Source organism: Methylobacterium sp. PvP105 (genome assembly GCF_017876975.1).
Classification (GTDB): domain Bacteria; phylum Pseudomonadota; class Alphaproteobacteria; order Rhizobiales; family Beijerinckiaceae; genus Methylobacterium; species Methylobacterium radiotolerans.
In genome coordinates this window covers 1,178,615-1,230,784 of the sequence record NZ_JAGIPA010000001.1, presented here as the reverse complement: position 1 = coordinate 1,230,784, position 52,170 = coordinate 1,178,615, and the positions used below count along the sequence as shown (strand labels likewise).

The 52,170-nt window shown below is 68.7% G+C and carries 65 protein-coding genes and 3 pseudogenes (2 of these 68 only partly in view); 29 read left to right on the top strand and 39 right to left on the bottom strand.

All coding sequences use genetic code 11. The features are described from left to right. The 10 genes from J3A75_RS05850 to J3A75_RS05805 all read right to left on the bottom strand — a co-directional run. On the bottom strand, positions 1–205 hold the 5' end (the start) of the coding sequence (locus tag J3A75_RS05850; protein WP_059407826.1) for a DsrE family protein. The gene continues 257 nt to the left of window position 1, outside the view; the window shows 205 of its 462 coding nt (coding positions 1–205); it begins with the start codon at positions 203–205; its stop codon lies off the left edge, out of view. A gap of 63 nt (positions 206–268) precedes the next feature. Further along, on the bottom strand, positions 269–1,168 hold the full coding sequence (locus J3A75_RS05845) for an MBL fold metallo-hydrolase (RefSeq protein WP_244612612.1): 900 nt from the start codon (positions 1,166–1,168) through the stop codon (positions 269–271). Between the two features lie 47 nt (positions 1,169–1,215). Beyond that, positions 1,216–1,893 carry a c-type cytochrome gene (locus tag J3A75_RS05840; protein WP_059407830.1) on the bottom strand — a complete coding sequence of 226 codons (678 nt, stop codon included), beginning with the start codon at positions 1,891–1,893 and terminating at the stop codon, positions 1,216–1,218. Beyond that, complete coding sequence (gene soxC / locus J3A75_RS05835) at positions 1,877–3,184, bottom strand: sulfite dehydrogenase (protein WP_059407832.1); 1,308 nt, start codon at positions 3,182–3,184, stop codon at positions 1,877–1,879. Before soxC ends, J3A75_RS05840 begins: the two co-directional genes overlap by 17 nt. 53 nt (positions 3,185–3,237) lie before the next feature. Further along, positions 3,238–4,917, bottom strand: a complete 1,680-nt coding sequence (soxB, locus tag J3A75_RS05830) for a thiosulfohydrolase SoxB (protein WP_059407833.1) — start codon at positions 4,915–4,917, stop codon at positions 3,238–3,240. A gap of 15 nt (positions 4,918–4,932) precedes the next feature. Beyond that, positions 4,933–5,796 carry a sulfur oxidation c-type cytochrome SoxA gene (gene soxA, locus J3A75_RS05825; protein ID WP_059407835.1) on the bottom strand — a complete coding sequence of 288 codons (864 nt, stop codon included), beginning with the start codon at positions 5,794–5,796 and terminating at the stop codon, positions 4,933–4,935. A 59-nt stretch (positions 5,797–5,855) separates the two neighbouring features. After that, positions 5,856–6,185 (bottom strand): thiosulfate oxidation carrier complex protein SoxZ, encoded by a 330-nt coding sequence (gene soxZ, locus J3A75_RS05820; RefSeq protein WP_010682137.1) that lies wholly within the window; start codon positions 6,183–6,185, stop codon positions 5,856–5,858. A gap of 39 nt (positions 6,186–6,224) precedes the next feature. Continuing rightward, on the bottom strand, positions 6,225–6,695 hold the full coding sequence (gene soxY / locus J3A75_RS05815) for a thiosulfate oxidation carrier protein SoxY (RefSeq protein ID WP_059407837.1): 471 nt from the start codon (positions 6,693–6,695) through the stop codon (positions 6,225–6,227). Positions 6,696–6,722: 27 nt separating this feature from the next. Continuing rightward, complete coding sequence (gene soxX / locus J3A75_RS05810) at positions 6,723–7,199, bottom strand: sulfur oxidation c-type cytochrome SoxX (RefSeq protein WP_059407839.1); 477 nt, start codon at positions 7,197–7,199, stop codon at positions 6,723–6,725. 167 nt (positions 7,200–7,366) lie between these two features. Further along, positions 7,367–7,942, bottom strand: a complete 576-nt coding sequence (locus J3A75_RS05805) for a thioredoxin family protein (RefSeq protein WP_059407841.1) — start codon at positions 7,940–7,942, stop codon at positions 7,367–7,369. Between the two features lie 241 nt (positions 7,943–8,183). Between J3A75_RS05805 and J3A75_RS05800 the strand changes: the two genes are divergently transcribed. Beyond that, positions 8,184–8,525, top strand: a complete 342-nt coding sequence (locus tag J3A75_RS05800) for a thioredoxin family protein (protein ID WP_185156780.1) — start codon at positions 8,184–8,186, stop codon at positions 8,523–8,525. Positions 8,526–8,558: 33 nt separating this feature from the next. Then, the gene (locus J3A75_RS05795; protein WP_043379005.1) at positions 8,559–8,915 is read left to right on the top strand and encodes an ArsR/SmtB family transcription factor; all 357 of its coding nucleotides are present in this window, start codon (positions 8,559–8,561) and stop codon (positions 8,913–8,915) included. A 12-nt stretch (positions 8,916–8,927) separates the two neighbouring features. Here the strand turns inward: J3A75_RS05795 and J3A75_RS05790 are convergent, their stop codons facing one another. The 4 genes from J3A75_RS05790 to J3A75_RS05775 all read right to left on the bottom strand — a co-directional run bounded on the left by J3A75_RS05790 (position 8,928) and on the right by J3A75_RS05775 (position 12,014). Continuing rightward, positions 8,928–9,971, bottom strand: a complete 1,044-nt coding sequence (locus tag J3A75_RS05790) for a YeeE/YedE family protein (protein ID WP_059407843.1) — start codon at positions 9,969–9,971, stop codon at positions 8,928–8,930. Positions 9,972–10,004: 33 nt separating this feature from the next. Continuing rightward, positions 10,005–10,904, bottom strand: a complete 900-nt coding sequence (locus J3A75_RS05785; RefSeq protein ID WP_059407845.1) for an MBL fold metallo-hydrolase — start codon at positions 10,902–10,904, stop codon at positions 10,005–10,007. A gap of 37 nt (positions 10,905–10,941) precedes the next feature. Beyond that, positions 10,942–11,154, bottom strand: coding sequence for a DUF2892 domain-containing protein (locus J3A75_RS05780; RefSeq protein ID WP_059407847.1), 213 nt, complete (start codon positions 11,152–11,154; stop codon positions 10,942–10,944). A 74-nt stretch (positions 11,155–11,228) separates the two neighbouring features. Continuing rightward, entirely contained in the window at positions 11,229–12,014 is a 786-nt protein-coding gene (locus J3A75_RS05775) for a sulfite exporter TauE/SafE family protein (protein WP_059407852.1), read from the bottom strand. Between the two features lie 215 nt (positions 12,015–12,229). Between J3A75_RS05775 and J3A75_RS05770 the strand changes: the two genes are divergently transcribed. Then, a complete protein-coding gene (locus J3A75_RS05770) occupies positions 12,230–13,906 on the top strand; it encodes a bifunctional protein tyrosine phosphatase family protein/NAD(P)/FAD-dependent oxidoreductase (RefSeq protein WP_059407854.1) in 1,677 nt (558 codons plus the stop codon). Positions 13,907–14,189: 283 nt separating this feature from the next. Here J3A75_RS05770 and J3A75_RS05765 read toward each other — a convergent pair. Together J3A75_RS05765 and J3A75_RS05760 are read right to left on the bottom strand one after the other, a co-directional pair. Further along, positions 14,190–14,459 (bottom strand): annotated as a pseudogene (locus J3A75_RS05765) (ArsR/SmtB family transcription factor); the annotation flags it as partial. Beyond that, complete coding sequence (locus J3A75_RS05760; RefSeq protein WP_059407858.1) at positions 14,459–15,118, bottom strand: peroxiredoxin; 660 nt, start codon at positions 15,116–15,118, stop codon at positions 14,459–14,461. The pseudogene J3A75_RS05765 and the gene J3A75_RS05760, both read right to left, overlap by 1 nt. A gap of 229 nt (positions 15,119–15,347) precedes the next feature. Between J3A75_RS05760 and J3A75_RS05755 the strand changes: the two genes are divergently transcribed. The 7 genes from J3A75_RS05755 to J3A75_RS05725 all read left to right on the top strand — a co-directional run bounded on the left by J3A75_RS05755 (position 15,348) and on the right by J3A75_RS05725 (position 20,935). Continuing rightward, a complete protein-coding gene (locus J3A75_RS05755) occupies positions 15,348–16,772 on the top strand; it encodes a cytochrome ubiquinol oxidase subunit I (RefSeq protein WP_059407860.1) in 1,425 nt (474 codons plus the stop codon). A 12-nt stretch (positions 16,773–16,784) separates the two neighbouring features. Then, positions 16,785–17,795, top strand: coding sequence for a cytochrome d ubiquinol oxidase subunit II (cydB, locus tag J3A75_RS05750; RefSeq protein ID WP_059407862.1), 1,011 nt, complete (start codon positions 16,785–16,787; stop codon positions 17,793–17,795). Next, a complete protein-coding gene (locus J3A75_RS05745) occupies positions 17,795–17,893 on the top strand; it encodes a DUF2474 family protein (RefSeq protein WP_083374277.1) in 99 nt (32 codons plus the stop codon). The genes cydB and J3A75_RS05745 overlap by 1 nt, the downstream gene beginning before the upstream one ends. Before the next feature lie 348 nt (positions 17,894–18,241). Continuing rightward, positions 18,242–18,988, top strand: a complete 747-nt coding sequence (locus tag J3A75_RS05740; protein ID WP_083374276.1) for a c-type cytochrome — start codon at positions 18,242–18,244, stop codon at positions 18,986–18,988. After that, positions 18,985–19,917 (top strand): c-type cytochrome, encoded by a 933-nt coding sequence (locus J3A75_RS05735; protein ID WP_244612611.1) that lies wholly within the window; start codon positions 18,985–18,987, stop codon positions 19,915–19,917. The genes J3A75_RS05740 and J3A75_RS05735 overlap by 4 nt, the downstream gene beginning before the upstream one ends. Before the next feature lie 29 nt (positions 19,918–19,946). Next, on the top strand, positions 19,947–20,714 hold the full coding sequence (locus J3A75_RS05730) for a transcriptional initiation protein Tat (protein ID WP_059407866.1): 768 nt from the start codon (positions 19,947–19,949) through the stop codon (positions 20,712–20,714). Between the two features lie 8 nt (positions 20,715–20,722). Further along, a complete protein-coding gene (locus tag J3A75_RS05725; protein ID WP_142582430.1) occupies positions 20,723–20,935 on the top strand; it encodes a hypothetical protein in 213 nt (70 codons plus the stop codon). A 39-nt stretch (positions 20,936–20,974) separates the two neighbouring features. On the opposite strand, the gene J3A75_RS05720 is transcribed toward J3A75_RS05725, so the two are convergent. Then, a complete protein-coding gene (locus tag J3A75_RS05720; protein ID WP_059407868.1) occupies positions 20,975–21,943 on the bottom strand; it encodes a molybdate ABC transporter substrate-binding protein in 969 nt (322 codons plus the stop codon). A gap of 885 nt (positions 21,944–22,828) precedes the next feature. Between J3A75_RS05720 and J3A75_RS05715 the strand changes: the two genes are divergently transcribed. Together J3A75_RS05715 and J3A75_RS05710 are read left to right on the top strand one after the other, a co-directional pair. Continuing rightward, positions 22,829–23,200, top strand: a complete 372-nt coding sequence (locus J3A75_RS05715; protein ID WP_059407870.1) for a hypothetical protein — start codon at positions 22,829–22,831, stop codon at positions 23,198–23,200. A 213-nt stretch (positions 23,201–23,413) separates the two neighbouring features. Then, positions 23,414–23,746 (top strand): hypothetical protein, encoded by a 333-nt coding sequence (locus J3A75_RS05710; protein WP_059407872.1) that lies wholly within the window; start codon positions 23,414–23,416, stop codon positions 23,744–23,746. A 67-nt stretch (positions 23,747–23,813) separates the two neighbouring features. On the opposite strand, the gene J3A75_RS05705 is transcribed toward J3A75_RS05710, so the two are convergent. The 3 genes from J3A75_RS05705 to J3A75_RS05695 all read right to left on the bottom strand — a co-directional run bounded on the left by J3A75_RS05705 (position 23,814) and on the right by J3A75_RS05695 (position 25,901). Next, on the bottom strand, positions 23,814–24,599 hold the full coding sequence (locus J3A75_RS05705) for a hypothetical protein (protein WP_142582429.1): 786 nt from the start codon (positions 24,597–24,599) through the stop codon (positions 23,814–23,816). A gap of 76 nt (positions 24,600–24,675) precedes the next feature. After that, positions 24,676–25,170 carry a hypothetical protein gene (locus J3A75_RS05700; protein ID WP_059407876.1) on the bottom strand — a complete coding sequence of 165 codons (495 nt, stop codon included), beginning with the start codon at positions 25,168–25,170 and terminating at the stop codon, positions 24,676–24,678. Between the two features lie 2 nt (positions 25,171–25,172). Next, positions 25,173–25,901 (bottom strand): hypothetical protein, encoded by a 729-nt coding sequence (locus tag J3A75_RS05695; protein WP_142582428.1) that lies wholly within the window; start codon positions 25,899–25,901, stop codon positions 25,173–25,175. Between the two features lie 220 nt (positions 25,902–26,121). Here J3A75_RS05695 and J3A75_RS05690 point away from each other — a divergent pair, with 220 nt between their 5' ends. The 7 genes from J3A75_RS05690 (at position 26,122) to J3A75_RS05660 (ending at position 30,183) form a co-directional block, all read left to right on the top strand. Beyond that, positions 26,122–26,430, top strand: coding sequence for a helix-turn-helix domain-containing protein (locus tag J3A75_RS05690; RefSeq protein ID WP_142582427.1), 309 nt, complete (start codon positions 26,122–26,124; stop codon positions 26,428–26,430). Further along, positions 26,421–26,741 (top strand): hypothetical protein, encoded by a 321-nt coding sequence (locus tag J3A75_RS05685; protein ID WP_059407882.1) that lies wholly within the window; start codon positions 26,421–26,423, stop codon positions 26,739–26,741. Before J3A75_RS05690 ends, J3A75_RS05685 begins: the two co-directional genes overlap by 10 nt. A gap of 77 nt (positions 26,742–26,818) precedes the next feature. Continuing rightward, positions 26,819–28,666 (top strand): ParB/RepB/Spo0J family partition protein, encoded by a 1,848-nt coding sequence (locus J3A75_RS05680; RefSeq protein ID WP_059407884.1) that lies wholly within the window; start codon positions 26,819–26,821, stop codon positions 28,664–28,666. 58 nt (positions 28,667–28,724) lie between these two features. After that, positions 28,725–29,105 carry a hypothetical protein gene (locus J3A75_RS05675; RefSeq protein WP_059407886.1) on the top strand — a complete coding sequence of 127 codons (381 nt, stop codon included), beginning with the start codon at positions 28,725–28,727 and terminating at the stop codon, positions 29,103–29,105. Next, on the top strand, positions 29,105–29,275 hold the full coding sequence (locus J3A75_RS05670) for a hypothetical protein (RefSeq protein ID WP_159392710.1): 171 nt from the start codon (positions 29,105–29,107) through the stop codon (positions 29,273–29,275). The genes J3A75_RS05675 and J3A75_RS05670 overlap by 1 nt, the downstream gene beginning before the upstream one ends. Before the next feature lie 315 nt (positions 29,276–29,590). Beyond that, positions 29,591–29,899 carry a hypothetical protein gene (locus tag J3A75_RS05665; RefSeq protein WP_159392709.1) on the top strand — a complete coding sequence of 103 codons (309 nt, stop codon included), beginning with the start codon at positions 29,591–29,593 and terminating at the stop codon, positions 29,897–29,899. A 41-nt stretch (positions 29,900–29,940) separates the two neighbouring features. Then, positions 29,941–30,183, top strand: a complete 243-nt coding sequence (locus tag J3A75_RS05660; RefSeq protein ID WP_059407890.1) for a hypothetical protein — start codon at positions 29,941–29,943, stop codon at positions 30,181–30,183. A gap of 16 nt (positions 30,184–30,199) precedes the next feature. On the opposite strand, the gene J3A75_RS05655 is transcribed toward J3A75_RS05660, so the two are convergent. The 3 genes from J3A75_RS05655 to J3A75_RS05645 all read right to left on the bottom strand — a co-directional run bounded on the left by J3A75_RS05655 (position 30,200) and on the right by J3A75_RS05645 (position 32,992). Next, positions 30,200–30,694: a hypothetical protein gene (locus tag J3A75_RS05655; protein WP_059407891.1), complete on the bottom strand. Its 495-nt coding sequence runs from the start codon at positions 30,692–30,694 to the stop codon at positions 30,200–30,202. A gap of 34 nt (positions 30,695–30,728) precedes the next feature. After that, the gene (locus tag J3A75_RS05650) at positions 30,729–31,289 is read right to left on the bottom strand and encodes a metallophosphoesterase family protein (protein WP_059407893.1); all 561 of its coding nucleotides are present in this window, start codon (positions 31,287–31,289) and stop codon (positions 30,729–30,731) included. A 176-nt stretch (positions 31,290–31,465) separates the two neighbouring features. Next, positions 31,466–32,992 carry an integrase family protein gene (locus tag J3A75_RS05645; protein WP_059407896.1) on the bottom strand — a complete coding sequence of 509 codons (1,527 nt, stop codon included), beginning with the start codon at positions 32,990–32,992 and terminating at the stop codon, positions 31,466–31,468. 581 nt (positions 32,993–33,573) lie between these two features. Here J3A75_RS05645 and J3A75_RS05640 point away from each other — a divergent pair. Then, positions 33,574–33,818, top strand: a pseudogene (locus tag J3A75_RS05640) (transposase); the annotation flags it as partial. 20 nt (positions 33,819–33,838) lie between these two features. Continuing rightward, a pseudogene (locus J3A75_RS05635) lies at positions 33,839–35,073 on the top strand (IS3 family transposase). Positions 35,074–35,283: 210 nt separating this feature from the next. Here J3A75_RS05635 and J3A75_RS05630 read toward each other — a convergent pair. The 5 genes from J3A75_RS05630 to J3A75_RS05610 form a co-directional block, all read right to left on the bottom strand. Next, entirely contained in the window at positions 35,284–36,102 is an 819-nt protein-coding gene (locus J3A75_RS05630; RefSeq protein ID WP_209649799.1) for a universal stress protein, read from the bottom strand. A gap of 70 nt (positions 36,103–36,172) precedes the next feature. Then, positions 36,173–37,054 (bottom strand): glucokinase, encoded by an 882-nt coding sequence (locus tag J3A75_RS05625; RefSeq protein WP_312892337.1) that lies wholly within the window; start codon positions 37,052–37,054, stop codon positions 36,173–36,175. A gap of 104 nt (positions 37,055–37,158) precedes the next feature. Beyond that, positions 37,159–37,533, bottom strand: a complete 375-nt coding sequence (locus J3A75_RS05620) for a c-type cytochrome (RefSeq protein WP_070998497.1) — start codon at positions 37,531–37,533, stop codon at positions 37,159–37,161. Beyond that, positions 37,530–37,901 (bottom strand): SPW repeat protein, encoded by a 372-nt coding sequence (locus tag J3A75_RS05615; RefSeq protein WP_209649797.1) that lies wholly within the window; start codon positions 37,899–37,901, stop codon positions 37,530–37,532. The genes J3A75_RS05620 and J3A75_RS05615 overlap by 4 nt, the downstream gene beginning before the upstream one ends. A gap of 17 nt (positions 37,902–37,918) precedes the next feature. Next, the gene (locus tag J3A75_RS05610) at positions 37,919–38,158 is read right to left on the bottom strand and encodes a biotin/lipoyl-containing protein (protein WP_012317445.1); all 240 of its coding nucleotides are present in this window, start codon (positions 38,156–38,158) and stop codon (positions 37,919–37,921) included. A 178-nt stretch (positions 38,159–38,336) separates the two neighbouring features. Between J3A75_RS05610 and J3A75_RS05605 the strand changes: the two genes are divergently transcribed. The 6 genes from J3A75_RS05605 (at position 38,337) to J3A75_RS05580 (ending at position 41,554) form a co-directional block, all read left to right on the top strand. Continuing rightward, positions 38,337–38,855, top strand: a complete 519-nt coding sequence (locus tag J3A75_RS05605; RefSeq protein ID WP_012317444.1) for a potassium channel family protein — start codon at positions 38,337–38,339, stop codon at positions 38,853–38,855. 85 nt (positions 38,856–38,940) lie between these two features. Beyond that, the gene (locus J3A75_RS05600; protein WP_012317443.1) at positions 38,941–39,156 is read left to right on the top strand and encodes a hypothetical protein; all 216 of its coding nucleotides are present in this window, start codon (positions 38,941–38,943) and stop codon (positions 39,154–39,156) included. A gap of 10 nt (positions 39,157–39,166) precedes the next feature. Next, positions 39,167–39,412 carry a hypothetical protein gene (locus J3A75_RS05595; RefSeq protein ID WP_012317442.1) on the top strand — a complete coding sequence of 82 codons (246 nt, stop codon included), beginning with the start codon at positions 39,167–39,169 and terminating at the stop codon, positions 39,410–39,412. Between the two features lie 108 nt (positions 39,413–39,520). Further along, positions 39,521–39,976, top strand: coding sequence for a histidine kinase (locus J3A75_RS05590; RefSeq protein ID WP_209649795.1), 456 nt, complete (start codon positions 39,521–39,523; stop codon positions 39,974–39,976). Between the two features lie 48 nt (positions 39,977–40,024). Next, a complete protein-coding gene (locus J3A75_RS05585; protein ID WP_012317440.1) occupies positions 40,025–40,672 on the top strand; it encodes a BON domain-containing protein in 648 nt (215 codons plus the stop codon). Between the two features lie 72 nt (positions 40,673–40,744). Continuing rightward, positions 40,745–41,554, top strand: a complete 810-nt coding sequence (locus J3A75_RS05580; protein WP_209649793.1) for a universal stress protein — start codon at positions 40,745–40,747, stop codon at positions 41,552–41,554. Positions 41,555–41,894: 340 nt separating this feature from the next. Here the strand turns inward: J3A75_RS05580 and J3A75_RS05575 are convergent, their stop codons facing one another. From J3A75_RS05575 to J3A75_RS05550, 6 genes are all read right to left on the bottom strand, one after another. Further along, the gene (locus J3A75_RS05575; RefSeq protein WP_209649792.1) at positions 41,895–42,782 is read right to left on the bottom strand and encodes a universal stress protein; all 888 of its coding nucleotides are present in this window, start codon (positions 42,780–42,782) and stop codon (positions 41,895–41,897) included. A gap of 12 nt (positions 42,783–42,794) precedes the next feature. Continuing rightward, positions 42,795–43,130, bottom strand: a complete 336-nt coding sequence (locus J3A75_RS05570; RefSeq protein WP_209649790.1) for a c-type cytochrome — start codon at positions 43,128–43,130, stop codon at positions 42,795–42,797. Continuing rightward, positions 43,130–43,945 (bottom strand): universal stress protein, encoded by an 816-nt coding sequence (locus J3A75_RS05565; RefSeq protein ID WP_012317436.1) that lies wholly within the window; start codon positions 43,943–43,945, stop codon positions 43,130–43,132. Before J3A75_RS05565 ends, J3A75_RS05570 begins: the two co-directional genes overlap by 1 nt. A gap of 123 nt (positions 43,946–44,068) precedes the next feature. Next, positions 44,069–45,052, bottom strand: coding sequence for a zinc-dependent alcohol dehydrogenase family protein (locus J3A75_RS05560; RefSeq protein ID WP_209649787.1), 984 nt, complete (start codon positions 45,050–45,052; stop codon positions 44,069–44,071). A gap of 12 nt (positions 45,053–45,064) precedes the next feature. Next, positions 45,065–45,709, bottom strand: a complete 645-nt coding sequence (locus J3A75_RS05555; protein ID WP_209649785.1) for a BON domain-containing protein — start codon at positions 45,707–45,709, stop codon at positions 45,065–45,067. A 32-nt stretch (positions 45,710–45,741) separates the two neighbouring features. After that, positions 45,742–45,942 carry a hypothetical protein gene (locus J3A75_RS05550; protein WP_012317433.1) on the bottom strand — a complete coding sequence of 67 codons (201 nt, stop codon included), beginning with the start codon at positions 45,940–45,942 and terminating at the stop codon, positions 45,742–45,744. Between the two features lie 127 nt (positions 45,943–46,069). Between J3A75_RS05550 and J3A75_RS05545 the strand changes: the two genes are divergently transcribed. After that, positions 46,070–48,625 carry a phosphoketolase gene (locus tag J3A75_RS05545; protein ID WP_209649783.1) on the top strand — a complete coding sequence of 852 codons (2,556 nt, stop codon included), beginning with the start codon at positions 46,070–46,072 and terminating at the stop codon, positions 48,623–48,625. 9 nt (positions 48,626–48,634) lie between these two features. Beyond that, on the top strand, positions 48,635–49,750 hold the full coding sequence (locus J3A75_RS05540; protein ID WP_209649781.1) for an acetate/propionate family kinase: 1,116 nt from the start codon (positions 48,635–48,637) through the stop codon (positions 49,748–49,750). A gap of 73 nt (positions 49,751–49,823) precedes the next feature. Here the strand turns inward: J3A75_RS05540 and J3A75_RS05535 are convergent, their stop codons facing one another. The 5 genes from J3A75_RS05535 to J3A75_RS05515 all read right to left on the bottom strand — a co-directional run. Then, positions 49,824–50,249, bottom strand: coding sequence for a Crp/Fnr family transcriptional regulator (locus J3A75_RS05535; protein ID WP_051475904.1), 426 nt, complete (start codon positions 50,247–50,249; stop codon positions 49,824–49,826). Positions 50,250–50,422: 173 nt separating this feature from the next. Continuing rightward, positions 50,423–50,665 (bottom strand): hypothetical protein, encoded by a 243-nt coding sequence (locus J3A75_RS05530; RefSeq protein WP_209649779.1) that lies wholly within the window; start codon positions 50,663–50,665, stop codon positions 50,423–50,425. Beyond that, a complete protein-coding gene (locus J3A75_RS05525; RefSeq protein ID WP_209649776.1) occupies positions 50,662–51,138 on the bottom strand; it encodes a hypothetical protein in 477 nt (158 codons plus the stop codon). Before J3A75_RS05525 ends, J3A75_RS05530 begins: the two co-directional genes overlap by 4 nt. A gap of 114 nt (positions 51,139–51,252) precedes the next feature. Continuing rightward, a complete protein-coding gene (locus J3A75_RS05520) occupies positions 51,253–51,390 on the bottom strand; it encodes a hypothetical protein (protein WP_209649774.1) in 138 nt (45 codons plus the stop codon). A gap of 186 nt (positions 51,391–51,576) precedes the next feature. Continuing rightward, positions 51,577–52,170 carry the 3' portion of a BON domain-containing protein gene (locus J3A75_RS05515; protein ID WP_209649772.1) on the bottom strand. The gene runs 57 nt beyond the window's last position, so 594 of the gene's 651 nt are visible here — the last part of the coding sequence; the start codon falls outside the window, past its right edge; its stop codon occupies positions 51,577–51,579.

Genomic DNA, 52,170 nt, shown 5'->3' with positions numbered 1-52,170 from the left:
GTTCCTCGGCCTGCTCGCTGTATTCGCGCGCGAGGTTGACCGCATTGTTGAGGGCGAGATCGAACACGCCGCCCTCGCGGGAACTGACCTGCATCGCGACCCGGTGGGTCTTCGGGCCGGTTGCCGGAGCCGCCGTGGCCCTGCTCGCTCCGAGCCCAGCCAGCAGTGCGGCCAATCCGGACACGCCCCTGCGCGACAGCATCATCTCGTCCCCTCCGTTGTCGAACGATCCTGATCCGAGACGCGCGCTCCTCTTGGAGCCGTCTCGTCAGGTCTGCAAGAATCGATAGCTGTCGCCGGCACGCTCGACATGTCCGACGCCCGAGCCCGGGAGATGAAAGCCAACGAGCGTCATCCGCTCGTTCGCCAACCGGTCCAGCAGGGTCAGGCGGGTGCAGGAAGCGAGGTCGCGGTCGAGATCGCTTCCGAACGCCCAGGCGGGACGCCGGAACGACAGAACTGCATGGCTCAGGGCATCTCCGCCGATCAGTACCTGATCCCGTCCCGCTTCGACGAGTACGGAGGCGTGGCCGGGTGTATGCCCCGGCGTCGCGACGTAAGTGAGGCCGGGGGCGATGCTCTCGCCGGGCCTGCGGCGCTCCACCTTCGCCTCAAGGCGGCGCAGGGTCCGTCGCGAGCCCACGGAGAGACCCTTCAGCCAGTCGGGCACCAGGGTCTCGACGTCGTCGCGGGTCCAAAAATCCCATTCCGCCGCCGGCACCACGTAGCGGGCATTGGGAAACCGTTCGCTGTCGTCGAAATCGTCGATCGCGCCCCAGAGATGATCGGGATGGGCGTGCGTGAACACGACCTGGGTGATCGCCTCGCGCGAAATGTTCCGGCTCTCCAATGTCTCTCCGAGCTTGCCCGCCGTCGGCTGGAAGGAGTTGCCCGAGCCGGCATCGATCAGGATGATCTCAGAGCCGATCCGCACGAGGCTCGCGTTCGTCGGGATCGGCGCGGCCTCCGCGCGCTGGCCCTCGGCCCTGAAGACGGCCTGCATCTCGTCGCGCGGCGTATCGGGCAGCATGAAGGCGAGGGAGGAGGACAGCGTGCCGTCGCTCGCCGTCTCCACGGAGGCGCCGCCGACCGTCAACGCCGCCGCCGGGTTGGCGGACGCGCGGCCGGTCGGCCACGCGCCCGCGAGACCCGCCGCGAGCCCCGCCATGAAGAGACGCCTGTCGCAGCGCGATCCGGGGACGGCGGCGCCAGTCGTCATTGGACTGGCGGCGCCTTCTTCGCGGAGTCGGGGGCCTTGTCGGGCGTCACGTCGAGGATGCGCGCATGGCTCGTAATCGTCGCCTCTTTGGGCAGGCAGTTCGTCATGCAGGGCTTGGCCGTCCAGAACTCCTTCTCCGCCGTCTGGCGGTCGTCCATGAAGAAGTTCTTCTCGTTCGGCAGGCGGATGCTGGCGAGGTTCTTCTCGTTCACCTCGAAATCCTGATCCTTCAGGATGTCGTTGAGATAGAGGAGATAGGCCGTGACCGAGTAGGTCTCATCCGGCGTCAGGGTCTGGGCCGCGCCGAACGGCATCGCCCGGTGCACGAAGTCGAAGACCGTCGAGACATAGGGCCAGTAGGACCCGATGGTCTTGACCGGGTTTTCCGACTTCAAGGTCCCGGATCCGCCCGCGAGTTCCGGCCACCGGCCCGCGCCTTCGCCGAACTCGCCGTGGCAGCTGGCGCAGCGCTCCTGGAAGATGGTCTCGCCCAGCGCCGCCGTGCCCTTGCCGACCGGAAGCCCCTGGCCGTCCGGCCGCACGTCGATGTCCCAGCCCTTGATTTCCTCGGGCGTTGCCGCGCGGCCGATGTTTAGGCGCTCGGCCGCCACCGGCGTCGCGGCCAGGAGGGCGGCTGCGAGCGCGGCCGGAATGAGGTTACGCGACCTCGACATTCTCGATCTCCCCGCTGGGCAGCACGTGCCAGGTCTGAATGCCGTTGTTGTGGTAGATCGAGTTCAGGCCGCGATGCTGGCGCAAAGCCGCCTTGGTCGGCTGCACATAGCCGGTCTCGTCCCTGGCGCGGGACTGGAGCAGCAGCGGCTCACCGTTCCAGTCGAACTCGTAATAAAAGCGCGTCAGCGCCTTATCGAGGACCGGACCGTCGAGGCGGGCGGCGCGCCAGTTGCGGCCGCCATCGAGGGAGACGTCCACGCCCTTGATCGCCCCGCGTCCCGACCAAGCGAGGCCCGAGAGCACGGTGAAGCCCTTGCCGTGGATCGGCGCCTGCGGGCTTGGATTGGTGATCACGGACTTCGCGTCCATGGCCCAGGTGAAGCGCCGCGCCTGTCCGTCCGGCATGAGGGCCGTGTACTTCGAGGTCTCCTCGCGGGTGTGCCAGGGCTCGTCGCCGACCTTGATCCGGCGCAGCCACTTCACCCACATATTGCCCTGCCAGCCGGGCAGGACGAGGCGCAGCGGGTAGCCGTGCTCGGGATAGAGCGCCTCGCCGTTCATGGCGTAGGCGACGATGGCGTCGTCGAGCGCCTTCTCGATCGGCACCGAGCGGGTCATCGCCGCGGCGTCCGCCCCCTCCGGCAGCAGCCACTTGGCGTTCGTCTTGAGACCCGCCTCTTCGAGGAGGCGCTTGAGCGGCACGCCCGTGTACATGACGCAGTGGATCATGCCGTGGGTGAACTGGCAGCCGTTGAGCTGCGCGCCCTTCCACTCCATGCCGGAATTGGCCGCGCATTCGAGGAAGGCGATCCGGTTGACGCGGGGGAAGCGCTTGATGTCCTCCAGCGTCAGCATCAGCGGCTTCTCAACGAGGCCGTGGATCATCAACCGGTGCTCGGCCGGGTCGATCTCGGCGATGCCGCCATGGTGGCGCTCGAAGCCGAGACCGTTGGGGGTGATGATCCCCTCAAGCTGGTGCAGCGGCGTGAAGCTCACCGAGCTCTGGCGAGAGGCGGTCAGCCATTCAACGTCGCGGCGGATCACGTCCGCCTCGAACTTCGAGGGGCGGCCATAGGGCCGGCTCACGACACCGTCACCGAGGGATTGCGACCATTCCGGCACGTTCGGCGGCAGGTTCTTGGCCTCCGGCGCGGCGGCGGCCGCACGGCCCGCGAAAGCGCCGGTTCCCACCCCGGCGCCGACCGCTCCGCCCAAGGCGAGGCCGGTGCGCAGGAAGGATCGGCGGGAGGTCGGCCCGGACGGATCGGGGCGCGGCTTCGGTTCAGACATCGGTCTCTCCGAACTGTTTCAAGTATGGCAATGTGTGAATATCTTGAAGACGACTAGGCGCCACGGACGGTGACCTGCGCGGGCGTCGGGTTCACCGTCTTCTTGGCCTTGATGTGCGAGGCGACGACGTCCCAGATCGGCGGACCCTCGGTCCCCTCGTTGACGCTCGCCCAGCCCGCCACGGTGTAGCTGCTGCCGGCCTCGATGGGTTTGCCGGTGCGCAGCAGGGTCAGGTCGGAGATGCGGCTTCCGGCCGGGCGGGCGACATCGATGGCGTAGGACACGCCCCCCACCCGCACCATGTCGCCCCCCTGCTGGTAGTAGGGATCGGCGTTGAACAGGTTGTCGGCCACGTCCTCCAGCACCTCCTTCAGCCGGGCGCCGGTCATGGGCATCCGGTAGGCCGCCGGGTAGGTGATGGCGGTGGCGTTGTAGACGTCCTCGTGGGTGATCGCTTGCCCGGGCAGGAGGGTCGTGCCCCAGCGGAAGCCGGGCGAGAGGGCGATGTCGGCCTCGCGCTCGGACAGGAGCGCGTCGCAGATCAGGTCGTCGAGGGTGCCGTTGAAGTTGCCGCGCCGGTAGAGCAGGGCCTCGGTCCGCCCAAGTTCCTGGCTCAGCATCGCCTCGTGGGGCGCGCGGATCGCCTGGATCTTGGCCGCCATCGCCTTCTGCGGGGCGATGACATCGGAGAAGATCGGGATGAGCTTCGAGCGGTAGCCCTTCACGGCGCCGTCCCGCACGTCGAGGTCGACGCGGGTGAGGAACTTGCCGTGGCTGCCCGAGGCGATGAGCAGGGTGTTGCCGACCTTTACCGCCTGCGGCAGCGCATCGTGCGTGTGACCGGTCAGGACGACGTCGATTCCCTTCACCCGCGAGGCGAGCTTGCGGTCGACGTCGAACCCGTTGTGAGAGAGCAGCACGACGAGGTCGGCGCCCTCTTTCCGGGCGTTGTCGACGCTCGCCTGCACATCCTCCTCGCGGATGCCGAAGGACCAGTTCGGGATCATCCAGCGCGGGTTGGCGATGGGCGTGTAGGGGAAGGCCTGCCCGATCACCGCGACCTTCGCGCCGCCGCGCTCGAACATCTTCGTGGACTCGAAGGCTGGCTCGTTCCACTCCGCGTCGCGGACGTTCTGGCCGAGGAACGGGCAGCCGAGCCCGTCCACGATCTCCTTCACCCGCTCGGTGCCGAGGGTGAACTCCCAGTGGCCGGTCATGGCGTCGGGCTTCAGCAGCGCCATGCAGTCGACCATGTCCTGGCCCTTGCTCACCATCGAGGTGTAGCTGTTCTGCCAAGTGTCGCCGCCGTCGAGGAACAGCACCTTGTCGCCGCGCTCGGCGCGGATCGCGTCGAGCACCGTGGCGATCCGGTCGAGGCCGCCCATCCGGCCGTAGCTGCGGGCGAGCGCGACGTAGTCCTCCGGCGTCAGCGCATAGGCCAGCGGCGAGCCGCCGGGGATGCCGTAGAGGTCGAGGTAGGCGCGTCCGGTGACGTGGGGGACCTGACCGCGCGCCTCGCCCACCCCGAGATTGGTCGAGGGCTCGCGGAACAGCACGGGCCGCAACTGCGCGTGGATGTCGGTCAGGTGGACCAGGGTGACGTTGCCCATCGGCTCGAAGGCCAGGAGGTCGTACTGGGTCAGGCGCTGCTGGGCGAAGGCGCGGATCCAGCCCGTCGGCACCAGGGCCGCGGTGGCGGCGGCGATCTGCAGGAAGTCGCGGCGTGAGGTCATGGGACGATCCGACCCTCAGTTGCGCACGGCGGGCGTCTCGACCGGAAGGCCGAGGCCGCGCCACGCGACGTAGGTCTCCAGGGCGAGGAACTCGTCGGAGAGCGGCTTGAACGGCGTGGCCCGGACGTCCTGCATGCAGCCCTCCATGCGCTCGTGCAGCGGCACCAGCCGCTGGTCACGTAGGCGGTAGACGGGGAAGCCGTTGCTCTGCCCCTGGCTGAGGAAATCGGCCCGGAGATACTTGCCGTGGTTCTTTTCGTGGCAGCTCGCGCAGGCGAGATCGAGCTGGCCGTTCCGCTGGTAGTACAGCGATTTGCCGCGCTCGAACCAGGGCGTCATCGGCCCGTCCACCTTCACGGCGACCGGCATCCCCCGGGACTGGTTGCGGATGTAGGTGGTCATGGCCGTGAGTTCGGGCGAGCCGAAGACGAAAGGCTCGGCCTTCAGGGCGCCGCTGCGGCAGATGTTGATCCGCTGCTCCAGATTGATTGGCTTCCCGAGCTTCTCGTTCCACTTCGGATAGGCAGCCGCGACGCCCTTCATCGAGGTCGAGGCCTCGTTGTGGCAGCTCGCGCAGGACTTGCCGGCCGTGCCATCGACCTTCGACCAGAGTTCCTCGCCCTGCTCGACGGCGAGGAAGCCCGGATTGTTGAAGTCGTCGGCCTGCATCTCCTGCGTTTCCTTGGAACGGAAATACAGGCCCGAGACGACTTCCTCGAACGGAGAATTCGGGTTCTGGGGCTTCATGCCGTGCGCCTGCCACGCCGGGCGCTCGGACGGCTCCTTCGCGGCGGGCGCCGACGGCATGTCCTGCGCGTGCGGCGCGACGGCCAACGCGACGAGCGCGAGCGCTGTAAAGGCGAGAGTTGGGCGGACCATGGTGAGGGCTCCGGCGCGGCGGGGGGAGGCGCTCCGGGGCGAACGGCCCCGGGCGCGCGTCAGGCGACCTTGATCTGCTCGGTGGCCTGGATCTTCGACCCGTCGTCATCGACCCAGGTAAAAGTCAGCGCTCCGGATTCTTCGGGCTTGATCTTGAACTGGAAGTAGGGATTGGCGGAGACTGCGCTCTCGATATCGGCGCTGAAGATCGTCTTGCCGTTCAGGTCACAGGTGAACTTGTTCAGGATCTTGCGCGGGATCGTCTTCCCGTCCTTGTCCTTGCGCTGGCCGGACTCCATCGTGTGGGAGACGAGCGTCTTCACCTCGATGATGCCGCCCTTGGCGACCTCCTTCTTGTCCAGTTTGATCCGCGGCTTCACGTCGGCCATGTGGTCCTCCCGTCCTCGTTCGATGCTGTCGCGTATGGGTTAGCCGCCGCAGCCGCCGATGGTGACCTTCACCTGGCGGACGTCGCTGAACACCGAGCCGTCGTTCATGCGGGCGACCGCGATGACGTTCTGGGTCTCTGCGAGACGGATCCGGGTGTTCGCCTCCGCGACGCTCGACGGCGTGAAGTGGAAGCTGATGACGCCGGGGTTCGGATTGCCCTCGGCGACGATCATCACCTCCTCGACGTAGCTTTCCGCCGTCATCGGCCCGTCGACGCTCACCGTCATCGGCACCGTGTTGCCGTTCTCGGCGATCTCGGGGAGTTCGAGCTTGACCCTGCCCTTCACCGGCTCCTTGCCGCGGGTGAAGGCCTTGATGGCCTCATCGGTCGCGGGCTTCGCCGCCAGGGCCGGGCCGGCGCGGAAAGCGAAGGCGGTGGCCACCATGGCGCCGGTGCCGAAGGCCAGGGCTTGGCGGCGGCTCATTGCGGGGATCTTGGCAGAGGTCATGGCAAGCGGCTCCTTCAGCCCGCGAGATCACTTCAAGGTCGTGAGGTAGGCGACGACGTCCTCGACCTGCTGCGCGGTCAGGATCGGCTTGCCCTGGAATTCGGCGCGCACGCGGTTGAGGCCGTCGATCCGGTAGAAGGCCGGCATCACGGTCGCCTCGGTGAAGACGTGCTTCGGGTTGACGACGATCATCCGCAGGTGGGCCGCGTCCCACCGGCCCGCGACGCCATCGAGGGAGGGCCCGACCTCGCCGTGGAAAGATTCGCCCTTGAGCGACGAGACCTGATGGCAGCCGAGGCAATTGCCCTGGCGCCGGTTCACGACGACCTTCGCGCCGGCCGCCGCATCCCCCGGCTTGTCGGTGAGCGGCTCGGGGATTGAGTCGCTGCCATCGATGGCGACGATCTTGAACGGGGCGAGCCCGGTGGAAGCCGTCTCGGCTCCGGCGGCGGTCGCGAGGACGCAAAGTCCCGCGAGCGCAAAGGCTGTGATCGGCCTGCGCATCTGGCGTTTCCTCGGTGCGCCGTCTTTGCGGCGAGTGCGGTCGTCTCGAACCGCTCGCTCTGCCGGCGGGCAAACCCATCGACATATGCGAATTATTGCAAGTTTGACGTGGATCGCTCTCAAGTCAAGCTGGAATTGCGAGGCCGCTGACTATCGCGGCGGGACTGTCAGCCCCGCTGCGCCGCCTCCGGCGAGCGGAGGTAATCCTGCAGGGTCGTCCGCTCGTCGGCACGCTCGGCCACGAAGGCGAAAGTCCGGCGGAACTCCTCCGGCGGCACGTAGCCCCGCACTCGCAGGACCTCGCGCTGCTGGGGCGTCTTGCCCGCGAGTGCCGTCTCCTCCACCGGAAAGAACTGAATGGTCGGCGTGGACCGGATGCCGTACTTCTCCGCGAAAGCCTTCTCGGGAAGGATCTGACCGTCGAAATCGGTGACCTCCCGCGAACCGATGAAATTCAGTTGCAGGATCTCGAAACGCTCGCGGATGAAGGCGCTCGTCGCCGGATCTGCGAAGTTCACGAGGTGGATCTGTTTGCAGAAGGGACAGCCCTTCAGCTCCCACAGGATGGCGAGGCGCTTGCCGTGCTCCCGCGCGGACTTCAGATCGTCGGGGAGATCGAGGAAGCTTTCGAGGAACCAGGGCTCCCGGTAGAGGCCGTCATCGCCCTGGATCGCTTGGGCCATGGCCCTGGAGGGCAGGCCGAGCGCGAGGGCACCCGCCAGGAACCGGCGCCGGGTCGACATGGCGTCCCCTCCAAATATTCTAGTTTCTGCATGTGTAGAGCGATTGTCCTGCCCCTGGCAATCTAGTCCTCCTGACATCCGGCTGCCATTGAAGCCGCGCGGACGACGGCGGCTCCGCGCCGAGGGCGATCACGATCCCGGCGGCTGCGCCGATGCCCCTCGAACACATTCGTCTTTTGCTATATAAGGATCAGTGGTCCTGGGCTTGGGAAGACCGATGCGGGGAACGAGGCGAGCCGTCATGGCGGGGGCGTGGGGGTTCGCCCTATGGCCCGGCATCGTTGAGGCCGCCGAGCTGATCAAGTTCGAGCGGCGCGGCTGCCCGTGGTGCAAGGCCTGGGACAAGGAGATCGGGCCGATCTACCCGAAGACGGATATCGGGAAGCGGGCGCCGTTGCGCCGTGTCGATCTCGACGCAGGCCTCCCTCCCGGACTCACGCTCAAGCGCCCGATCCGCTACACACCGACATTCGTCCTCGTCGAAGACGGGTCCGAGCTCGACCGGATCGAGGGCTATCCGGGTGAGGATTTCTTCTGGGGACGGGCCGAGCGGTTGCTCGAACGGCTCCCCGGATCCCCGTAACGGGCTTCGGGCGGCGAGGAAAAGGGTGGGATGATGCCGTTGCAACAGGCGCAACCGGTGACGAGCGTCGAGGCCCCGGGCAGCCTCGACCTGGATCTGTTGCTGGCCAATGCCCGCGATGCCAGCGAACTGCTCAAAGCCCTCGGGCACGAGGCGCGCCTCGTCATCCTCTGTCTGCTGGTCGAGGGCGAGCGCTCGGTCTCGGAACTGGAGCAATTGCTGAATCTGCGGCAACCGGCCGTGTCCCAGCAACTGGCTCGGTTACGGGCCGACGATCTCGTCGAGGCCCGCCGTGACGGCAAGAACATCTATTATGCGCTGGCCCGGCCCGAGGTTCGCGAGATCATCGCCGCCCTGCACCGCGCATTCTGCAACGGACGGACACCGTAACCGGCGAAACCCTCAAGTGTGCCGGTCCACGAGGTAGTAGAGCCCCGCGCGAGCCCCGACGAGGATCGCGCCGAGGGCGAGAATCGAGCCGACCGACAGCGTCGAAAGCCCGCTCAATCCCTGGCCGATGGTGCAGCCCAGCGCCGTGACGCCGCCGGTGCCCATCAGGAAGGCGCCGAGCAGGTGGCGCTTCACCTCGCGGGCATCATCGGGCGCCTCCCAGTGAAATTCACCCGCAGCGCGCGCCGCCGCGAAGGACCCGAGCACGACGCCGAGGACCGAGGCCACGCCGAAATCGATCCGCGTGCCGCTCGCGAGCATGGCATAGAGGAGGGTATCGCCGACCGGCCGTGCGAAGCTGAAGGAGCCGACCGCCCGGGTTTCGAACTCGTCGAAACCCGCGCTCCCGTTCGTCCACCACCCGGCGACGATGACGAGCCCGATGGCGATGGCGCCGATGAGGAGCCGCTGAGTCCGACGGAAGTCTTTGCCCGTCAGCGCCACGAGGCAGAAGCCGATGCCTGCAATGACGCTGAAGGCCACGCGGCCGGTCTGATCCAGCTTCAACAAGGCCCCGAGCCGCTGGCTACCGAGATCGAGGCTGAGCGGTGCGGTGAGCGTCACGCGCAGAAAGGCTGTCACGCCGCTGATCGCCATGTAGGCCGAGAGGCCGAGCACGAGGAGGACGAGGAGGGCGCGCAGATCTCCCCCGCCGAGCCGCAGCAACGCGCCGAAGCTGCAGGTGCCGACGAGCGCCATGCCGAAGCCGAACATCGTTCCGCCGAGGATCATCGCGCCCCATTCGAAGCGCGGCCCCGCATAGATCGACCGGGCGAGGTCGAGACCGAATTCGGATTCCAAAAGCTGCGTGCCCACCACGGCGATGCCGGTGGCCAGCAACCATGCCCGGGCGCGGCGCGTGTCGCGCGCATAGACGGCATCTTCGATGGCGCCCAACGTGCAGAACCGCCCCCGGCGCGCGACCATCCCGAGCACGGCACCCAGCACGAGGCCGAGGGCCGCCCGGAGGAGATGCGCAGGCAGGAGGTCCATCATCGGCTCAGGTACGCCCAATACCGATGAGCCCTGTCAAACGCCCAATTCCGCTCCGCCTTTCAGTTTGACCGGAATGGTCAGGTAACGAACGCCGTTCGCCTCGGCCGGGGGGAACTTGCCGGCGCGGATATTGACCTGGATCGACGGCAGCAGAAGGCGCGGCGCAGCCAGCGTCGCGTCCCGGGCGGTGCGCATGGCGGTGAACTCCTCCTCGCTCACGCCCTCCTTCACATGAACGTTGCGCTCGCGCTGCTCGCCGACCGTGGTCTCCCAGGCGTACACGTCGCGGCCCGGCGCCTTGTAGTCGTGGCAGAGGTGAAGCACCGTCGCCGGAGGCAGGGCCAGCAACTTGCGGATCGAGCGATAGAGGGTGCGCACGTCGCCGCCGGGGAAGTCGGCCCGCGCGGTACCGAAATCGGGCATGAACAGCGTATCGCCGACGAAGACGTGGCCGCCGATGCGGTAGCAGATGTCAGCCGGCGTATGGCCTGGCGTGTACAGCACCTCGACGGCGAGATTGCCGATGGCAAACGTCTCGCCGTCCACGAAGAGGTGGTCGAAATCGCTGCCGTCGGTCTTTAGGTCGGTGGCGTTGAAGACCGGGCGGAAGATCTTCTGGACCTCCTTGATGTGCTCGCCGATGCCGATCTTCGTGCCGGTCTTGGCCTTCACGTAGGGCGAGCCGGAGAGGTGGTCGGCGTGCGCGTGGGTTTCCAGCGTCCAGACCACCGTGTAGCCCGCCTCGTCGGCGGCCGTCAGCATCGCCTCAACGGAGCGAGTGTCGACGCTGCCGCCGTTGTGATCGTAGTCGAGCACCGGATCGATGAAGGCCGCCTGCTTCGTCTCGGGATCGGCCACGATGTAGCTCACCGTGTTGGTGGGCTCGTCGAAGAAGGCTTGGATGACGGGTTCGGGGCCACGGGCTTCGGTCATTGCTTGTCTCCTGTCGGTCGTCCTTGGACGGGTGGGGTCACGCGCCGGGAAGCCGGCGTCGGCAGGTGTTGATCCCTAGGATCGTGTAGGCTGGGCAGAACCCGACGAGGGCGGTCAACGCCATCACGGCGCCGATGCCGACGGCGGCAAGGGCCCAGACTCCGGCGAGCATCGTGTAGCCCAGGCCTGCGATCAGAAGGCCGACGACGAGGCGCAGGATGCGATCGATGCTACCGACATTGGGGGTCATGGCGGTTTTCCTGAAAGGTGCCGTCCGGTGGTCATCGAAGCGGGTGCGGCACCGGGCGCCCGCCTCGGCGACGGTCAAGGCGTCGCGGCGAAAGCGCCGGCGTTGCGGTAGAGCATGTAGCCGGCGACACCGAAGATGACGGTGGCGAATACCGTGTCGAGCGCGCCCTTGTAGCCAGAGAGCCGGTTGGCCAGCCGCATACCCAAGAAACCGCCGACGAGGCCGCCGGCGATGAATTCCCCGGCGACGGCCCAATCGACCATTCCGGACAGGGCGTAATTCGTTGCTGTGGCGAGGCCGAAGGCACCAACGGCGAGCAGCGAGGTGCCGACCGCAGTGATCAGCGGCATGCCGGTGGCGAAGACGAGGCCCGGCACGATCAGGAACCCGCCGCCGATCCCGAAGAAGCCCGACAGGACCCCGACCGCGAAGGCGACGGCCACGACCTTCCAACTCGGTACCGGACCGCATCCGACAGGCTCCGAGGTTCCACTCTGAACCTTGCGACCCCGCAGCATGTGGATGCCCACGACGACCATCAGCATCGCGAAGAGGAAGAGCAGGCGCTGGCCGTCGACCGCCTTGCCGAACGTCGAGCCGACGAGGGCGCCAAGGATGCCGACTCCGGCGAACACGACGGCGCAGCGCCAACGCACGTTGCCGGACCTGGCGTGCCCGACGAGGGTCAGGAACGCGTTGGCCGCGACCGCCAGAGCGCCGGTTCCAATGGCGAGGTGCGGCTGGGCCATGCCGACCACGTACAGCAGAAGCGGCGTCGCCAGGATCGAGCCGCCGCCGCCGATGAGTCCGAGCGTGAAGCCGACCCCTGAGCCGGACAAGATGGCGGGAAGCGCATTCATCGGCGGTGACCTCCGCGTCCAGGGGCCTTGTCGACGACCGGTCGAGCCGGTCGGCGGCCGGCAAGCCCCGATCCCGACTGTCATTCATTTAATAAAAAAACAAAATGAAAGGATCGTCGCTTTCGTCACTGGTGGACCTTCTTGCGGTGGAGGTCAACGTATGATTTATAGAAATCGCAACTCATAATATAAATCTATCAGATGAGGATCTAGCCATGGACGTCAAACGCCTCTCCCCGGACCTGTCGGTGACGGGTCAGCTCGCTCCCTCCGATCTCGCGGCGGCGGCCGAGTCGGGCTTCCGGGCGGTGATCTGCAACCGCCCCGATGGCGAGGGCGGCGACCAGCCGGGCTTCTCGGAGTTGGAGGCCGCCGCGCGTGCGGCCGGCCTGGAGGCGCGGTACCTACCCGTCACGTCGGGCAAGGTGACGGATGGGGATGTGATGGCCTTCCGCGGCGAGCTCGCGGCCCTGCCGAAGCCGGTGCTCGCCTTCTGCCGCACCGGAACCCGCTCCGCGACGCTGTGGGCGCTCGGCGAGGCGGCAGCTGCGCGGCCGCTTCCGGACATCCTGGCTGCCACCAAGGCGGCCGGATACGAACTGAGCGGCGTCGTCCGGCGCATCGCGGCAGGCGGCCGGGTTCCTACTGAGCACGCCGACCAGTTCCACAGTGTGGTCGTCGTCGGCGGCGGGGCCGGCGGCATCGCCGTCGCGGCGAGCCTGAAGGCGCGCAAACCCGACCTCGACATCGCCGTCATCGATCCGGCGGACGTGCACTATTACCAGCCGGGCTGGACGATGGTCGGCGGCGGAGTGTTCGAGCCCGCCGCCACGGCCAGGACCATGGCTTCCCTGATCCCGAACGGCGTGCGCTGGATCAAGGCGGCGGTTGCGGCCTTCGAGCCCGAGCGCAAGGCGGTAATCTTGGAAGGGTGCCGGGTGGTGCGCTACGACCGCCTCGTGGTCGCGCCCGGCCTCAAGCTGAACTGGGCCGGCATCGAGGGGCTCGCCGAAACCCTCGGGCGGAACGGGGTCACCTCGAACTACCGCTACGACCTCGCCCCCTACACCTGGGACCTCGTGCGGAACCTGCGGGCGGGCCGCGCCGTCTTCACGCAGCCGCCGATGCCGATCAAGTGCGCCGGCGCCCCGCAGAAGGCGATGTACCTTTCCGCCGACCACTGGCTGCGGCAGGGGCGGCTCGGGGACATCGCGGTCGAGCTCTACAATGCCGGTCCAGTCCTGTTCGGCGTGAAGGAATACGTCCCGGCCCTGATGAATTACGTGAAGCGCTACGACGCGAACCTGAATTTCAATCACACCCTGACCCGGATCGACGGTCCGGCTCGGCGCGCGTGGTTCTCGCGCAAGACGGAGGAGGGCGGCAGCGAGACGGTTGAGACCGGCTTCGACATGATCCACGTCGTCCCGCCGCAGCAGGCGCCCGACTTCGTCCGCGTCTCGCCCCTGGCCGATGCCGCCGGCTGGGTCGATGTGGACCCCGGGAGCCTGCGACACCGTCGCTTCCCCGAGGTCTACGCGCTCGGCGACGCCTGCAACGCGCCCAACGCCAAGACCGCCGCCGCCGCGCGCAAGCAGGCGCCCGTGGTGGCCCACAACCTCCTCGTCGAGATGGGCCACCTGCGCGGGGCCGAGGTCGCCTACGACGGCTACGGCTCGTGTCCGCTCACGGTCGAGCGAGGTAAGATCCTGCTCGCGGAGTTCGGCTACGGCGGCAAGCTCATGCCGAGCTTCCCCGCATGGCTGATCGACGGGACGAAGCCGAGCCACCTCGCATGGCTCCTGAAGGAGCGGATGCTGCCTCCAATCTACTGGAAGGCCATGCTCAAGGGACGCGAATGGATGGCTAAGCCGGAGAAGGCAGCCGCCTGAAGCTAAGCGGCGCCGGCTTTGTCCCGGCGCCGCTCGCTGTGCGTCGACGATGCGGGCTCAATCGCATGCCCTCAGCCGACAGCTAGGGTTCCGGACCGTGAGGCACGTGTTCGGAGCGGCGCGCCAGCGCCAGCGAGCGGCGCTAGGAACGGAGCGACAGCGTCCGTCAAGGTTCTCCGACCTGACCGAACATCGCCGCTTGGCCGAGCGCCCGCGCTCGCGCATCCGGGCTGCGCGCAGGCAAGCTTCTCCGCGGTCGACCCGCGATCAGGATGTCGTCGAACGCGTCGAGGAGGGCCTGCATGCGGGCGTCGCTCAGGCTGTAGAACACCACCTTGTGCTCGCGCCGCGTGGCCACGACCTCAGCGTTGCGCAGCTCCCCGAGCTGCTGCGACAGCGTTGGTTGGCGGATGCCGAGCTGCTGCTCGATCTCAGAGACGGATCGCTCTCCCTCCGCCAGGAGATACAGGATGCGCAGCCGGTTCGGGTTGGCGGCGACCTTGAGCAGGTCGGCGATCAGGATCGCCGTCGCCTCGTCCGTGCCGGAGGCCATCACAGGCTTCCCAAGCGGTAGTACCAGTCCTGCCCCGCAGCGCCTGGCTGGGCGATCTCGTCGCTCGTCAGAGGCGGGTTCACAAGCACCTGGTCGCCGGGTTGCCATCCCTCCGGCGTCGAGACGTCCGATGCGTCGCAGGCTTGGAGCGCCTGCACCAGCCGAAGGATCTCGGCGATGCTGCGGCCCACCGTCAGCGGGTAGGCGACCAGCGCCCGCACGATGCCTTCAGGATCGATGACGAACGTGGTCCGGACGGTGGCGCTCGACGTCGAGCCAGCCGGCAGCATGCCGTAGGCCCGGGCGATGCCCATGGCGGGATCTTCGACGATAGGGAATGGCACCCGCACGCCGAAACGCTGCTCGATGCTGTGCTTCCAGGCCAAGTGGGAGGAAAGGCTGTCGACGGACAGGGCGAGCAGGTCGCAGTCGGTGTCCCGAAAGGCCTCGTAGGCCTGGGCGAACGCGACGAACTCGCTGGTGCAGACGGGGGTGAAGTCGGCCGGGTGGGAGAAGAACACCAGCCAGCGTCCGCGATACGAGGCGAGCGTCCGCGGGCCCATCGTCGTCCGCGCGCGAAAGTTCGGCGCGACGTCGCCGATGATCGGCGGGCAGGCGGGCGGCGGCACGGGCGGATCGGTGTCGGTTTCGATACTCATGGAACAACTCTCGACGTTTCAACAGTGTGGTCAGCACCGTGGACCTCGCTACGATGCCGGTCAATATGCAAATTCATATCGAGTAGGTCTTCGCATCATAAACTTGTATTGACACGCCCGAGCTGTGGCATATGAAGGCGGGGCGACATTCCGGCGGCATGCTTGGTTCGGTACGGTCCATGGCGGGCCTCCCGGATGTCCCCATTCCCGCCAAAGGCAGCGCCCACGGATGCTGGCCAACCATCTCCCGAGCGCGCTCGACCTCGCCCGCAGTCAGTTCGCCTTCACGGTCGTCTGGCACTTCCTGTTCCCGGCTTTCACCATCGGGCTGGCGAGCTATCTCGCGGTGCTGGAAGCCTTCTGGCTCGCCACCGACAAGCCAGTCTATCTCGACACCTACCGCTACTGGCTGAAGGTCTTCGCCGTAGCCTTCGCCATGGGCGTCGTGTCGGGGCTGGTGATGAGCTACCAGTTCGGCACCAACTGGTCGGTCTTCTCGGACAAGACCGCTCCCGTGCTCGGGCCGCTGCTCGGCTATGAGGTGCTGACCGCCTTCTTCCTGGAGGCGGGCTTCCTCGGGGTGATGCTGTTCGGGATGGAGCGGGTGGGCCCCCGCCTGCACTTCCTGGCGACCTGCCTCGTCGCGGGCGGCACGCTGCTCTCGGCCTTCTGGATATTGTCCGCCAATTCCTGGATGCAGACGCCCGCGGGCTACTCGCTCGATGCCGACGGCCGGTTCGTGCCGGAGAGCTGGACGGCGGTGATCTTCAACCCGTCCTTCCCCTACCGCTTCGCCCACACCGTGACGGCGGCCTATCTGACGACGGCGATGATCGTCGGCGCGGTCGGCGCGTGGCACCTGCTGCGCGACCGGACCAATCCCCGCGCCCGGCTGATGTTCTCCATGGCGATGTGGATGGCGGCGATCGTCGCCCCGGTGCAACTGGTGCTCGGCGACCTGCACGGCGGGAACAGCTACCACCACCAGCCCGCCAAGGTCGCGGCGATGGAGGGCCACTTCGACAGCGTGACCCGCGCGCCCTCGATTCTGTTCGGCTGGCCGGACGCGCAGGCCGCCGAGACCAAATACGAGATCGGCATCCCGGGCCTCGCCAGCCTCTATCTCGCGCATGATCTGAACGCGAAGGTCACGGGCCTGAAGGACCTGCCGCGCGACACGTGGCCGACCAACCTGCCGCTGGTGTTCTGGGCCTTCCGGGTGATGGTCGGGCTCGGCATGCTGATGATCGGCCTCGGCCTGTGGTCGCTGTTTCTGCGGTACAAGGGCCGCCTGTTCGAGACGCCCTGGCTGCACCGCTTCGCCGTGGCGATGGGCCCCTCGGGGCTGATCGCGGTGACGGCGGGCTGGGTGGTGACGGAAACCGGCCGCCAGCCCTTCACGGTCTACGGCCTGCTGCGCACCGCCGACAGCGTCTCACCCATCGCCGCCCCCGCCGTGGCGGCCTCCCTCGCGGCCTTCGCGCTGGTCTACTTCGCGGTGTTCGGGGCGGGCATCTGGTACCTGTTCCACCTGTTCAACCAGACCCCGCGACCGCACGAATCCGGCCCGCCCGTCGGCCAGCCGGTCCGCACGGCGGGCATTACTCCGGCGCCGGCACTCGCCGGTGACGCGCACCTGCAACCGGCCGAGTGAGGGGAGGCTGTCATGGACCTCGATCTAACCCTCATCTGGGCGATCCTCATCGCCACCGCCGTGTTTCTCTACGTGGCGATGGACGGGTTCGATCTCGGGCTCGGCATCCTGTTCCCGGCGGTGCGCGGCAAGGCCGAGCGGGACGTGATGGTGAACTCGGTCGCCCCCGTCTGGGACGGCAACGAGACTTGGCTCGTGCTGGGCGGCGGCGGGTTGTTTGCGGTGTTTCCGCTGGCCTACGCCACGATCCTGCCCGCCCTGTACATGCCACTGATCCTGATGCTGCTGGCGCTGGTGTTCCGGGGCGTCGCCTTCGAGATGCGCTTCCGCATGGCGACGCCGCGCGGGCAGCTGTGGTGGGACCGTGCCTTCTCCTGGGGCAGCTTCGTCGCCGCCTTCTGCCAGGGGATCGCGCTCGGCGCCTTCGTCCAGGGCATCAGGATCGAGGGCCGGGCCTATGCGGGCGGCTGGTGGGACTGGCTGACGCCGTTCTCTGTGCTGACCGGCTTCGCGCTCGTCGTAGGCTACGGCCTGCTCGGGGCCTGCTGGCTGATTTGGAAGACCAGCGGCGAATTGCAGATCCGGGCGTATAACCTCGCCAAGCCCTTGGCGGTGGCGACGCTGGTCCTCATCGCCGTGGTCTCGGCGACGACGCTGGCGATCAGCGCGCCCTTTCGCGCCCGCTGGCTCGGCCTGCCCGGCCTGTTCGTCGGCGCGCCGGTGCCGATCCTGGTCGGGCTCCTGGCGTGGCGCTTCGCCCAGGCCCTAGGGCGGCGGGAGGAGGTCACGCCCTTCCTCTGCGCGCTCGGTTTCTTCCTGCTGTCCTATGTCGGGCTCGGCATCAGCATGTGGCCGTACATCGTGCCGCCGAGCGTCACGATCTGGCAGGCGGCGACGCATCCGAAATCGCAGGGCTTCCTGCTCTACGGCGCGGCGGTGCTGGTGCCCCTGGTCCTGGCCTACACAGCCTACGTGTACTGGCTGTTCCGCGGCAAGGTCACGGCGGAAGCGGGGTACCACTGATGCGCAGGTTCGGCTGGTTCGTGCTGATCTGGGCGATGAGCGTGGCGAGCCTCACGGCTGTCGCCCTGCCGCTGCGGTGGCTACTCAAGGGGGTGTGAAGGGTGTCGGTCTGCCCATTGCAACCGTGATCCTGCACGCCACCCCTTCAGGATGCTTCGGTCCTTGGTAAGTCCCCTTGCGAGGTCGGGCCGAGACCTACCTTTGCCATAGCGAAGCCGGAGCCACTGCCGGTTCGGCGGCTGTCGCGCTCCCGGAAAAGGTCGAGCGGACGTTGGCGCGTTCGACCAGAGGAATGTTCGTGCCGACGTTCTCGACAGTGCATCCTCCAGCCCGGGATGCCAGCGCGCCGCCGCGATGACGGATATTTGTGCTGAGTGCCTTTCCATTGTTCGGCGGGGGGCAGCCCCCCTTAAGCCTGGCTTAAGCAGGACGGCAAGGATGGCGGAATGCATGCACCGTCGGTCAAAGTTTCTCACCTTGCCTTTTCTGCGCTCGTCGCTGTGCTTCCGATGAGTCGCAGGTTGGCTCTGGCGGCGAGCAGGAGTGTCCGCATCGCGTTCGGCGGACTGTTGATGTGTGCTTCTGTCTGCCCAGCACGAGCCATGGACGGTGGTGAAATCGCCCGTAACGGAACACAGGCCGGCGTGCCGGCCTGTGCCTCGTGCCACGGGGATTCCGGGGGCGGAAATGCCGAGGGCGGCTTTCCCCGTCTTTCAGGCCTCGCGGAGGACTACCTCGCACACGAGCTCGACAGCTTCGCCGACGGCAGCCGGGACCATGAGATCATGGGTCCGATTGCCCAAGGCCTAGCACCGGAGGAGCGGCGGGCGTTGGCCGTCTTTTATGCCGGGCTCCGCGCCCCGCCGCCCGACGGGACACCCCAGCCGGACGACACGGCATACGACCGCGGCCGAATGCTGGCGCAGACTGGTGAGTGGACGAAGGCATTGCCCGCTTGCGCACAATGCCACGGCCCAGCTGGGCAGGGCGTCGGCGCCGCCTTCCCGCCGCTGGCCGGCCAGCCGGCCGCCTATCTCGCGGCGCAGCTCTCCGCCTGGAAAGCCGGGACACGCCACAACGATCCCCTCGGGCTGATGAAGGGGATCGCCGACCGGCTGAGCGATGACGACGCCACCGCCGTCGCTGCCTACTACGCCGCTCTTCCTGTCACGGCGATTGGAGGCGGCCGATGAACCTTATGACGCGCTTCACCGGACGGTCCGCAGCCCGCCTCGCGCTGGCAACGGCGATGGGGGGCCTCGCGGTCCTGACGCCCCTCGGTTCCGTAGGGGCCGAGACAACCGCGCCGCCCTTCGTGCCTCAGCCCGATTCCGCCATCTCCGACGACGACTTCGGCCAAGTCATTCGCCTGGGCGAGCGCATCTTTCGCGATACGGGCGCCGAGGCGCGGGCCTTCGTCGGCAACGATCTGCGCTGCACGAACTGTCACCTCGACCGGGGCCGCCTCGGCCATTCCGCTCCCCTCTGGGCGGCCTATCTCGTCTACCCGGCCTACCGGGCGAAGAACCGTCACGTGAATACCTTCGCGGAGCGGCTTCAGGGATGCTTCCGCTACAGCATGAACGGCAAGGCGCCCCCGCTGGGCGATCCCGTCCTGGTCGCGCTGGAGACCTATGCCGCCTTCCTCGCCCACGGGGCTCCCGTAGGCATGAAGCTTCCCGGGCAGGGGTACCCGAAGCTCGCCAAGCCCAAAGGCCTCGATCTGGCCCATGGGCGAGAAGTCTACGCCGCGAAATGCGCCCTCTGTCACGGTGGCGACGGTGCCGGGCAGGCGAGCCCGGACGGGACGATCGTGTTCCCGCCACTGTGGGGAGCCCGCTCCTACAATTGGGGCGCGGGGATGAGTTCGGTCGTCAACGCGGCAGGCTTCATCAAGGCCAATATGCCGCTGAGCCAGGGCAACAGCCTCACCGATGCCGAAGCCTGGGACGTCGCCGCCTATATCGACAGTCGCGAGCGACCGCAGGACCCACGCTTCACCGGCGATCTCGCGGCGACCCGCAAGGCCCATCACGACAGCCCTTACGATTTCTACGGTCAGGCCGTGGACGGCGTGACGCTCGGTGAGGGGGCACCTCCTGCCGGGACCGTGCCGCACTGAACAGCAACTGGCCCCCTGGGAGCACGATCATGACCCTCGAACGCCGCAGCCTGCTTGCCCTGGGCGCCGGCCTCGCCGCAGGCTTGGCGGACGCGCGCCCGGCCGGGGCGACCACCGCCGCCGACCTACCCGAGGGCAGCCGAAATCTGCGGGACCTCACAGACCGTCTGGCGAGGGCCCCGCGCCGGCGGGATTTTAAGATCGTGCCGATGATCCTCGACCGACCAGATTTCTGGGACCACGAGGCCCTGTCAGAGGTGATCGCCTACAAGGGAGGCCCCCGCCAGGTCTGGGACAACACCGACATCGGCGGGCCGTGGCTGAACCTCATGCGCAACGCCCTGAACAATCAGGTCTGGTCATTCAAGCATCCCGATTTTCTGGCCGCCTCGGCGACCCACGGATCGGCGAATGTCGCCCTCTACGACCAGGCGATGTGGGACAAGTACCAACTCACCAAGCTCGCGGGCGAGGCGTTCAAGACCAACACGCTGATCGTGCGGAAGAAAGCGGCTCAGGCGGGGGCCGCGAACTACCAGGACCCGGCGGGGATGTTCTCGCCGGAGAACAACACGATCCCGGCGCTGATGGCCCGGGGCGTCGTATTCCTCTCGTGTCACAACGCAATCTGGGAACAGGCGGGGACGCTCATCCGGCGCGATCTGAACCCGGACAAGCTCTCGCACGATGCGCTGGCGGAGCTGACGAACCATCTCATTCCGGGCGTCGTCCTGACCCCCGGCGCCGTCGGCACGCTGCCCGAGTTGCAGCAGGCCGGCTTTCATTACGCGAAGTGAGGCCGACAGTGCAGGGTCTGAGTGTCGGATGTCTCGTCGGAATCCTTGTCCTCAGCGCGGTGACGGCGGTCGAGGCCGCCGGCCGGACGAAACGATCGGCGGAGGCGGCCTATCTGGAGGAGGCCTTCGCCCACGATCTCTGCACCCGCGACGACCGCGCCTTGCGCAAGCTCAACCGCGCCCTGTCCCGCAGCCCGAAGGCCTCGCCGGTCCGCCGATGAGGCGAAGCGGCCCGGCGTCACGACGATAGTCCGCAGTCCTCACGGCCGGTATTGGCCAAAACCATAACGGGAGAAGACCGCTCGCGCGTCGTCGCCCATGAGGAAATCCAGCCAGAGCTTCGCCTCGGCCGGATGCGCGGCGTCCTTCACGACCGCTCCGGCATAGATGCCGGTGGCGTTCTGCTCGTCCGGGATGTCGATGCGCTCGGTCGGTAATCCAACCTGCTCTTCGAACAAGGTTTCCGAACGCCACGTGACCCCGGCCTGTGCGCGTCCCTGCATTAGCCAGACCGGCGTCTGGCGATGATGCATCCGCGTCAGAAGCGTCGTCCCGTCGGCGACCTTTGTCTCGTAGACGGCCTTCACCAAATCATCGTCCCCCGCCTTGGCCAGGGAGGCCTTGATCTGGCGAGCGACACCTTCGAATTCGGGATTGGGCATGGCGAGGGTCAGCCCCGGCCGCGCAAGATCGGCCAAGCCCTTGATGCCCGCCGGGTTGCCCTTGGGCACCATGATCGCAAGCTGATTTGTCGCGTAGATCGTCGGGGGGCCGAGAAGATCGCCCGCCTCAATGAGCCGATTTACCGCCATGAGGCCCGAGAAGTACGCATCGGGCTTGGCCGTCCAAGTCATGTTGCCGACGGTAATGCGCCCGCCGGCCTTCATTTGGCGGACGAGCAGACCCGGCGGAATCGTCTCGTAGTAGATCCGGCCCTTGAGCTCAGGGTGCTTCGCCTCGAAGGCCGCCACCAGCGGCGCCATCGCGAAGAAGTAATTGCCGCCCACGTAGAGCACGAGGCGCGCGTTGGTCAGGTCGCCATGGAAGTCGGCGAGGTTGTCGGCCTCCTTAACCGTGAATTCCAACCCCTTGTCGACTGCAGGGTTGTTGGCCCCAGCTTGCCATGGGGGAAGCCGGCCTACGTGGGAATCGATCGCGTGGCTCGGGGAGGCTTGAACTACAAGTAAACAGCAACCCAAAGCAAGGCTGAGAAACCTGATTTGAGGCATCGAAATCGCCTTCCTTTTACGCCGGACGGAGACGTCGCCGTTGGACCCTGTAGCTTAAGTCAAGCTTAAGGATAAGTTGTGGAGCTCAAACCAGCTCTGATCCGGCTTGCCAAGCTTGGAGCTTGCACCGGGCCACAATGGCGTCCCCTGATACGAAGACGTCAAATCCCCTGGCGACGTGGCTGCGGGTGAGATCCGCGGAATGATGAGGCTATCATCCAGGACAGTGAAAGCGGCATTGTGAATGGTAGCTGGGTATCCCGTAGAGCTACAAACGAAATTGCTGGATGGTCCGCTTTGAAGAAGGTGCCGGAGCGTTCTGAACGGCCGTGTTGGGCGCTAGGCGGAATGGCCGCTTTTGGCAGCCGGCTTGCGATAGGAATCCGCGGCAACCAGTTGATGGCCAGCTACGACGCCCCCGGGGCCAGGCCGACGCCGCCCGAGCCAAGGACGGCCTTGCCGCGCAGGTCGCGGCGGCCCACGCCGGCCCCCTCCAGGCATTCCTCGACCGGCTCATGCCGGCTGTCCCCTCAGCCAAGCCGTGCCGCCTCACCCGAGCGACCGGCTTCCCCGAGGGCATGCGGGACAGCCACGCGCGCACGCAGCTTCGGGCCGGTGACATCGCCGGTTGGGGGTGGGACCGCCTCTGCGCCGCCGCGGCCTCGCTGGACCACGAAGTCGTCGTGACCCTCCGGCCGCGAGTTCGCGCCGAAGCGTAGTCCGACGTGCGCCCACCGTCGGGCGCTGTGCGCCCCCTGTGCGCCCTTCAAAATTAACAAATGTTCAGGTTTGGCGGACATTTCACGTTTCGGGGGCATCCTGGCGTGACATGTCTTGGACGTATGCATCGCCCCGGGGCATCCTCCAGCATCGAGGAGCCACCCCATGCGCATGAAGATCTCCACCCTGTCCGAGGCCCAGCGCGTCGCACACGAGCGAGACCTCGGCCGGCGCCGGAAGGCCGGTGAGCGGGAGCGCTTGCGCGACATGGGGCGGCCCGACGCGGCGACGCTGGACAGGGCCCTCGGGGACGCCGTCCGGTCGATCCTATCCCGGGGCGGGGACGCCTTGACGCGCCCGGTCACTCCAGCGGCGCTGCTTAGGCTCACGCAGGAGCATCTCCTCTTACGGTCCGTGCGGGCGGAGGAGGCTGGCCGGGAGCCGGTCCGCTACCGCTCCGAGGCCGTCCTCGCAGCGATCCAGGACCGCCTGCTGACCCCGCCACGGGGCGCACCAGGACCTGCAAAGGCCGCCTAGGATCCCTCGAAATCCGCGTTACCAAGATCGCGACAGCCGATTCCGTGGAATGGAGTAACGGTAGGACAGCCCCTCGGCCCCAAAACCGCTCGCTGGACACGTCCCGGTTAACCGGAGGCCAGGGATACCGCTCGAAAGGCGGGCCGGCCCTCTGGACGAGGGAGTCCGCCCAGGCCCATCTTGAGGGTACACACCGCCGCCAAGGAGGCCCCCATGAACGCGATCGCCGCCGAGGTCATGATGGACTGCGGGGGGAGGCTCGCCTCGATCGGCAGCGCGATCCACCTCGGCGTGCAGCTCGCTGCGGCTGAGCGGAGGGCCCGGCGGGACGAGGCAGTCGATTCGGTGACCCGGCTGGCCTACAGGCTGCAGGACGCCCGCGCCGACCAGCGCGAGGCCGAGGTCCGCGCGGTGGCTGCCGAGGCCCGCATCGAGGTCGTGGAGCGGGCCCTCGCCCGGGCCGTTGCAGAAGCGGCCGCGCTGCGTGAGGCTCTGAGCGTGGAGCGGGAGTTCTCGGCCGGCCTGCGCGACATCATCGGCGCCTGAGGACGCCCGCTGAGATGCGAGGGGCCGCCGGGATCGCCGGCGGCCCTTTCCGTTCTTGTCGCAGACCTCAGCCGAAGGCGGGACGCGCCCCCCCACGGCGGCGGTCATAGGCCTCGTCGTCGTCCTCGGTCGGCAGAACCGCCGGGCGGGGGCCGCGCGTCGCCATGGCCGCCACCTCCGCCCGGTCGTTGGCCGCGGCCCTGCGGATCTGGGCCAGCATCGCCCGCATGTCGTCCCGGGCCGGGGCAGCCACGGGCGCGGCTGGAGCCGGCGGAATCCCGGGGATCGGGGTGCGGCCCTGGACGTGGGCGGCGACGACCCACGTGGTCAACTCACCGAGGTGACGCAGCTGGTTCGGCGAGAGGCCACCCAGCCACTGGACCAAGTGCGGCGGCAGGTCGGCATCGTGGAGCGGGATCATCCGGACGTCGCCGGCTGCCCGGGCCCCGGCGGAGGCCTGTACGGCGTTGCCGAGCATGGCGGCGGCATGGAGCTCGGCTCGGGCGGCGGGAGGCACCTGGGTCAACGTCTGCGCCGCCATGCTGTCGTCCCGGCCGACGGCAGCGTCCGCGACGTCCCGGGGTCCGACGGGCCGGCGGGGCAGTAGCGCGCCGAGCGTCGCACCGAAGGCGCCGGCTGCGTAGTCCAGCACCTGCGCCGGACCGGACAGCCCCCGGCCGGCGACGTGGGCGACGTGGCTGGCGCCGTCCCTCACGCCTCGGCCGACCATGCGGACGTCGGCCGCGATCGCGGCACCGGCCTCTTTCACGCCGCCGAAGATGGCGCGCAGCGCGGCCATGATCATCGCGGCGATGGCCCGGGCGATCCGGGCGAACCTGTCAGAAACGGACATCTCAACCTCCATCACGGCCTGTGCCGCGAACGGAGCCTCCCCCCGCGGCATGAAAGTTACCAGGACAAGTCACGCCTCAGCGCCGCGGACCGCCGTACCCGCGCGCGTTAACCTCCGTCATGATGGCCTCGACGTGCTGCTCCCATGCCCGGCCCGGGCCACCCTTGCCGGACCGGCCTTCCCGACCGTCGGATCCCTCCGTGAGCGAGGAGAGCCGGAGCGGTACGACGTATCCGAGGTCGTGGCATTGGCCAGCTGTGCCGGCGAGGACGTGGTCCTGGATTTGCCAGTCGGCCGTCCGGATGATGCGGCGCAGCTGGCTGTCGTCCATCTTCGCGAGCCACGCCCGGACCTCGGGCGGCAGCGGGGGCGGCGGCCCGAGTGCCAGCTCGTACTGGTCTCGCTGGATCGTGCGCACGTGCCGGCGAATTAGGTAGCCCAACGGGGCGGCCGTCGACCTGAGCGGCTGCCGTGGGGGCGCAGCCGGTGGGGGCGGCTCAGGCACGGCTGCCGGCGCCATCAGGCCGTACCAGCGAAGGATAGCGACGAAGATCTTTCGCAGCGTGGTCATTGTCACTCTCCGAAAAGGCAGGCGCGCAGCGCCGGGGGGAGCTGCCTCCGGTGCGCGTAGACGAGCGCCCGGGCATGCGCGGCCTCGACGACGTCGAGCGAATCAGTGCTGGCGAGGCGGTGCCCCTCTGCCAACGCCACGGCGCTCCAGCCCACCCCATTCCGCTCCCGGGCCTGGTCCCCATCCAGCCCTGACAGGTGCCGGCACGCCACGAGCAGGTCGGCCCGGACGTCAGGATCCCTGACGGCGGCGACGTCCTCCGGCGCGGCAGGCTGGGCGAGCCGGCGATCCACCGCCGCGACGACGTCCCGGGCCTCGGCGAGGAGCGCGTGAGCGAGGCGAACCTGCCCGGGCGTGAGCCGCCGGGCCCCGGCCAGCCCCCAAGCCAGGGGACCCTTCGATCTGAATGCCCACGCGTGCCTGGCGAGCTCGTCTGCGAGGGCGTCTTGAACGGCGGAGAGGGCGTCCTCCTCCACGCCGCGGTTCGCCTGCGCGACGCGGGCGTGGTGGGCTAGGTCCTGCCGAACGTCCTGCTCCCACCTGGAGATCCTCTTTGCGAGGTCGGGCACCCCCGCGGCGGATGCGAGGTCCCACACGACGACGCGGTCCTCGATGCGCAGGCCGGCCTTGGCGGTGGCGTTGGGGAACCGGCGCAGGAGGTGATCGGACAGCTCGGTGCGCCCAGCGATCCAGCGCCCGTGGCCCGCCCGGCGCCACGAGAGGTCAAGCAACTCGGGCGTTTCCGCAAGAGTTGACGCGGTCTTCGCGCCAAGGATCGGGCAATCTATCCTTTGAAGCATCGGCGTCCCCGATCTTTTGCAAATGATACCGAGCGGCAGTTCGCTTCTCGAACCGAAAAAAACTGCGCGTACCCTCATTTTCGCTCTTGCGCGCAAATTCGCAAGTGGCTTAATAAGAGGAATATCAATAAATTTATCAGGGATGACTTGAATGAATGCCGCACCCTTCTCAGGTGCAGGGAGCCTCGTGCCCGTCGTGAGCTACGAGCACATCGTCGCCTTGCTGCGCGCTGGCGTGGCCGAGGCCGGGAGCCAGCGCGCGTTTGCGCAGGCCTGCGGGATCCACGAGGGAGACCTGGGCCAATGGCTCAAGCTCCGCCGGCTCCCGAGCGAGCGCGCGATGCATTTCGTCGGCGTCGAGCGGCACCTCGTCCTCGTCGGGGATCCGATGCGGACGCTCTGGACGCCTGCCTCCCCCGCCCGCCCGGTCCCCGCTCCGGAGGCCGCGCCTTGCAGCTGACCGCTCGCCAGATCCGCGCCCGCATCGCTGCGGCCGCTCAGGAAGCCGGGACCTCCAAAGCCTTGGCCACCGCCGCCGGCATGAGCGAGAGCCGCGTCTCGAAGAGCCTGCGGTCCGGGGCCCACGTCCCGGATTCGCTCCTCGCCGCCGCGGGCATGTGGCGGGACGACCAGGGCGACGTCCGCCTTGTCGGCGACCCCGGCCCGGCGCGGGTGCAGATCCTCGTCGTGCAGGCGACCGGCGTTGCCGGCGTGACGGCCGCGATCGCCCTCGCGTCGGCCGCCCTCGGCCGAGAGGAGCCGCCTAGCTGACCGGCTCCCCCGCCGACGCGCCCGGCGACAAGGGCGCCCCACCCCGCTACCCGCCCCGAAACTGATGGTGCTGCATCATGTTCAAGACGCTCCCCCTCCACATCCTCATGCACGGCCACGACACCTCGGCGCCCGAGGGCGTCGTCAACGTGCGCCTCGCCGGCCGCGAGGATGGCATCGACCAGCTCGCCGCCTCGATCCACGCCCTTGGCCTGCTCCTGCCGCTCACGGTCGTCCCCGGCGCCGGCCAGGCCCACTACGTCGTCGACGGCAACCGCCGTCTCGCGGCCCTCCGGACGCTCGCCTGCGACGGCCGAATCCGCACGGACGCGCCGGTGGCCGTCATCGAGTGCGACGCCGAGACTGCCCGCGAGCGCGGGCTCAGCGCGAACATCACCCAGTCCCGCATGCACCAGGCCGACGAGTACCGGGCATTCCACGCCCTCCAGCAGGAGGGAATGGATGAAGCGACCATCTCGGCCCGCTTCGGCATCGACGCCGTCCGTGTCCGGAGGATGTTGGCCCTGGGCAAGCTCGCCGACGAAGTGCTGGATGCCTGGCGTGCCGGCGACTTCGGCCGGGACCCTGTCGACACCGTGAGGGCTTTCACGCTCGCGTCGTCGCTCGACGAGCAGCGCGCAGTCCTGGAGAGGCTGCGCGGCGCCGGCCGGCTCTACGCTCACTGCGTGCGGACAGAGCTCGGCGTGGGGGACCATGACCTGAGCCGCAACCTCGGCTTCGTCGGCCGGGACGCCTACGTCGCGGCGGGCGGCGGGATCGTCGAAGACCTGTTCGGCGAGAACCACCGGGTCCAAGATCCTGCGCTGCTGAAGCGGCTGGTCGACGAGAAGATCGCGGCCGAGGTCACGTGGCTCGTCGCCGACGGGTGGTCTTGGGCGGCCAGTGACGAGCACCTGCCGGACAACTGCCGCTGGTCCTGGCAGGTCATCCGCGCCGAGCCTCGCGCGGCCACCGACGCAGAGACCGCCCGCCTTGAGGAGCTCCAGGCGATCATCGACGCCGACGGCGACCCCGTCGGCGTCGCCGCGGCCGAGCAGGAGGCCGAGGACATCGAGACGGACATGAAGCAGGACGGCTACACGCCGGAGCAGAAGGCTCGCTCAGGCGTGATCCTCCGGATCGGCCGGGACGGCAAGATCGACATGACCTTTGGCGTCGTCCGCCCGGCAACGGCTGCCGTCGCGAAGGCTTTCGCCAAGATCGAGGGCGGGGACGCCGCCAAGGCTCTGCAGCAGGCGCAGGCCGAGCAGCCCGAATCCGTGGCGATCTCGGCGGCTCTGACGCTCCGGCTGTCGCAGCAGCGCACGCTCGCGATGCGCGACGCGATGCTGGCCTCGCCGCAGGTCGCCCTCGCCGCGCTGCTCGCCACGGCGATCTCCCAGGACTCCTACAGCTCTCCGGTCCGCATCACCCTCAACGGCTACAACGAGGCGCCCGGCGGCCAAGCCTCCGACGCTGAGAAGTATGAGGCGGCCTTCCAGAGGCTGGCGGACCTGCCGCTCGATGCGCTGCTGACGGTCGCCGCCGGCGTGGCCGGGAAGGCGCTCGACCTGCAGATCCACTCGGTCGGCGCCGTCCCGTCCAGCGCCAAGGGGGCCAAGGCCCTGGAGGCCCGCCTCGACGCCACGCGGATGGCGGAGGCGACTCGGGAGCGCTGGGACGCGGCCAACTTCTTCAAGTCGGCGCCCAAGGCCGTGGCGCTGCGCGCCGTCGCGGAGGCCCTGGGGCAGCCCGAGGCGGACCGGATCGCCGGATCGACGAAGCTCGAGATTGCCGCGGTCGCGCTGGCCCGGGTCGTCCCGACCGGCTGGCTGCCGCCCGAGATCCGGCCCGTCGGCTACGCGGTGGCCCCGGCGGCCGAGGCGGCCCCCGCGCCGAAGCCGGCTCGCAAGAAGGCCGCCTGACCCCCGCCGGAGCGGCCGCCCGGTCGCCCCGGATCCCCCGTCACAGGAGATCGCCCCCATGATCGAGCCCGCCTCCGACACCGCCATCCCCGCCCTGATGCAGGGCCTCATCAACATCGACGATCCCCAGGCCCTGGTGAACGCCCATGCTGCCGCCGTCGCCGCCGGGCAGGGTCCCCTCGCCGAGCAGGTCGCCCGATTCGCCGCCCACCTCGGGCAGGAACTCCGGGCGACGACCGCCAGGGTCGACCACGACGTCCGGCACACACACGAGAGCTCACACGAGGAGCTTTGGGCCGAGAGCGACGCGGCCGTGGACAAGCTCCGGATCCTGGAGGGAGTGCCCGCCCTCAAGGCCGCCATCGACATGCTGCCCGAGGATGACGTGGCGGAGATCTGGGGGATGTACGGGCCCTACGACGACGGGGAGGACGAGTGATGCCCCGCTACGTCGAGGACCTTGATCGCAATCGAGACGACGACGACGGACAGGTGCGCGAGTTCCTCTGCCCCTGGTGCAACGAGGCCCTCGATCTAGGCGAGGGCGTCTTCCTGGAACGGCACCCCGAGCGGTTGTTCGTCTGCATCGACTGCGCCTGCAGCAGCTGAGCACCGCCGGAGGCCCACGCCTCCGGCCCCTCCACCGGCCGCCTCAATCCGGGGCGACCCGTCGAGGGGCCTACCCACCGCCCGACCTCGCGGGCAGATCTCGGAGCACGCCGACATGGCCATTCAGATCACGCATGACGGTATCAACCTCATCGTCCAGACCCCGCACGCGAACCTCAACTTTAACCGCCGGATCAAGGACATGGGCGGCCGGTGGGAAGCCAGCGCATGGCGGGTCGACGCTCGCAACGAGGCCATCGTCCGAGCCGCCCTGAAGAGGTCTTACGGGTGGGATGGCACGGGGAGCCGGACACCGTGTCCATGCAGTGCGACATCGACAAGGACAGCTGGCGGTCGCCGGTCGAGGTAGCGGGCCGCCTCATCGCCCGCGCCTTCGATCGCGACTCCGGAGCCAAGCTGGGCGACGGCATCGTGCTCCTGTCCGGGAACGTCACGTCCGGAGGATCCCGGGCGAACTGGAAGACGATCGTCAGCGCAACCGTCGTGATCCACGACACCCCCCGGAAGGTCTACGAGAAGGCGCTCGTCATGGGCTACACCGGCGTCACCGACGTCCGGCTGTTCGTGCCCGACGTCGAGGAGCTGGCCGAGGGCGTGGACTGACCCATTCACCTACACGCAACCTCGACGACGTAGGATGGCCCATGACCACCAGGATCATCATCGACGAGTTCGACCGCCAGCTCCGTAAGGCGCGCATCCATGGCGTGCCCGAGCGTCGCGATCTGCGCCGGCGCCGGGCCCGGCTGATGGTGCAGGTCTCTGCGTCCACAATGCCCGAAATCCCTCGCCTAGCCGAGGACGTGCAGCGGGCCGTGGCGGGGCCGCACTACACCCTGGGCGAGATCTTCCAGCTCGCGCTCATCCGCCTGCCCGCCCGAGTCTGACGGGCCGCCCCGGGCCCTAGCGGAGCTCTTGCGCCTGGGGCGTCAGGGAGTGGAGCGCGTCGATGTCCGGGGCGGCCCGGACCTCTCGGCAGGCGTAGATGTCGTCGGCGAGCTGCTCGAATCCGTTCTTCTCGGAGCCGCCCCACACAGCCGATGCGGTGTGCCGCGTGAGCGCGACGACGGAGAAGCACCTGTTGATTGCCCCGTGCATCTTGTCGTCGGACAGCCGGATCTCGATGTCGTCCGGCCAGGCAAAGAAATTGAGGACGAAGGCCGAGACCTCCGTCTCCTCGGGCAGCCGGGCCTCCCAGGCATCGCAGGTGGACGCCAGGACGACCAGCGTTTTCTTGTCAAACGGGGGGAGCTTGACGTGCTTCCAGAGCGGCCGGTCGTAAAATTTCTCCCCAGCCGGGATCCGGCGGGCGACGAACTTCATCGGCGGCCGTCCGTCGGGATCGGCCTCGTGGAACCGGTGGCTGATGGGTCGGGCGGTGCGGGTGCGCCAGGGCATGCCCCATCGTGGCAGCCTGACCTTACCGCCTCATCTACGCCGCTTCGGCAAGGGCGGCGGCCGCCTTTGCCCCCGCCTTCCGGGCGGCCGTCTCCGCCAGGGCCTCCCGGATTTCGCTGAGCTGGACGGGGGCCCAGGCCCAGCAATCGACCCCGACGTCCAGGCTCGCCGACGTACCGGGCAGGCTGCCGTGCGAGTGCCCGTAGAGGTGCAGGTCGCCTCGGTGCATGCCGTACCACACGCGCTGCGCGTAGTGCCCCAGGACCATTGAGACGCCGTCGACCGTGACGAGAGCCCGCTCCTGCTGGCTTGCCCAAGACAGTGCCTTCTCCCGCGCGTTGTCGTGGTTGCCCCACACCAGGTGCTTCTTGCCGGCGAGGCGCGAGAAGATGTCCCGGCACCTCTCGGCTGACGCGCCGTAGGCGAAGTCGCCGAGATGCCAGACTTGGTCGCCCGGGCGGACGCGGCCGTTCCAGCGCGCCACGAGGACCTCGTCGTGCTCCTCGATCGACTTGAAGGGGCGGGGCCGGGCCATCCTCGATCCGAGGATACCGACGTGGCCGAAATAGGTATCGGACGTGAACCAGACCGTCATGGCGGCCTCCGGGCATAGGGGAACGCGTGCCGGCCGGGGCGTCCCGGCGGCGGTGGCTGGCCTCAGGCCAAGGGGCGTTTGCCTATGCGGAGGAGCGTGTTCATGGCGGCAAACTCGGGCATCTGGACCGGCCGGGCAAGGGGGGGGCGACCGGCAGGATAGGGGTTATCCCTGGGCTACGCGGCGGTGGCGAGCTCCTCGGGTATGTCCTCCTCCCCCGCCTCGGGCTTGCTCCGCTTGCCCTTGCCGGCGAGCTCGCGCTCCCGGCGCCGACGGGCTAACTCGGCGCCGAGCTCGATGGCCGGGGGGAGCGCCGAGGCGGCGGCCGCGGCCTGCTCATCCGCCCACGCGCACCAACGCGCCATGAGGGGCTGCTTGATGTCGAGACGATCGTCATCGGTGTAATGGCGCTCCAGGACGTCGTCGCTCCTGTAGCCCTCATTGTGGTCAAGGATCATCTTGACCGTGTCGCGCGGGATCCTGAGCGTCGCCTGACAGACCGTCGACAGCCCGCGGCGGAGGTCGTGCGGTGAGGCGGCGATGCCCATGTCGAGGATCCTGTGATTGATCGCCGCATCGGAAAGGTGGCCACCGAAAGCGGCGCCGATCCGGGCCGCCCGGACCTGCGGGAATAGGAAAGCGCTCCCGGCGGCCGTGGCCCGAGCCATCTGCTGCTGCACGAGATCCCACAGGGCCGGGGGCAGCGGCAGGGCGTGCCTATGCTTGTCCCCGCGCTTGGCCGCGGTCTTCCGGTGCGCAGGTCCCATCGACCAAACGCCCCAGCCGGGCACTTCCTCCCACGGGACGAAATCCTTGACCAGGGCCTCGACGACGGGACGCCGCCGCTGCCCGGTCAGGACGAGAAGCTGAAGGGCCGAGGCGACCGTCGGATTGAGGACGCCGGTCCGGGCCACCGCCAGGATGCGCCCGATCTCGCCGGGCTTGGCCGTATACCCGCCCGGGACCTTACCGTTCGCCCGCAGCTTGTCGCCCGGCGTCCGCTCGGGCGCCCGCAGGGTGGGGATACCGGCCTCGACGCCGGAGCGCTTTCGGTGCTCATGCCGCGCCAGGTAGCTCCACATTGGTCTCAGGACGGACGCCAAGTGCTCGGCGTGTCGCTCTCGGCCGCTGGCATGCACCGCGTGGACGACCGTCGCGAGGTCCTCGATCGTGATGCGCCGGACCCGCCGTCCGGCAAAGGTCGCGAGCTCGGGCGAGTGGAGCAGCTTCCGGTAGTCCGTGTACGTGGCCGACCGCCTGGTGCGCGCGACCTCCGCCAGGAACGCCGCAAGGGCCTCCTCCCAGGTCCACTCGCCGGCTCGCTGGATCTGGTCCTCCCAAGCCTCGACGAGGGCGGGGTCCCGAGGCGCCGGGTTCGGCTCCTTCGGGGGGAGCTTGTGCATCTGCCGGAGCCGGCCCTCCAGCCAGCGGTCGTCCGGGACCCCGAGCCGGTCGACGAGCCGGCGCCTGGCCTCCGTGGCGATCGCGCGCGCATCGGCGAGCCGGAGCATGTCGGTCGAGCCGAGAGTCAGCCTGTGCGTCCGATGTCCGGATTCGAACTTGAATGCGTACTTCACCCCACGGGGCCCGACGCGCATCAGCAGCCCGGGGCAGCCGGCGTCGATCAGGTCGTACGCCCGGCCCTTGGGGACGGCGTCGGCGATCCCCTGCTTGACCAGGGCCTCGGTGAGTTTGACGGGCATGCGAGCGGCTCGGGCGGATCTCGGGCGGACGTTCTCGGGCGGATCGCCGCCCGGGCTCATCCCCTCCGCTACCAAGCTTCCCTTGCCAGATCCTTGATCGAATACGATAAATACCTGGGCTTCGTCGTTTTCCCGTGCATGTCGATGCGCCCGGATGGAGCCCAAAACCGCCCGTCACGAGGAATCATAATCCTTGTGTCGGGGGTTCAAATCCCTCCCTCGCTACCAAAAAAATCAGTATGTTAGGTCCAGAGATCCAAGCGACTTTATAGCGCTTCGGCCTCTGGGTCGCATTTGGGTCGCAGTTGGAACTCCGACCCTGAAGGTCGCAGCTCCTTCTGACAGCGACCGAGCTGCAGAAATACGTTCCTTCGCCAGTCCTTGCCGGTAGCTTGCTGAGCTGGCGGCTATCGCTCCTCTGGCGCTTGTGGCGAAGCAATGAACGGCGGCCGCCAGCGGACGCCGACTCAGCATCGGCGCGACCCGGTGGCCCTCTATCGGTCGGAGCAACGCCCGGTCTGGACTTGCCCCGAGAAAGTGGAGACCTCTCTTCTTGAAGGAGGAGGGTTCCGCAGGCAGACCTGAAGCAGACCTTTACCCCCGAGTTTCGTGCTGAGGCGGTGCGATTGGTGCAGACGAGTGGGCGGTCGCGCCGCGAGGTCGCCGCCGATCTCGGCGCCGGGCTCTCGACGCTGCGCAACTGGATTGACGGTCGACGTGAGCGGGAGATGGACCATCCGCCGGCCGATCGGCGGAGGACATAGCCGCCGAGCTCGCGCGCCTGCGGCGCGAGAGAGAGGTGCTACGCCAGGAGCGGGAGATCCTGAGTGATCCGCCCCCAGTGAAGTGGTCCGCCCTGAGGTATGGCCTTGGGGCCAGGACGAGGACGGACAGACGGGAACGAAGCGGCACAAGCCGGAGGATGTCGTCGCCAAGCTGCGGCAGGTGGATGTGCTGGTCTCCCCGTGGGCCAGAGCGTCGGGGACGCGATCCGCACGATCGGCGTGACGGAGGCTACGTACTATCGCTGGCGCAAGGAGTACGGCGGCCTGAAGAGCGACCAGGTCCGGCGCATGAAGGACCTGGAGACCGAGAACCACCGGCTCCGGAAGGCGATCGCAGATCTCACGCTCGACAAGCTGATCCTGCAGGAGGCTGCCCGGGGAAACTGACCAGCCCCGCGCGCCGACGCGCCTGCATCGAGCATGTGATGGACGTCCTGGACGTCTCCGAGCGCTGCGCGTGCCGTACGCTCGGTCAGCATCGTTCGACGCAGCGCAAGGTGCCGCGGGGCAGAGACGATGAGGCGGCGTTGACCGCCGATCTCGTAGAACTGGCGCGCCGGTACGGGCGCTACGGCCACCGGAAGATCGGCGCGCTGCTGAAGGCGGCTGGCTGGTTGGTCCACGACAAGCGGGTCGAGCGGATCTGGCGGCGCGATGGGCTGAAGGTGCCCGGCCGCCAGCCGAAGAAGGGCCGGCTGTGGGACGGGGATGGTTCCTGCATCCGGCTCAAACCGGAGCGGCGCGACCACGTCCGGGCCTACGACTTCGTCGAGGCGCGCACCCATGACGGGCGCAAGTTCCGGATGCTCAACGTCGTCGACGAGTTCACCCGCGAATGTCTGGCGATCCGCGTTGCGCGCAAGCTGAAGGGAGCTGACGTGATCGACGTGCTCTCGGACCTGTTCATCCTGCGCGGCGTGCCCGAGCACGTTCGTTCAGACAACGGGCCCGAGTTCATCGCCAAGTCGGTGCAGTCCTGGATTGCGGCTATTGGCGCGAAGGCTGCCTACATCGCGCCAGGCTCACCGTGGTGAGAACGGCTTTGTCGAAAGCTTCAACGCGCGATTGCGGGATGAACTCCTGAACGGCGAGATTTTCTACACCCTGAAGGAGGTGCAGATCATCATCGAAAGCTGGCGTCGGCACTACAACACGATCCGCCCGCACGGTGCGCTTGGCTACAAGCCACCAGCGCCGGAAGTGTTCGTGCCAGCCATGACCGCTTGGCCGACCGCGCTCGCCCGACTGGCTCCGTCGGCCAAGCTACCCGTAGAGCAGAGGCCGACCCTGCACTAATCTTGAACTCGGACCATCTCGTGGGGGCATGCCTCCCGGGATGCCTAGGGGCTCGTTCATCGGCGGCATATCGTCCTGTCCTGGCATGGGCACCCCGACGGGCTTTAGGGGGTCGTGACCCTGGTCCGGGGGGACGCGTGGGCGAAGGTGGCGAGAAACCCAGTTCGCCTCGATCCAGATTGTCCGGGTTGGCCATCGAAAACCCTCCGGTCAGTGGGACAGCAGGCAGCAGACGGACGCCTGCGCCAGCAGGTCCCGCGTGACCCCGCCGAAGAACCACTCGCGCAGGCGGCTGTAGCCGTAGGCGCCTGTCACGATCAGGTCGGCGTCGAAGTCGCGCGTCGCTTTCCGGACGTCGTCGGCGACGGTCCAGCCCGAGGGCTTGGCCAGATGCGCGGTCGCGTTTACGTCGTGCAGCGCCAAGTAGCGGGCCACGTCCTCGACCTCGGCCCGGTCGTCGCCGTCCGAGACGCGGAACACCTGCACCGCCTCCGCACGCCTGAGCATGGGCAGGGCGTCAGACACGGCCCGGCGCGTTTGCGGGGTGTTCTTCCAGCCCACGAGCACGCGCCTAGCCTCTAGGTGCTCGACGCCGGCCGGGACTACCAGGATGGGCTTCCCCAACCGCATCAGGACGTCGCCGGCGTCGACGGACATGCCGATCGTCACCCCCTCGTCATCCGCGTAGCGCCCGACCACGACGAGGTCCGCCGCCCGCGACTGGCCTTCGAGGAACGAGGCCGGTGACCCGAGGTCCGCGCGCCACTCGACGCAGTCGTTCAGGCAGGAGGCATGGCGAAAAACCCGCTCGACGCCCGCGAGCCGGTTCAACGCCGCCTGGCGGATCTCCTCGATGACCATGCCCATGGGCACGGCAGTCTCACCATAGCCTCGGGGATAGTCCGGCATGCAGGCGGCGGCGCCGACGAGACGCGCGCCGAGACGATGCGCCAGTTCCGCGGCGAGACGCACCCGCGCCGGCGCGTGACGCCCGTCATCTGCCGCGACCATGATGCTGGCATAAGACATGATGATCCCCTCGAATTGAGTCGCCTGCCGTCACCGTGCGGGTGCCTGGACTGACCGACCTTGACCTGGCTCAAGCCCGCCAGTCATGAGCCGGGAACAGGAAGCGGTCCTCGTCGGCTAAGAGCGCCGCGAGACCGTCGATGGCCGGCTCCGGATGTAGGATTACGGCGCGCGGGACCGCCCGCATGGACTCGCGGAACGGAGCCTTGTCCTCGAAGGCATGACCGAACGTTTCGCCCCGCAGGACGTCGACGATTCGTGGCGCGATCCCGCCGGCGAGGAAGACGCCGCCCGTGGCCGAGAACATCAGCGCCATGTCGCCCGCGAACCTGCCGAGGAGGCGGGCGAACTGATGGACCGCTTCCCTGGCGACCGGGTCCGACCTCGCATCTTCGAGGACCTCGGGCGGCGCGCTCCAGCCGACGGCAGCTCCGCGCGTAGCCGCGAGGGTTCGCACGAGCCTGACGAGACCCGGACCCGACAGCACGGTCTCGGCCGTGAGCCTACCCTTGGCCGCCATCAGGGCCGACCAGGGCAGCTTGTCGTCGGGCTCGCAGGGGCCGAACCCGACGTGCCCGGCCTCGGTCGTCTGAATCAGGAGGCGGTCGCCCGCCGGAATCAGGACGGCCGCGCCCAGGCCCGTGCCCGGCCCCAGGACGAGCCGTGGTCCAACCCCTTCGACAGCCGTCCCGATCCGCGCCAAGTCGGCCGGGGCGAGGACGGTGATGGCGGCGAGCGGCACGTAGTCATTGACCAGCCGCACCGCTTCCAAGCCGAACGCCTCGCCGATCCCGCCAGAGTCGAACCGCCACGGCGCGTTGGTCAGGCGCGTGATGCCGAGGGTCATCCGCCCCGCGACGGCGAGGAAGGCCGAGCGAGGCCGGACCGTGTCCTGTCGGTTGGCATAGGCCCGAATGGCGTCGACCCGGCCGGGGAAGCTGGCCGTCGGCACCTACCGGATCGGGCCTGGACGTCCTCCCGGCTCCGGAAGGACGGAGAAGCGAGCGTAGGTGCCGCCAATATCGGCCAGCAGCACGGGATGCGGCAGCGTCACCCTCAATCCTCCGAGGTGATGCCTGGAGGCGTCGCTGCCGTTCGGGCCTTGAGGCTGAGGATGTAGTCGATGACCGCGTCCATCTCGTCCCGGTCGAGCCTCAGGCTCGGCATCCGCTGGTGATGGCTCTGCAGGAACACCGCGAGCGCCGGACCGGTCGTCGACGGCATATTGGCGACCCGCAGAAAGGCCGGGCCGGCGAACGCGCCGGGCTGCGAGGTGCGGCCGATGACATGGCACTCGCTGCAGTGCTGCGCGGCGATGGCCCACCCACGGACGCGATGGTCTTCCTCGGGACCGGCGGCCGGAGCGCCGGCGCAAGCCGCCAGGGAGGCGGCCAAAACGGCCGCGTGGCTGGCGGCCGACTGAAACGTCATGGCCGCCTCGCGATCCGGAGCAGTGCAACGGCGGTCGCGATGGCCACGCCACCGAGCGCGACGTGTGACCAGGTCGCGCCGTCGTTCGCAGCGAACCCGAGCGCCCAGGGTGAGACGAGCGTCCAGGCCCCGACGATCAGCACCGCCCTTTCGAGCACCGCCCGGAAGCGGATCTGGTTGGCGCCGTAGAGCGTGACGATGAGCAAGCCCGGCAGGAGCGCGGACCCGGCCGCGCGGGCATGATCGGTGAAGACCAGCACCCACGCCGCCAGCAACAGCGCGACGCCGGCGGCGTGCTGGATGCCGCCGATCAGAATCTCCTGCGTCCGCCAGGTCGATGACGGCGTGGCCGCGTTCGGTTGAGACATGGTTCGCCTCCCTGATGTCAGGCGTGGACCTCGGCGATGATGCAGCCGGGGTCGACGAGCTCGTTGACGGGTGCCAAGACCGTGAGGTGGCCGCCGGTCGGCGCGGCGATGTCGTGCAAGGCCTCGCCGATACGCACGGCCGCCACGGCCTCTCCGGCCCGCACACGCGCCCCGTCCGCCACGAACCACCGCTCCAAAATGCCCTCGGGCAGCATCCCCGTCGACCAGAGCTCCTCGGCAACATGCACGTCGGCCATGATCATCTCCCGAATCCCGACGCCCGGTTGGCGGCGCTTCGATGAGGAAATGCCGTTCCGTGGAGGACGGCGTTGATCTCGGTCAAAGGCGCCTCGACGCCTGCCCACTAGCGCTACGCCAAGCACGCGCTCGCTCTATCGGGCAGGCTCGGGCCGCCACGCTCACCCGGGGCCGCGCATGCTCCTCGCCATGACAGCCAGCGTCGTCCTCGTCACGACCACAATCCTGATTCTCTACGAGACGTTGCGGCTGACCTCGGAGCACCTGTCCGAGCTGCCGGTCCCGCCCCGCGCCCGGATCCTCGCCGTGGTGCTGATGACCTTCGTCGGGCACACCGTCGCGGTTTGGATCTACGCTGGCGCCTACTGGCTACTCGTCCTCCGCCTCGGCGTTGGCGCCTTTGCAGGCACTCCGGTAACGTCCTTCGAGGACTGCCTGTACTTCTCGGTGGTGGCCTACACCTCGCTCGGCTTCGGCGACCACTTCCCGACATCCCATACCCGGCTGCTCGCTGGCGTCGAGGCGCTCAATGGCCTGCTCCTGATCGGCTGGTCGGCCTCGTTCACCTACCTGGCAATGGAGCGGTACTGGCCACTGCACGGCAAGGCGCACGCGCATCGAACCGCGCGGACCAGCCACGACAACGGGGCCGATCCGGGTCGGGAACGCTTCTTCCCGCCGGCACCGGGTGTCTGATTGCGCATCGAGCCTTGCGCTGGATCAAGGCCGCCGCTCCCGCGGGCGCCCAGCGTCTCCGCAACATCGCAATCGGAGGCGCGCCATGCACAAGTACCTGGTCACCTTCCACAAGGTCGTGCCGGACGACAGCGGCCACGAGCACCCCGCCATCCAGCGGCAGACCGTCGTCTCCGCCCACTCGGAGGCTGCCGCAGCCTGCGCGGCCCAGGCGTTGTTCTGCCAGACGGCGGGTATCGTCGACTGGCGCATGCGGGCCGACACCTGCGAGGTGGCCGAGCTCGACGGGCAGGCGGCGTGAGGAGGCGGGAATGAGCCACGGACTCACCGAACCCGTGCACTGGGAAGGGCGGCAATGGGCCGTCACCGGCTACGGCATCGAGGCGCTCGACGGCATGTACCACATCCCGTTCTCCGAGATCCCGGACTCCGAGGCCGGACGGCCGGAATGGTTAGACGGCCTATGGCGGCGCTACGGGACGGCCCGCAACGACCTTGACGCGGCCCTGAGGGTCGCGCGCTCGATCAGGCACGACGCGGCGGAATCGGCGTCCTGAGCGCACCGGCCCGCTCGCGGCGCCCCGGCGTCCTTTGATCCAGCGCAAGGCGAGCCGGCCCGGCGGATCCATCCTCCTCCCATCGCGATCAGGAATGAGGATCGGGCGATGCGGGCGAACGCAGGTGAAAGGCGGCCGGTCGTGCTTGTCGCCGAGCCGCAGGCGCTACCGGGCATGTGGCTGGAGGACGCCCTCGCGAACGCCGGCTGTGCGGTGAGTGGCCCCTACGGAACCGGCGGCGAGGCCATCGGAAGCCTCGACGCGAAGCGTCCGGACTTCGCCGTGGTAAGCGTCGACCTGACTGAGGGGCCGTGCTTCCCGCTCGCCTGCGACCTTCGCCGGAGGGGCATCCCCTTCGCCCTGATTGCCGGGAACGCCCGGGTCCCGAAGGCCTTCGCGGACGTGCCGCTGCTCGGCCGACTGTTCGATGCCCGGGACATGGTCTCCGCCGTGACCGCCGGCTGCGCCACCTCAGGTTGCCCCCGGGCCTGCCCGATGCTGGGTCGTATCGCGGCCGGGGAAGAGCTTGCGCTGGATCAATGTCCGACCGCCTGCCGGGCATAGCCTCGGGCTCGGCCAGGCGCGACCTGGACCTCATCGAGGAGACTTACGATGGGCGACAAGCTGATCCGCCAGAACGTCATCGACGAGCTCGACTTCGACCCCAGCATCGATGCCGCCCACATCGGCGTCGCCGTGGAGAAGGGCATCGTCACGCTAAGCGGCCACGTCGCCAGCTTCGCGGCGCGCGTCGCCGCCGAGAAGGCGGCCCAGAAGGTCCGCGGCGTCCGCGGCGTCGTCGAGGAGATCAAGGTGCGTTTCGGCGGCGAAACCCCGCCGCGCGACGAGGACCTCGCGCAGCGCGCGGTGCAGATGCTCGATTGGTCCGCGACCGTGCCGAAGGATGCCGTGCAGGTGAAGGTCCAGACCGGCTGGGTGACGCTCTCCGGCAAGGTCGACTGGCAGTACCAGAAGGAGGAAGCCTATCGGGCTATCCGGCGCCTCGCTGGCGTGACCGGCATCATCAACACCATCGAGGTGGCGCCGAAGGCGAGCGCGCCCGACGTACGCGCGAAGATCCTGGCGGCGCTCAAGCGCAACGCAGAACTTGAGGCCGACGCGATCAAGGTGACGGTCAAGGACGCGAAGGTCGTCCTGCAGGGCAAGGTCAACGCCTGGCACGAGCGCCGCCTCGCCGAGACTGCCGCGTGGTCGGCGCCGGGCGTGCGCGCCGTCGAGGACCACCTCACGCTTGGCTGAAACCATCGGGATGGGCGAGGCCGCAAGGCCCGCCCGCAGCCATTCCATCGCCTGCCGATCCGGAGACGTTCCATGACCTACGCGAGCATCATGGTCGCCGTGGACCTGTCGGAAGGGGCGCGAAGCCGCGTACGCTTGGCCGCGCTTCTCGCCGACGATTTCCACGCCCGCCTGACCGGCGTCGCGGCGGAGATGCCGGATTACAGTTGGGCTCCGGCCGGTCCGACGCCGGGGGGGGCGTTCGGCATCCCCTCGATCCAGGAGGCTGTCCTGAACGACCTCCGGGTGGCCCACGAGGCCTTCGAGGAAGCCGCCGGCGGACGCAGCCGCGTCGAGTGGCGCTCCGACCTCGATTCCCCGCTGGCGTTCCTGGTCGTCCAGGCGGCGGCCGCCGACCTCGTGGTGGTCGGCCGAGGGACGGACCCCGGGCCCGCGCTGTTAGCGGTCGATCCGGCCGACGCGGTCATGCATCTTGGGCGCCCGGTATTGGTGGTGCCGCCGGGCGTCGACCATCTCGACGCCAAGCGCGTCGTGGTCGGCTGGAAGAACACCCGCGAGGCGCGCCGCGCGGTGCTGGACGCGCTACCGTTCCTGAAGCGGGCGTCCGAGGTGCTCGTCGTCTCCGTCGACGATGGCGCCGGCTCCGAGGGTCAGGACACCCTCCGTCTCCTCCAGGCGCACGGCGTCTCAGCCATCCGCGTCAGACACCATGCCCTGGGTGCCTCGACCTCCGAGGCACTCGTCGAAGCGGCCACCGAGCACGGGGCCGACCTGATCGTCGCGGGCGCCTACGGTCACGGGCGCCTCCGCGAGTGGGCGTTCGGCGGCGTCACTCGGGAGTTGCTGTCCTATGCCCCTCTCTGCTGCCTGATGAGCCATTGATGCCCGGCATCATGCGCAGCACCACGTCATGTGCAGCCCTCCTGATTCTCGCCGCGGTCGTGGTAAGCGCGTCGCCAACGCAGGCGCGACCGAGGGCCGACTCGCCTGATGCGAAAGGCACGTTCGTCGAGCCTGCAAACGCGCCCCATCGGCATTGCGGAGGGTCCTGCCTGAGAAGCGGGGCCCTGCAGTGGTTCTGCAAGCCCCACCAGACTTGCAGCCTGGATTGCGGCACGGCGCCTCCTCGCATGCACTGCCACGACCCGAGGCGTTGAGAGCGGGGCCGCCAAGGTCTCGCGACGGGACGACCCCAGCAAGGCCGTCCCGCAAGCGCGATACGTCAGTGGGCCATGAGTACCGGGATGCGCGCGTGCTCGACCACATGCCGGGTGACGCCACCGAGCAGGAACTCGCGCACGCGGCTGTGGGTGTAGGCACCCATCGCCAGCATGGAGGCGTTCCGGCGCCCGGCCTCGTCCAGGATGGCCGCGCCGACCGAGATCCCATCCCCGACCGGCAGGGTGACGGCCTCGGCCACGATCCCGTGCCAGCGCAGGTAGGCGCACAGGTCCGCGGCCCGCGTCTCCTCGAAGCGTTCCGTCCGCGCATGCACGACCGTGACGCGGACGGCCTCGTGCAGCAGCGTGATGGATTGCCCGATCAGGCGTGCCGCTTCGAGACTGCCGTTCCAGGCGATCACGACGTGGTCGAGGAGGTCGTACGGGACTCCCTCGCCAACCATCAGCGTCGGTCGTCCGACCGAGAACAGGGCCGTGTCGAGCGCCCGCCCGGTGAACGAGCGCGCCGGATCGGGTCGGTCGACGATGATCAAGTCGTTCACTCGCCCGGCCAGCGTCAGGAGCGGCTCGACCTCGCCCGACAGCTCCGTCCAGGTCGCGAAGGTGGCATCCAGGCGCGCGGCCTTGTCGACCAGCGGCACGCCCTCGCGTCCGCACCAGGCTTCCAGCGCCGCTTTGCCTTCGGCCGCGGCCTCGCGCACGCCCCGCTGGATGGCCTCGATGGTCGCGCAGTCCATCGGCATGACGCTGGCCAGACTGGCTATGCCGACCATGCCGGCCATGCTGGCCATGACATAACCCGGGTCCGGCGCCATGAAGGCGACTCCGATGTGCGCGTGCAGGCGCCGCCCGAGGCGCAGGGCCGCGTCCAGGCGGCGGGTGGCGTCGATGCCTGGGGCTGTGGGGACGAGAAGACAGCGGAGGTACATCGAGGCTCTCCCTCAGCGTTCGAGCGACTTCATGTAGGCGATCAGGTCCTGCGCCTGGTCAGGGTCGAACCGGAACTCGGGCATGCTCGGATGATCGGTGCGGATGCCTTCCGTGAGCGCCTCGCCGAGATCCTCGACGGGGTAGCGCTTGTGCAACTCGCGGAAGGGTGGCGCGGCGGGCAGCGGGCTCGTCCCGACACGCCCGACGGCGTGGCAGCGGGCACAGTTGGTCCTGGCGAGGGACTCGCCCTGCTTGACCTGCCGGTCCCAGGCCTGGGCGGAGCCGGTGCCGATAAGGATGGTCAGCAGCACCAGAGCGCCCGCGTAGATGGTGGTCGCCGAGCGCATCAGTGGCTCATCAGGCAGCAGACGGGGGTCGATTGCAGGACGTCGCGAGTGGCGCCGCCGAAGACCCACTCGCGCAGCCGGCTATGCCCGTAGGCTCCCATGACGATGAGGTCCGCGTCCTCCCGCCGGGCGAACCGAAGGATCTCGTCCGCGGGGCCGATCTCCGGCTTGCGCAGTAGGTGGGTCGTGGCCTTGATTCCGTGCCCGGACAGGTACTCGGCCGCGCCCTCGGCGCCCACGTGCTGCGCGTCCGGTCCCACGGCCACCACGCAAACCTGCTCGGGCTGTCTCAAGAACGGTAAAGCGTCGTGCAGGGCTCGACGGGCCTCGGGCGTATCCTTCCAAGCCACCACGACCCGCTGGACCGCGAGGTGCTCGATGCCCGGCGGGACCACCAGCACCGGACGCCCCACCTCCATGAGCAGCCCCCCGGTCGAGGCCGCCATCGGACCGGGATCACCGTCCGCAGGTCCCTGTCGGCCGACGACCACGAGGTCGGCGGTGCGCGCCTGCGCACCGAGGAAAGCCAACGGATCGGTCGGTGCGGAGCGCCAGCTCGTCCTAGGCGCCTGCCCGGCCTCGCGCTCGAAAAGGGCCTTGGCCTCCGCGAGCTGCTCGTCGGTCAGGCGCTCCTCAAGGGCCCAGACACGCTCGACCTCCAGCATGTCGCCGACCGGCATGGGTCCGAGGACCGGACGTGCGGCGACGCCGGTCAGCTTGGACCCGAACCGTTGGGCGAGGCCGGCCGCCAATTGGACTCGGTCCGCCGCCGCGGGCCCGAGGTCGACCGAGACCATGATGTTGGAAATCTTCATGACCACCTCCCTTGGCCGGGCTGCCGGCGCGATGGAGGTACTCTGGCCCCGGTTCGCGGGGACGACCTTGATCCATCGCAAGGGCACTCGATGGGCAGTCCAAATGCAGCGGACGAGACCGGTTCAGGGCACGAGAACGGCGGCGCCCTGGAGGGCGCCGGACCGGTGGGCGGCTATCGCCGCGTTGGCCTGGACGAGCGGGAACATGCGGGTGCGGGTGACGATGCCGGCCCGCGGCACGACTTCGAAGAAGCCGCGCGCATCCGCGCGGGTGAGGTTTGCCACCGAGCGCACCGAACGCTCCTCCCAGAGCAGTTCGTAGGGGAAGCGCGGGATGTCGCTCATGTGGATGCCGCCACAGACCACGCATCCACCCTTGCGCAACTCCGCGAGCGCGGTCGGCACCAGCCGGCCGTCGGGTGCAAAGATCAAGGCCGCGTCCAGCGGCTCGGGCGGCGCCCCGTCCGATCCGCCGGCCCATTCAGCCCCAAGGGAGCGGGCGAAATCCTGGGCTTTCCGGTCGCCGGGCCGGGTGAGCGCGAACACGCGGCGGCCCTGCCAGCGGCAGACCTGAGCGACGATGTGCGCGGCCGCCCCGGAGCCGTACAGGCCCACAGTGTCGGCGTCCCCCGCCATCCGCAGCGTGCGCCAGCCGATCAGCCCTGCGCAGAGGAGCGGCGCGCTCGCGACCGGGTCCAGGCTCATGTCGAGCGGGACGGTGAAGGCCGCCTCGGCCAGGAGACGGGTCGCGAACCCGCCGTCGCGCGTGCAGCCGGTGAAGCCGGGGGCATCGCACAGGTTCTCCCGCTCGGTCTGACAGTAGCGGCAGTGGCCGCGGGCGTGCCCGAGCCAGGGCATCCCGACGCGCCGACCCGGTGCCGGATCGGTCACGCACTCGCCGACGGCCTCGACGATGCCGACGACCTCGTGGCCGGGCACGATGGGGTAGACGGCCTGCGGAAGCTCGCCGTCGATGACGTGGAGGTCGGTCCGGCAGACCGCGCAGGCCTCCACCCGGATGCGGACCTCGCCGGGGCCGGGGATTGGGTCGGGCCTCTCTTCCGGTAGGAGAGGACCGCCGATCTCACGCAGGACCATCGCCAGCATCGGCACCCCCAGTTATGCGAGCGTCAGGCGGTCCTCGACGGCGCGGACGCCGGGCGCCGACCACGCGGCACGCTCGGCGAGCTTGCGCTCGCTCCAGACGTCGACGCAGCCGTCCAAGATCACCCTGTCCCCGTCCACGTGGACGCGGATCGTGTCCGGGTCCCGGGCGCTGCGCCTCAGGGCGGCGAGGATCCTGTCCTTGACCTCGGTGGGTTGGACCGGCGGCTTCACCGTGATGAGGTTGACGATGTCGGTGACCCCGGCAAGCCGCCGCAGCGCCTTATCGACCGCCGCCTTCTGGTGGTAGTACGGCACGCATCCTTCGAGCGTGACGCAGCCCTTCTCGATCTTGAGCGAGACCGACCGCTCCGGGATCTGCACATCCCACTCCAGAACCCGGGCGCAGCGTTCGGCCAGGGCCTCGTCGCCGACGCGCGGATTTTCTAGATACCGGACCTCGATCCGCTCGATCACGGCCCGGACGCCGCGCACCCGGAGCGTGACGCGCTCGGCGATGCCCTTCTCGGCGTAGTTCCGTACGTGCCCGGTCAGCGTCACGACGCCGTCGTCGACCGCGACGCCGATCTGCGCCGCGTCGACCATGGGGGCGTATTCCAACTCGTCGAGCACGTGCCGGCGTACGGTGATATCGTCCATCGCGGGTCTCCTCGGTTCGCCGGGGTTTTTGATCAGAGAGCCAGCCAAAGCAGCGCCGGCGTCGCCACCGAGGCCGCGATGGCGAGCGCCAGCGCCTGCAGGCTGCCGATGGACCGGTAGCGCGCCGCGTCCGTGACGACCCGGGGTTCGGCGTCGTTCGTCGGGGCCAGCATGACCGGCACCCGCGCGCGGCGTACCGTCGTGATGAAGGTGGTTCGAAGTACCAGGGCCATCGTTCGCTCCCGTCCTGCTGACGGAAGGCATCCTGCCGGCCTACCGGAGAGCCGCCTTGATCCAACTCAACGCGGCCGGCCTCGGCTGCCTGCACGGTCGTCCGGGATCCGCAACCGGGAGGCCGACATGGACGCGAGGCGCGAGCCGACGAAGACCCGCCAGGAACGCCGCGATGGCGGCCGTGCGGACGACGGTCACGACCTAACCTTCGTGCCGGGGCCACTCGGACCCGACAGCCTGCAGCGGATCCACGCCTACTGGCGGGCCGCGAACTACCTGTCGGTCGGCCAGATCTACCTCATGGCCAACCCGCTCTTGCGAGAGCCGCTGAAGCCCGAGCACGTCAAACCAAGGCTCCTCGGCCACTGGGGAACGACGCCGGGCCTCAACTTCATCTACGCGCACTTGAACCGGATCATACGGCAGCGCGCCCTCAACATGATCGCGGTCTGGGGACCGGGTCACGGCGCGCCGGGGCTCGTCGCCAACGCCTACCTGGAGGGCACCTACAGCGAGATCTACCCCGACGTTGCGCGGGACGCGGAAGGGATGGAGCGTCTGTTCAGGCAGTTCTCGTTTCCCGGGGGCATCCCGAGTCACGCCTCGCCGGAGCTGCCTGGCTCCATCCACGAGGGCGGCGAGCTCGGCTATTCCCTAGCCCATGCGTTCGGCGCAGCCCTGGACAACCCCGGCCTGATTGTCGCCTGCGTGGTCGGCGACGGCGAGGCGGAGACGGGGCCACTCGCCGCGTCCTGGCACTCCAACAAGTTCCTGAATCCGACCACCGACGGAGCCGTACTGCCGATCCTGCACCTCAACGGCTACAAGATCGCCAACCCGACGCTCCTCGCCCGGATGCCCGCGGACGAGCTTCGCAACCTCCTCGTCGGGTACGGCTACGAGCCGACCTTCGTCGAGGGCGACGAACCGGCCGCCATGCACCAGGCCATGGCGGCGGCCCTCGACGCGGTCCTCGACGAGATCGCAGCCATCCGGCACTCCGCGCGCTGCGGCAAGGTCCGGCTACCGCGCTGTCCGATGATTGTGCTGCGCAGCCCCAAAGGTTGGACGGGACCGAAGGCCGTCGATGGCAAGCCGGTCGAGGGAACCTGGCGCTCGCATCAGGTTCCCGTCGCGGCTACGCGGGAGAACCCGGAGCACCGCGCGATCCTGGAAGACTGGATGCGCTCCTACCGGCCGGAGGAGCTGTTCGCGGAGGACGGCTCGCTCGTACCGGAACTCGCCGTCTTGGCACCGAAGGGGCCGCGGCGCATCTCGGCCAACCCGCACGCCAACGCGCACAAGAGCGCGTCCTTGCGGCTGCCGGACCTGCGGGACTGCGCCGTCCCCGTGCCGGGACCCGGCCGCTCCCGAGCCGAGGCCACCCGCACGCTCGGCGGCTACCTGCGGGAGGTCCTGTCCCTGAACAAGGACGCCCGCAACTTCCGGATCGTGGGTCCCGATGAGACCGTCTCAAACCGGCTGGACGCGGTGTTCGACGTGACGGGCCGCGCCTGGCAGCAGGCGATGTTGCCGGGCGACGATCACCTTCTGCGCGACGGCCGGGTCATGGAGGTGCTGAGCGAGCACCTCTGCGAGGGCTGGCTCGAAGGCTACGTGCTCACCGGACGCCACGGCCTGTTCGCGACGTACGAGGCCTTCGCGCACGTCGTCGATTCGATGGTGAATCAGCACGCCAAGTGGCTGAAGTCCTCGCGCGACCTGCCCTGGCGCCGGCCGGTGCCGTCCCTGAACATCCTGCTCTCGTCCCACGTCTGGCGGCAGGACCACAACGGCTTCAGCCACCAGGACCCGGGCTTTATCGACTTCGTGGCGAACAAGCGCGGTGACACGGCGCGGATCTACCTGCCGCCGGACGCCAATACCCTTCTGTGCGTCACGGACCACTGCCTCCGGACCTATGACCGCATCAACGTCGTCGTGGCCGGCAAGCAACCCGCCCTCCAGTGGCTGACCCTGGACGAGGCCGTCACACACTGTGCGGCCGGCGTCGGCATCTGGGAATGGGCCTCGAACGAGGGCGAGACGGAGCCCGACTTGGTGATGGCCTGCGCCGGGGACGTGCCGACGCAGGAGACCCTCGCCGCGGTGGACTGGCTCCGTCGACACGTTCCTGAACTGCGCATCCGGGTGGTGAACGTCGTCGACCTGATGACGCTGCCGGCGCCCGAGACGCATCCGCACGGCCTCGACGACCCGACCTTCGACAGCCTGTTCACCCGGGACCGTCCGGTGGTGTTCGCGTATCATGGCTATCCGTGGCTCATCCACCGACTGACCTACAAGCGGACGAACCACGGCAACTTCCACGTCCACGGCTTCATCGAGGAGGGCACGACGACGACGCCCTTCGACATGTGCGTGCTGAATCGGCTCGACCGGTTCCACCTCGCGCAGGCCGCGCTGCGCGCCGCGCCGCGGCTGGGCGCCCGGGGTGAGCACGCCGAGGAGGCGCTCCGAGACGCGCTGGCCGCGCACCGCGCATATGTCCGTCAGACCGGCGACGATCTGCCTGAGGTGCGGGATTGGACCTGGCCGGAACGGCACGCCCCCGGGGATCACGACCGCCGGATCGAGGGCGACATCATGCAGTGCGGCCCGACCGACACGGCCAAGCCTGGGCAGGCGGGGACGGTGGACGGGTGGGCGGTCGTAAATTGAGGTCGGGCGATGATCCTCGTCCTCAACGCCGGCTCCTCCAGCCTGCGCTGCGCCCTGTTCCAGCGGGGCGCGGACGGGCCGGCCTGGCGAGCGCACGTCGCCGGGATCGCGCATGAACCGAAACTCTCGATCGACAGCGTCGCCGTTGCGGGCGAGCGTCCCCCGGCGGGCGACCATGCCGCCGCAGCCCGCTGGCTGTTCGCGCGACTTCCCGCGGCACCGACCGCGGCGGGGCACCGCGTCGTCCACGGCGGCCTGCATCACGCGGCGCCGGTGCGGCTCGACGCGGAGATCCTATCGGCGCTTGAGGGGCTTATTCCGCTCGCGCCCGCGCACCAGCCGCAGGCGCTCGCCTGCATCCGCGCGTTCGGGGAGGTCTGGCCGGATCTGCCGCAGGTTGCCTGCTTCGACACCGCCTTCCATCGGACACAGGACCGGTTGGCCCAACTCTACCCGCTGCCGCGCGCCCTCATCGACGACGGCCTCGTGCGCTTCGGCTTCCACGGCCTGTCCTACGCCCATCTCACCCGGGCTTACCCGAAAGGGCGGATTCTGGCCGCCCATCTCGGGCACGGGGCGAGCCTGTGCGCGATCCGGGACGGGCGAAGCGTCGCCACGACCATGGGCTTCACCACGCTCGACGGGCTGATGATGGGCGCCCGCAGCGGGGCGGTCGACCCGGGCCTCGTTCTGTACCTGATCCGGGAGCGTGGCCTGTCGGCCGACGCGGTGGCCGATCTCCTGAACGCGCGGTCGGGCCTCCTCGGCGTCTCCGGCATCAGCGACGACGTGCAGGTTTTGGAGGCGAGCGACGCCTCTGCCGCGCGTGAGGCCCTGGATCTGTTCACCTACCGGATCGTGCGCGAGGCGGGCTCGCTGATCGCCGCCCTTGGCGGGGTCGACACCCTCGTGTTCACCGGCGGGATCGGCGAGCACGCCGCGCAGATTCGCGCCGACGTCTGCCGGGGGCTTGCTTTCGCAGGCGTCGCGCTCGACGAAGTGGCCAACGCCGGCGGCAGCCCGAAGATCGAGGCGTCCGGCTCGGCGGTCGCGGTGCGCATCGCGCCCGCGAACGAGGAGCGCGAGATCGCCCTGTCGGTGACCGATGCGCTGGGGCCGTCGTGAGCGCGCCTATCGCCAAAGCATCGCCGGCGCCTTCCGACCTGTTCGGTCAGGGCGTCGCGCGCTCCGGCCTGAGTTAGGCGGGGTCGAACTCGGCGACCTCCGTCAACCCATTCCAGTCTTCGATGGTGATCCACCGGCCTCGCCACGACATGAGGTTGGCCGAGGTAAGCCTTTTCACGATACGGTTCGCATGGACCGACGTCAGGCCGAGGGCGCTGTCGAGTTCCGTCTGCGTCAACGGCATGTGAAATCTGGACGCCTTGGCCAAGCCGGCGGCTGCCGCCCGCGTGAAGAGTTCGCAGACCAGGTGCGCCATCCCCTCGTACGCTTGGCGATGGCCGGCGTTCAGGAGCCAGCGACGGGCCGTGGCCAATTCGACGACCGTTTCGATCTGCACCATGCGGCCGATGCGCGGATGCCGCTCCATGAGGCGTTTGAAGGCATCATGCGGGATGACGCCGATGCGACAGGAGGTGAGCGAGGCGACCACATGATCCATCCGCCTCGGCGGATCCGATGCCGGTTGGACATCCGTCGGGGCAGGCCAAAGCAGGCTATCGTGGTGCGGACGGCTTTCCCGCGTCTCCACACTACGCCGAACGCCACCGCGGGCTGGCTTGACGGTCAGGATCGATTGCATGGCTTGACCGGGTTCCAACCCAATATCGGCAGTCACTGACGCTCACTGTCCTCCACCTCGCAGATACGATCCGCGTTTCCGCCATCGCCGACGAGAAGACGATTCCCGGTATCTGCAGGCTGTATCCATCGGTACAGGAGTCGGTCGACTTCGCTCGCCCAGGCCAGCGGGAGGTCGAGCCAGAACGTGCGCCAGAGCGTCAGCAAGGCATTCTCGGCGAGGTCGAACTCCGAGGACGGAGGGCGCGCCGGAAGGTCCGACGACCCGCGCGTCATGACTTGATCCTTGCCTCGACGCGGCTGACGTGAGCGACCCGGAAAGTGCGCTCGGTTCCGTCGCCGGCATCGCGGATCGAGACGTACTCGCCTTCGACGAGGGCATGGGTACCGAGGCGATAGCCGGGCTCGTCGTCCTCGTCGGTGCGGTCGTCATAGTCGATCAGCCAGGTCGCGCCGCCCTCGCCGCCGGCGCGGTGCACGAGCCGGCCATGCCGGTCGCGCTCTCTGATCCAAAACCGGCGAGCGCGGCAATGGTCCCGGGTTTCCCGCCATAGCGCCGCGTCGAGGCGGCCGTCCGGTCCGAGCGGTGCCACGATCTCGTAGCCCCGTCCGCCGCTGCCGTCGGGATGCTCCGGGCAGCGCGCCAGGGTCAGGGTCACGCGCTGCAGCGTGGCGGGCGCGCTCGGTTTGCCCGTACGCGGTCCCACCCCCGGGGCGATGGTGTCCGCTCCATGCGTTCCTTGAGCCATTGCGAGCCTCCTCGTTTCAGGACGATGTGCGTCTCGAGAAACCGGACGCAGAGCACCTGTCAGGCGGATCCTCGATGTGGCGCCACCGCCGTGGCGCAAACGGAGGGTCCGGCGTCAGCGCAGGCAACCGGCACAGATGCCCCGCGTGACCGCATCGTCGCGCTCCTGTTCGCGCGTCCGCCGCTGGATGTCGCTGCCCGGCCCGAGGTAGAGCTTGTCCGGCCTCGGCACCGTCTCGCCGCTCTTGGTCACCTATTCGGAGCGGCTCGATGCAATCCGGTTCAATCCCGAGCCGTCGGCGTCTTGTCCCAGCACCGGCGGCGGAACACACAGGCCAAGGAGGATCCCCGCAACGCCGAGCGGGAGGGATAGCCGCTCAGCCTTCGTCTCCATCGTGGCGCCGCCGCGAGAGCATGTGCCGTGGAACATGGTCTCTCCTCAACTCAGGGCGACGATGCGGTCCTCGACGGCACGCACGCCCGGGACCGACCAGGCAGCCCGTTCGGCGGCGTCCCGCTCCGCCCAGGCCGACACGGCGCCCTCCAACGTGACCTTGTCGCCGGCGACGGTGACCTTGATCCCGTCGGCCTCGAACATGACGCTGCGCCTGAACGCCTCCAGGATCTTGTCCTTGACCGCCGTCGGCGAAACCCGCGGCCTGACCTCGACGAGGTTCGTCACCCCGTGCACGCCCGACAGCTTCCGGACCGCCGCTTCGGCGCCCGCCACTTGGTACTGCCAGTCCACCGTGCCGGTCAGCGTGACCCAGCCGCCGGCGACCTTAACCTGGATGGCTTGCTTCGGGAGGTGCACCGACCAGTCGATGATGGCCAGGGCGCGGGCGGCGATCTGGTCGTCGGCGACCTTCTTGTCGTCGGCGTAGCGGACCTCGATTTCCTGGGCAATAGCGCGCAGGCCCCGAACGCGGCGAACGGCGCGCTCGGCCTCGACCTTCTCGGCGTAGCTGCCGACGTGGCCGGTCAGGGTCACGACGCCTTTCGAGACGGCGACGCCGATGGCGCCTGCGTCGAG

Coding starts and splice junctions, on each gene's coding strand:
- J3A75_RS05845 (WP_244612612.1), bottom strand. CDS start 1,168: ATGGCGGGGCTCGCGGCGGGTCTCGCGGGCGCGTGGCCGACCGGCCGC.
- J3A75_RS05840 (WP_059407830.1), bottom strand. CDS start 1,893: ATGTCGAGGTCGCGTAACCTCATTCCGGCCGCGCTCGCAGCCGCCCTC.
- soxC (WP_059407832.1), bottom strand. CDS start 3,184: ATGTCTGAACCGAAGCCGCGCCCCGATCCGTCCGGGCCGACCTCCCGC.
- soxB (WP_059407833.1), bottom strand. CDS start 4,917: ATGACCTCACGCCGCGACTTCCTGCAGATCGCCGCCGCCACCGCGGCC.
- soxA (WP_059407835.1), bottom strand. CDS start 5,796: ATGGTCCGCCCAACTCTCGCCTTTACAGCGCTCGCGCTCGTCGCGTTG.
- soxZ (WP_010682137.1), bottom strand. CDS start 6,185: ATGGCCGACGTGAAGCCGCGGATCAAACTGGACAAGAAGGAGGTCGCC.
- soxY (WP_059407837.1), bottom strand. CDS start 6,695: ATGACCTCTGCCAAGATCCCCGCAATGAGCCGCCGCCAAGCCCTGGCC.
- soxX (WP_059407839.1), bottom strand. CDS start 7,199: ATGCGCAGGCCGATCACAGCCTTTGCGCTCGCGGGACTTTGCGTCCTC.
- J3A75_RS05805 (WP_059407841.1), bottom strand. CDS start 7,942: ATGTCGACCCGGCGCCGGTTCCTGGCGGGTGCCCTCGCGCTCGGCCTG.
- J3A75_RS05800 (WP_185156780.1), top strand. CDS start 8,184: ATGGCGGGGGCGTGGGGGTTCGCCCTATGGCCCGGCATCGTTGAGGCC.
- J3A75_RS05795 (WP_043379005.1), top strand. CDS start 8,559: ATGCCGTTGCAACAGGCGCAACCGGTGACGAGCGTCGAGGCCCCGGGC.
- J3A75_RS05790 (WP_059407843.1), bottom strand. CDS start 9,971: ATGATGGACCTCCTGCCTGCGCATCTCCTCCGGGCGGCCCTCGGCCTC.
- J3A75_RS05785 (WP_059407845.1), bottom strand. CDS start 10,904: ATGACCGAAGCCCGTGGCCCCGAACCCGTCATCCAAGCCTTCTTCGAC.
- J3A75_RS05780 (WP_059407847.1), bottom strand. CDS start 11,154: ATGACCCCCAATGTCGGTAGCATCGATCGCATCCTGCGCCTCGTCGTC.
- J3A75_RS05775 (WP_059407852.1), bottom strand. CDS start 12,014: ATGAATGCGCTTCCCGCCATCTTGTCCGGCTCAGGGGTCGGCTTCACG.
- J3A75_RS05770 (WP_059407854.1), top strand. CDS start 12,230: ATGGACGTCAAACGCCTCTCCCCGGACCTGTCGGTGACGGGTCAGCTC.
- J3A75_RS05760 (WP_059407858.1), bottom strand. CDS start 15,118: ATGAGTATCGAAACCGACACCGATCCGCCCGTGCCGCCGCCCGCCTGC.
- J3A75_RS05755 (WP_059407860.1), top strand. CDS start 15,348: ATGCTGGCCAACCATCTCCCGAGCGCGCTCGACCTCGCCCGCAGTCAG.
- cydB (WP_059407862.1), top strand. CDS start 16,785: ATGGACCTCGATCTAACCCTCATCTGGGCGATCCTCATCGCCACCGCC.
- J3A75_RS05745 (WP_083374277.1), top strand. CDS start 17,795: ATGCGCAGGTTCGGCTGGTTCGTGCTGATCTGGGCGATGAGCGTGGCG.
- J3A75_RS05740 (WP_083374276.1), top strand. CDS start 18,242: ATGCATGCACCGTCGGTCAAAGTTTCTCACCTTGCCTTTTCTGCGCTC.
- J3A75_RS05735 (WP_244612611.1), top strand. CDS start 18,985: ATGAACCTTATGACGCGCTTCACCGGACGGTCCGCAGCCCGCCTCGCG.
- J3A75_RS05730 (WP_059407866.1), top strand. CDS start 19,947: ATGACCCTCGAACGCCGCAGCCTGCTTGCCCTGGGCGCCGGCCTCGCC.
- J3A75_RS05720 (WP_059407868.1), bottom strand. CDS start 21,943: ATGCCTCAAATCAGGTTTCTCAGCCTTGCTTTGGGTTGCTGTTTACTT.
- J3A75_RS05715 (WP_059407870.1), top strand. CDS start 22,829: ATGCGCATGAAGATCTCCACCCTGTCCGAGGCCCAGCGCGTCGCACAC.
- J3A75_RS05710 (WP_059407872.1), top strand. CDS start 23,414: ATGAACGCGATCGCCGCCGAGGTCATGATGGACTGCGGGGGGAGGCTC.
- J3A75_RS05705 (WP_142582429.1), bottom strand. CDS start 24,599: ATGTCCGTTTCTGACAGGTTCGCCCGGATCGCCCGGGCCATCGCCGCG.
- J3A75_RS05700 (WP_059407876.1), bottom strand. CDS start 25,170: ATGACCACGCTGCGAAAGATCTTCGTCGCTATCCTTCGCTGGTACGGC.
- J3A75_RS05690 (WP_142582427.1), top strand. CDS start 26,122: ATGAATGCCGCACCCTTCTCAGGTGCAGGGAGCCTCGTGCCCGTCGTG.
- J3A75_RS05680 (WP_059407884.1), top strand. CDS start 26,819: ATGTTCAAGACGCTCCCCCTCCACATCCTCATGCACGGCCACGACACC.
- J3A75_RS05675 (WP_059407886.1), top strand. CDS start 28,725: ATGATCGAGCCCGCCTCCGACACCGCCATCCCCGCCCTGATGCAGGGC.
- J3A75_RS05670 (WP_159392710.1), top strand. CDS start 29,105: ATGCCCCGCTACGTCGAGGACCTTGATCGCAATCGAGACGACGACGAC.
- J3A75_RS05660 (WP_059407890.1), top strand. CDS start 29,941: ATGACCACCAGGATCATCATCGACGAGTTCGACCGCCAGCTCCGTAAG.
- J3A75_RS05655 (WP_059407891.1), bottom strand. CDS start 30,694: ATGCCCTGGCGCACCCGCACCGCCCGACCCATCAGCCACCGGTTCCAC.
- J3A75_RS05650 (WP_059407893.1), bottom strand. CDS start 31,289: ATGACGGTCTGGTTCACGTCCGATACCTATTTCGGCCACGTCGGTATC.
- J3A75_RS05645 (WP_059407896.1), bottom strand. CDS start 32,992: ATGCCCGTCAAACTCACCGAGGCCCTGGTCAAGCAGGGGATCGCCGAC.
- J3A75_RS05630 (WP_209649799.1), bottom strand. CDS start 36,102: ATGTCTTATGCCAGCATCATGGTCGCGGCAGATGACGGGCGTCACGCG.
- J3A75_RS05620 (WP_070998497.1), bottom strand. CDS start 37,533: ATGACGTTTCAGTCGGCCGCCAGCCACGCGGCCGTTTTGGCCGCCTCC.
- J3A75_RS05615 (WP_209649797.1), bottom strand. CDS start 37,901: ATGTCTCAACCGAACGCGGCCACGCCGTCATCGACCTGGCGGACGCAG.
- J3A75_RS05610 (WP_012317445.1), bottom strand. CDS start 38,158: ATGGCCGACGTGCATGTTGCCGAGGAGCTCTGGTCGACGGGGATGCTG.
- J3A75_RS05605 (WP_012317444.1), top strand. CDS start 38,337: ATGCTCCTCGCCATGACAGCCAGCGTCGTCCTCGTCACGACCACAATC.
- J3A75_RS05600 (WP_012317443.1), top strand. CDS start 38,941: ATGCACAAGTACCTGGTCACCTTCCACAAGGTCGTGCCGGACGACAGC.
- J3A75_RS05595 (WP_012317442.1), top strand. CDS start 39,167: ATGAGCCACGGACTCACCGAACCCGTGCACTGGGAAGGGCGGCAATGG.
- J3A75_RS05590 (WP_209649795.1), top strand. CDS start 39,521: ATGCGGGCGAACGCAGGTGAAAGGCGGCCGGTCGTGCTTGTCGCCGAG.
- J3A75_RS05585 (WP_012317440.1), top strand. CDS start 40,025: ATGGGCGACAAGCTGATCCGCCAGAACGTCATCGACGAGCTCGACTTC.
- J3A75_RS05580 (WP_209649793.1), top strand. CDS start 40,745: ATGACCTACGCGAGCATCATGGTCGCCGTGGACCTGTCGGAAGGGGCG.
- J3A75_RS05575 (WP_209649792.1), bottom strand. CDS start 42,782: ATGTACCTCCGCTGTCTTCTCGTCCCCACAGCCCCAGGCATCGACGCC.
- J3A75_RS05570 (WP_209649790.1), bottom strand. CDS start 43,130: ATGCGCTCGGCGACCACCATCTACGCGGGCGCTCTGGTGCTGCTGACC.
- J3A75_RS05565 (WP_012317436.1), bottom strand. CDS start 43,945: ATGAAGATTTCCAACATCATGGTCTCGGTCGACCTCGGGCCCGCGGCG.
- J3A75_RS05560 (WP_209649787.1), bottom strand. CDS start 45,052: ATGCTGGCGATGGTCCTGCGTGAGATCGGCGGTCCTCTCCTACCGGAA.
- J3A75_RS05555 (WP_209649785.1), bottom strand. CDS start 45,709: ATGGACGATATCACCGTACGCCGGCACGTGCTCGACGAGTTGGAATAC.
- J3A75_RS05550 (WP_012317433.1), bottom strand. CDS start 45,942: ATGGCCCTGGTACTTCGAACCACCTTCATCACGACGGTACGCCGCGCG.
- J3A75_RS05545 (WP_209649783.1), top strand. CDS start 46,070: ATGGACGCGAGGCGCGAGCCGACGAAGACCCGCCAGGAACGCCGCGAT.
- J3A75_RS05540 (WP_209649781.1), top strand. CDS start 48,635: ATGATCCTCGTCCTCAACGCCGGCTCCTCCAGCCTGCGCTGCGCCCTG.
- J3A75_RS05535 (WP_051475904.1), bottom strand. CDS start 50,249: ATGGATCATGTGGTCGCCTCGCTCACCTCCTGTCGCATCGGCGTCATC.
- J3A75_RS05530 (WP_209649779.1), bottom strand. CDS start 50,665: ATGACGCGCGGGTCGTCGGACCTTCCGGCGCGCCCTCCGTCCTCGGAG.
- J3A75_RS05525 (WP_209649776.1), bottom strand. CDS start 51,138: ATGGCTCAAGGAACGCATGGAGCGGACACCATCGCCCCGGGGGTGGGA.